Origin of the sequence: Acinetobacter towneri, assembly GCF_001758345.1 — a bacterium.
In the GTDB taxonomy this organism is placed as follows: Bacteria; Pseudomonadota; Gammaproteobacteria; order Pseudomonadales; family Moraxellaceae; genus Acinetobacter; species Acinetobacter towneri_A.
The window spans coordinates 1-43,267 of sequence record NZ_MKQS01000019.1 but is presented as its reverse complement, the minus strand read 5'-3'; the positions used below and the strand labels follow the sequence as shown (position 1 = coordinate 43,267).

At 41.8% G+C, this 43,267-nt stretch carries 36 protein-coding genes and 2 tRNA genes; 17 read left to right on the top strand and 21 right to left on the bottom strand.

Going from position 1 to position 43,267, the window contains the following annotated elements; translation table 11 throughout:
- The 3 genes from BJN41_RS10400 to BJN41_RS10390 all read left to right on the top strand — a co-directional run.
- The coding region (locus BJN41_RS10400) for a transposase (RefSeq protein WP_141730395.1) at positions 1-259 on the top strand (259 nt) is incomplete at its 5' end.
- A 493-nt stretch (positions 260-752) separates the two neighbouring features.
- Entirely contained in the window at positions 753-980 is a 228-nt protein-coding gene (locus tag BJN41_RS10395; protein WP_026438111.1) for a hypothetical protein, read from the top strand.
- A 202-nt stretch (positions 981-1,182) separates the two neighbouring features.
- A tRNA-Thr gene (locus BJN41_RS10390) sits at positions 1,183-1,258 on the top strand.
- Positions 1,259-1,716: 458 nt separating this feature from the next.
- On the opposite strand, the gene BJN41_RS10385 is transcribed toward BJN41_RS10390, so the two are convergent.
- From BJN41_RS10385 to BJN41_RS10355, 7 genes are all read right to left on the bottom strand, one after another.
- A complete protein-coding gene (locus BJN41_RS10385; protein WP_070155047.1) occupies positions 1,717-2,547 on the bottom strand; it encodes an SAM-dependent methyltransferase in 831 nt (276 codons plus the stop codon).
- A 35-nt stretch (positions 2,548-2,582) separates the two neighbouring features.
- Positions 2,583-3,890: an FAD-dependent oxidoreductase gene (locus BJN41_RS10380; protein ID WP_070155045.1), complete on the bottom strand. Its 1,308-nt coding sequence runs from the start codon at positions 3,888-3,890 to the stop codon at positions 2,583-2,585.
- 422 nt (positions 3,891-4,312) lie between these two features.
- Complete coding sequence (locus tag BJN41_RS10375) at positions 4,313-5,197, bottom strand: pirin family protein (protein WP_070155043.1); 885 nt, start codon at positions 5,195-5,197, stop codon at positions 4,313-4,315.
- Between the two features lie 197 nt (positions 5,198-5,394).
- Positions 5,395-5,958 (bottom strand): alkyl hydroperoxide reductase subunit C, encoded by a 564-nt coding sequence (gene ahpC / locus BJN41_RS10370; protein WP_070155041.1) that lies wholly within the window; start codon positions 5,956-5,958, stop codon positions 5,395-5,397.
- Between the two features lie 232 nt (positions 5,959-6,190).
- A complete protein-coding gene (gene ssb / locus BJN41_RS10365; protein WP_004970192.1) occupies positions 6,191-6,742 on the bottom strand; it encodes a single-stranded DNA-binding protein in 552 nt (183 codons plus the stop codon).
- 51 nt (positions 6,743-6,793) lie between these two features.
- A complete protein-coding gene (locus BJN41_RS10360; RefSeq protein ID WP_019837155.1) occupies positions 6,794-8,158 on the bottom strand; it encodes an MFS transporter in 1,365 nt (454 codons plus the stop codon).
- A gap of 214 nt (positions 8,159-8,372) precedes the next feature.
- Complete coding sequence (locus BJN41_RS10355; RefSeq protein WP_070155039.1) at positions 8,373-9,458, bottom strand: DUF475 domain-containing protein; 1,086 nt, start codon at positions 9,456-9,458, stop codon at positions 8,373-8,375.
- A gap of 302 nt (positions 9,459-9,760) precedes the next feature.
- On the opposite strand from BJN41_RS10355, the gene tenA reads away from it, so the two are divergent.
- Together tenA and uvrA are read left to right on the top strand one after the other, a co-directional pair.
- Complete coding sequence (gene tenA / locus BJN41_RS10350) at positions 9,761-10,435, top strand: thiaminase II (RefSeq protein ID WP_070155037.1); 675 nt, start codon at positions 9,761-9,763, stop codon at positions 10,433-10,435.
- A gap of 142 nt (positions 10,436-10,577) precedes the next feature.
- Positions 10,578-13,412, top strand: coding sequence for an excinuclease ABC subunit UvrA (gene uvrA, locus BJN41_RS10345; RefSeq protein WP_070155035.1), 2,835 nt, complete (start codon positions 10,578-10,580; stop codon positions 13,410-13,412).
- A 122-nt stretch (positions 13,413-13,534) separates the two neighbouring features.
- On the opposite strand, the gene BJN41_RS10340 is transcribed toward uvrA, so the two are convergent.
- Positions 13,535-15,238, bottom strand: coding sequence for a sensor domain-containing diguanylate cyclase (locus BJN41_RS10340; protein ID WP_026438109.1), 1,704 nt, complete (start codon positions 15,236-15,238; stop codon positions 13,535-13,537).
- Positions 15,239-16,340: 1,102 nt separating this feature from the next.
- Here BJN41_RS10340 and omp33-36 point away from each other — a divergent pair.
- Positions 16,341-17,258, top strand: a complete 918-nt coding sequence (gene omp33-36 / locus BJN41_RS10335) for a porin Omp33-36 (RefSeq protein ID WP_074964465.1) — start codon at positions 16,341-16,343, stop codon at positions 17,256-17,258.
- Positions 17,259-17,349: 91 nt separating this feature from the next.
- On the opposite strand, the gene BJN41_RS10330 is transcribed toward omp33-36, so the two are convergent.
- The 3 genes from BJN41_RS10330 to BJN41_RS10320 all read right to left on the bottom strand — a co-directional run bounded on the left by BJN41_RS10330 (position 17,350) and on the right by BJN41_RS10320 (position 20,296).
- Positions 17,350-18,048: an ion channel gene (locus BJN41_RS10330; RefSeq protein ID WP_019837148.1), complete on the bottom strand. Its 699-nt coding sequence runs from the start codon at positions 18,046-18,048 to the stop codon at positions 17,350-17,352.
- 204 nt (positions 18,049-18,252) lie between these two features.
- Positions 18,253-19,962, bottom strand: coding sequence for a cation acetate symporter (locus BJN41_RS10325; RefSeq protein WP_019837147.1), 1,710 nt, complete (start codon positions 19,960-19,962; stop codon positions 18,253-18,255).
- 1 nt (position 19,963) lies between these two features.
- Complete coding sequence (locus BJN41_RS10320; protein ID WP_019837146.1) at positions 19,964-20,296, bottom strand: DUF485 domain-containing protein; 333 nt, start codon at positions 20,294-20,296, stop codon at positions 19,964-19,966.
- A gap of 185 nt (positions 20,297-20,481) precedes the next feature.
- Here BJN41_RS10320 and BJN41_RS10315 point away from each other — a divergent pair, with 185 nt between their 5' ends.
- Together BJN41_RS10315 and BJN41_RS10310 are read left to right on the top strand one after the other, a co-directional pair.
- Positions 20,482-23,973 (top strand): PAS domain-containing hybrid sensor histidine kinase/response regulator, encoded by a 3,492-nt coding sequence (locus BJN41_RS10315; RefSeq protein WP_019837145.1) that lies wholly within the window; start codon positions 20,482-20,484, stop codon positions 23,971-23,973.
- Between the two features lie 535 nt (positions 23,974-24,508).
- Positions 24,509-25,276 carry a hypothetical protein gene (locus BJN41_RS10310; RefSeq protein WP_019837144.1) on the top strand — a complete coding sequence of 256 codons (768 nt, stop codon included), beginning with the start codon at positions 24,509-24,511 and terminating at the stop codon, positions 25,274-25,276.
- Positions 25,277-25,394: 118 nt separating this feature from the next.
- On the opposite strand, the gene BJN41_RS10305 is transcribed toward BJN41_RS10310, so the two are convergent.
- Together BJN41_RS10305 and BJN41_RS10300 are read right to left on the bottom strand one after the other, a co-directional pair.
- Positions 25,395-27,095 (bottom strand): NAD-dependent malic enzyme, encoded by a 1,701-nt coding sequence (locus BJN41_RS10305; RefSeq protein ID WP_070155033.1) that lies wholly within the window; start codon positions 27,093-27,095, stop codon positions 25,395-25,397.
- A gap of 201 nt (positions 27,096-27,296) precedes the next feature.
- Positions 27,297-27,578: a DUF2798 domain-containing protein gene (locus tag BJN41_RS10300; protein ID WP_019837142.1), complete on the bottom strand. Its 282-nt coding sequence runs from the start codon at positions 27,576-27,578 to the stop codon at positions 27,297-27,299.
- A 195-nt stretch (positions 27,579-27,773) separates the two neighbouring features.
- Here BJN41_RS10300 and argS point away from each other — a divergent pair, with 195 nt between their 5' ends.
- Positions 27,774-29,564: an arginine--tRNA ligase gene (argS, locus tag BJN41_RS10295; protein WP_070155031.1), complete on the top strand. Its 1,791-nt coding sequence runs from the start codon at positions 27,774-27,776 to the stop codon at positions 29,562-29,564.
- 214 nt (positions 29,565-29,778) lie between these two features.
- On the top strand, positions 29,779-30,387 hold the full coding sequence (locus BJN41_RS10290; RefSeq protein ID WP_019837140.1) for an SPOR domain-containing protein: 609 nt from the start codon (positions 29,779-29,781) through the stop codon (positions 30,385-30,387).
- Between the two features lie 104 nt (positions 30,388-30,491).
- Here BJN41_RS10290 and BJN41_RS10285 read toward each other — a convergent pair whose 3' ends face one another.
- Entirely contained in the window at positions 30,492-31,139 is a 648-nt protein-coding gene (locus BJN41_RS10285; protein WP_070155029.1) for a glutathione S-transferase, read from the bottom strand.
- Positions 31,140-31,710: 571 nt separating this feature from the next.
- Here BJN41_RS10285 and BJN41_RS10280 point away from each other — a divergent pair.
- Positions 31,711-32,769 (top strand): RNA-guided endonuclease InsQ/TnpB family protein, encoded by a 1,059-nt coding sequence (locus BJN41_RS10280; RefSeq protein WP_070155028.1) that lies wholly within the window; start codon positions 31,711-31,713, stop codon positions 32,767-32,769.
- 13 nt (positions 32,770-32,782) lie between these two features.
- On the opposite strand, the gene BJN41_RS10275 is transcribed toward BJN41_RS10280, so the two are convergent.
- Positions 32,783-33,730: a pirin family protein gene (locus BJN41_RS10275; protein WP_019837137.1), complete on the bottom strand. Its 948-nt coding sequence runs from the start codon at positions 33,728-33,730 to the stop codon at positions 32,783-32,785.
- 237 nt (positions 33,731-33,967) lie between these two features.
- Here BJN41_RS10275 and BJN41_RS10270 point away from each other — a divergent pair, with 237 nt between their 5' ends.
- Together BJN41_RS10270 and BJN41_RS15400 are read left to right on the top strand one after the other, a co-directional pair.
- On the top strand, positions 33,968-35,254 hold the full coding sequence (locus BJN41_RS10270) for a GGDEF domain-containing protein (RefSeq protein ID WP_070155026.1): 1,287 nt from the start codon (positions 33,968-33,970) through the stop codon (positions 35,252-35,254).
- A gap of 126 nt (positions 35,255-35,380) precedes the next feature.
- The gene (locus tag BJN41_RS15400) at positions 35,381-35,596 is read left to right on the top strand and encodes a hypothetical protein (RefSeq protein WP_141730394.1); all 216 of its coding nucleotides are present in this window, start codon (positions 35,381-35,383) and stop codon (positions 35,594-35,596) included.
- Here the strand turns inward: BJN41_RS15400 and guaA are convergent.
- Positions 35,551-37,119, bottom strand: coding sequence for a glutamine-hydrolyzing GMP synthase (guaA, locus tag BJN41_RS10265; protein ID WP_070155024.1), 1,569 nt, complete (start codon positions 37,117-37,119; stop codon positions 35,551-35,553). The two genes, BJN41_RS15400 and guaA, sit on opposite strands and share 46 nt — an antisense overlap.
- A 264-nt stretch (positions 37,120-37,383) precedes the next feature.
- Between guaA and BJN41_RS10260 the strand changes: the two genes are divergently transcribed.
- Positions 37,384-38,019, top strand: a complete 636-nt coding sequence (locus BJN41_RS10260; RefSeq protein WP_070155022.1) for a DedA family protein — start codon at positions 37,384-37,386, stop codon at positions 38,017-38,019.
- A 100-nt stretch (positions 38,020-38,119) separates the two neighbouring features.
- Here the strand turns inward: BJN41_RS10260 and BJN41_RS10255 are convergent, their stop codons facing one another.
- From BJN41_RS10255 to BJN41_RS10235, 5 genes are all read right to left on the bottom strand, one after another.
- Positions 38,120-38,710: a LysE family translocator gene (locus BJN41_RS10255; RefSeq protein WP_070155020.1), complete on the bottom strand. Its 591-nt coding sequence runs from the start codon at positions 38,708-38,710 to the stop codon at positions 38,120-38,122.
- Between the two features lie 243 nt (positions 38,711-38,953).
- A complete protein-coding gene (locus BJN41_RS10250; RefSeq protein WP_070155049.1) occupies positions 38,954-39,349 on the bottom strand; it encodes a hypothetical protein in 396 nt (131 codons plus the stop codon).
- 13 nt (positions 39,350-39,362) lie between these two features.
- On the bottom strand, positions 39,363-40,199 hold the full coding sequence (locus tag BJN41_RS10245) for a ParA family protein (protein WP_070155018.1): 837 nt from the start codon (positions 40,197-40,199) through the stop codon (positions 39,363-39,365).
- Between the two features lie 189 nt (positions 40,200-40,388).
- On the bottom strand, positions 40,389-40,781 hold the full coding sequence (locus tag BJN41_RS10240) for a SirB2 family protein (RefSeq protein WP_070155017.1): 393 nt from the start codon (positions 40,779-40,781) through the stop codon (positions 40,389-40,391).
- A 13-nt stretch (positions 40,782-40,794) separates the two neighbouring features.
- Entirely contained in the window at positions 40,795-41,106 is a 312-nt protein-coding gene (locus BJN41_RS10235; protein WP_070155015.1) for a BolA family protein, read from the bottom strand.
- A 233-nt stretch (positions 41,107-41,339) separates the two neighbouring features.
- On the opposite strand from BJN41_RS10235, the gene BJN41_RS10230 reads away from it, so the two are divergent.
- From BJN41_RS10230 to BJN41_RS10220, 3 genes are all read left to right on the top strand, one after another.
- Positions 41,340-41,415 (top strand) — tRNA-Gly (locus BJN41_RS10230).
- A gap of 180 nt (positions 41,416-41,595) precedes the next feature.
- Entirely contained in the window at positions 41,596-42,966 is a 1,371-nt protein-coding gene (locus tag BJN41_RS10225) for a phosphomannomutase (RefSeq protein ID WP_070155013.1), read from the top strand.
- 89 nt (positions 42,967-43,055) lie between these two features.
- On the top strand, positions 43,056-43,267 hold a 212-nt coding region (locus BJN41_RS10220), incomplete at its 3' end, for a transposase (RefSeq protein ID WP_141730344.1).

The following is a 43,267-nucleotide window of genomic DNA, read 5'->3' as shown; positions in this document are numbered from 1 at the left end:
TCTAAATACCTTCTTTGCTTATCCAGCCGAGATACGCAAAGCCATCTATACCACCAATGCGATCGAATCATTAAACAGCGTAATACGTCAGGCGATCAAAAAGCGTAAAGTCTTTCCAACGGATGATTCTGTACGTAAAGTGATTTACCTGGCAATTGATGCAGCGTCTAAAAAGTGGAATATGCCTATTCGCGACTGGCGTTTAGCCATGAGCCGCTTTATTATTGAATTCGGTGACCGCTTAAGCAATCGCCTTTAAATTTATGAAAAGCAATTACACAAAATTATTTACAGACTCTGAATTCGGGGTGCTTTGCCTTTCCAATCTTTGTGCACCCAAGCCAATACAGCAAAGAGTGAACTTTGCATGGTTATGCTCGTTGCTATTTTTATCGTGGCGCTATCTAACTTGGCAATTATCTAGAGCGTAAAATGAATAAAGCAATAAATGGAATTTGCATTTATCAGCTTGTTAAGCAGTGATTTTGATGATCCTCTCTCTAACTATTGATGATAAATCAACAAACATGACACATTACGTTACTCTGCAATAAAGACAATCTTTAACCACTATGCTACAACTGAGTTGTAACGTCAAAAAAGGGGATGTGAAGAAATTTATTGTTTTTTATCAAACTTTTTTTATTTTACTTGGTCATCTCTGCTTTCTACATAAAAGGGTCATCATTAAGTTTTAGCATAATAAAAGCATGCAAATGCCTTACATATATAACTGCTATTCGGGAGCGAACATGAATAACAGCCAAAATTATGTCAAACAAATTAAAAATGCTAAACGTGGAGGATACACGCCTACCATCGCCAAAGACATCAACAAACATAAGATTCAAAAAGCCATTCGCCTAATTGAACAATGGAGAACGCTCGCAAATGAACTTAAACCACAAATGCAACTGGATATGGCCTTTACCTTAGAGGAATGTGCACAAGATTTAGACCGCATCTTAAGAAGTAAATAATCGCTTTTTCACACTTTACTTCAAGTTATTTTCTTCCTTGAGCCCACTCGCTGGGCTCATTTCCTAAACCTTCTGTGTAATTTCCTCATTTGTAATATGCAAAACACTGCATATAAACTCTGCAAAAACGCTATGCCTTGCATTAAACGGTTACTTTTTGGCTTGCGCACAGGTAAAAATTCTGTAAAATTCTTTACACAACGCCGGCATAGCTCAGTTGGTAGAGCAACTGACTTGTAATCAGTAGGTCCACAGTTCGAATCCGTGTGCCGGCACCATATTCAACCTCATAAGTTTCTAATTTATGAGGTTTTTTGTTTATATACGTATATTTTATCTCACTCATTCTGCCCGAATAGCCAAAATTATTCAGGACATCGATCTATCTGCAAAACTTAAACCGCAATACAGGATTGTGATTTTTAGCTTGTAAAATGTATTTTATAATTGACTTTGTTGCATAAAATATTGATTTTTAAATTTTTATATAAATTTAAGTTAAAATAAATATAATTAATCATAGTGTTAGTTGTTTGTACAACAAATCCGTCCACAATTATAAAAAGTCACGATCATATTCTTTTTTGATGACAAAGCCGTGGCTTATGTCAGAGATCAATTGACTTTTGGCGAAAAAATTTTACTAAAGCAGTTTCGTGTGGTAGCTGAGATTTAAAACCAATCATAGAAACCCAAACACCGAAAACTTCATCATCTATCAGCCGATTACGATTGATTAAGATTTTTCCGCACTCACCTGAACATATTTAATCCAGCCATCTGTATAGAGCTTGGCACATAAACGTGCGGTCATAGCAATTTTAAACCAGTCTACATCTCGCCTTTGCACTCGATGCCTGAGATGCTGATTCACATAATCAGCAAAACCTGCTAGCACCTGGGCCGATAAATCTTCCACTTGAATCTGTTTAAATTCAAACTGTGCTAAGACTGCCCGAAGCTGACTTTCAGACATTAGATCTTTAAAATTGACATCGGCAGATTTTAATAAGGCACGATATTGCAGCTGTTTGAATACATGCGTTGGCGCTTGCTCTGCCCAAATTAAATAATGAAAGCCCATGCGTCCATTTGAATTCAAAACTGCACTCACCTGACTTAAAAAGGAATTCAAATGACTGTGATATGCCGCATCGATACAAAACACCACATCAAAACGGGGTTGTGGAAAAAGTGCTTGTAAATTTAAAAATGAAGCAGCGTGAATTTTAATATTTGAATTTAAATGTTGTCGAATCCACTGCACATGATGATCTTGTAGCTCAATAGCCTCAAGCTGTTGTACTTGATAGTGTTCTAACCAGTATTTAAGACTAGCACCTTGCCCACAGCCTAAATCCAACACAGCGTCTTTTGAATTTAAACGGACTGCTGCGGCCAAATGCGCGGCTAAATTTTGACATGCAGCAGGATAATCATATCCCACTGCATCTGACCAATAACCTAGATTGCTCCACGGCAACGCAGAATCATCTCCCAAATATGCCGCATGAATGGCATATTTATGTTTTGGAAAGTGCGAGCGTATCACCTGTTGCCATTTCATGCTGACTCAGTCTAATTCAGTAAAGATGAATAGACTTAATAACCTAATTGTGGCGCAACCTCAACTTGTGGTTTTAAATCAATAAACGGTAATGGCGCACCAAAAATTTCTGCAATATGCATGGCTGAGGTCACTGCAGATTCTAAAATAGGCAAACCATCACACGACCATGAACCACAGAAGAACACTTTACGATTGTCTTGATGATGCCGTTGCTGCAACTCTTTGTTTAATGCCACTGTCTTTGAATCCACTACAGCGCGGGTTAAAGTCACCGTTGAAATGATCTTTTTCGGATCAATTGGTGTGACTGGACGCCATGTTTGGAACACTGGAGATTTGCCGACCAACGTTGGTTCAATCGAGTTAAGCCATACCGTAAATTGCTGACGGGTAAATTTACGATCCATCATATAACTTAAAACTGACCAGTCTTTACGTTTTGGCGGCATCACCGTTTGATCGGTGTGAATCACCAAATCACCCTGCTCGAATTTAAATTGTTTAAGCAATTCAATATCTTCAGAAAATTGTTGATTATCTAAGAATTCTTGAACTTTAGTGGTTGGCGTTGCAATTACCACACGGTCAAATGTTTGCGACTGACCTGCAGAATTTTCAACAACCACACCATCTTCTTTTTGATGAACGCGAGTGATCGCTGCACCACTTTCAATATTAATGCCTTCAATCAACTTATCAACTAATGCGGGCGTGCCACCTTGTAAACGCAATAACGCATCACCATCAGTTAATTGGCGTAAAAACACCAATAATGGTTTTGCTGGCCATTCGCCAATGGTCTTAGGATCACAAGTACAAATGGTATAAAGCACTGGCATCACTGCACCATGCCAAAACACTTCTTCAATCTCGTTGCGGTTGATAAATTCCGCAAGGGTGATGTCTTGGTTCTTGGATTTAAAAAATTTAGCAATGGCCGTTTTTAACTGCAACATGCCTTTCACTAAACGCCAACCGTATTGCTGGATTCCTTTACGGTTGTTAATGATGGGAAAATTACCAATACGGGTACGGCTTGTGGTCAGCCAAGTTTCGGTACGATCTTCAAATAACCAACTGCACGCCATATAAGTACGCACAGGATAAGTTTTAATGCCTAAATGTGTGGCCAAGCTGAGGGTGTTTTTCCACAAATGTGGATTCATGACCCGTAACGGCGCATCAATTAAACCATCTTCAAATTCGATGCTATGACTGTCCATTCCACGACCAGGCAGCGCCTCAAAAATTGTAATGTTATGCCCTGCATCTTTAAGAATTCTTGCGGTAGCCAGTCCAGCCATACCACTACCGATCACTGCGATATCCAAACCGATCATCCATCTTTTTACATACTTTATGAAATTATGAACCATGCCTAAGGAAAATGAGCTATTAAAAACTACCAGATTGAGTACTTTTCACAGAGAAACAACACAAAGAGTATTGGCAATATGATTACATTTTCTAACAATCAGAAGATGCTTAAATAAGCCTTAGAATTTATTCATATTATTTCTTTAATTCCATAAATAGTGTTCTAAACCATATAGATAAATTAACCATTTTTATAATTTTTGTTTTACAAATAAATCTCTAAACGCTATGATAGTAGGCACATAATTAATAACTAAATCACAGATAATTATCATAAAGAATATGATCAATCCGCTAAAACTAGAAATTTGACAGCGCCAAAATAACAAAAGCCTCTGTCGGAACATCGACATGAGGCTTTTTTTTGGCTAAGATTTTTTAAAACTTAACCCGCTTGATGTTGAACGGGAATTTCACCGAACTTACCTTGATTAAAATCTTCAAAAGCTTGAATGATTTCCTGCTTGGTATTCATGACAAATGGACCATAGCCTTGAATAGGTTCATTTAGTGGCTTGCCTGTCAGCACTAAAAATTGCGTATCTTGCAGTGCTTCAAGCTGAATTAACGCTTCGCCATCTTGAGCAAACAAGACCACTGAATGATCTTGCACAAGCTGACTGCCATTGACCCGCACTTCACCTGCCAATACCACCAATAAAGTATTGTGGTCTACAGGTACATGCAGCGCTTGGGTCTGTGCGGCTTTCAGTTGCCCATCCCAAACATTAACAGGGCTAAAGGTGCTAGCAGGTCCAGATTGCTCGGCGTACTGACCTGCAATAATGCGTAAATGCCCCGCCTGATTTTCAAACTCAATTTTCGGAATATTTTGAGATTCAATGGCTTGATAGCGTGGTGTTGTCATTTTATCTGCGGCAGGCAAATTGACCCAAAGCTGTACCATTTCGAACAACCCGCCTTGTGCTGCATATTCTTTGGAATGAAACTCCTCATGCACCACACCTGCACCTGCTGTCATCCACTGCACATCACCTGTTTTGATGGTGCCACCACCGCCTGCTGAATCTTTATGCGTCACTTCGCCTTGATAGGCAATCGTCACCGTTTCAAAACCACGGTGTGGATGTGAACCCACACCATGCTGTGCCGTAGTTGCATCAAAATGATACGGCGCTGCATAATCCAAGAGTAAAAATGGACTGATCGCCTGACCTAAACGGTCATAAGAAAATAGATTTTTAACGGGAAAACCATCGCCCACCCAATGCATGTTTTGGTTGCGATATAAACCGATTATTTTTTTCATGTGTTACACCTATTGCTAGGAGAATAGATACTTTAATCTTATTCTGCTAACGTGCCACAACCTAGTGCAAATTTGGCATACAGCATTGCAAGAATGGAATAATCTTGTTGAAACTTATACATGGTTAAACAAATCATGAGCATAAAAAAATCCAGAAACGAAGTTCTGGATTTTTAAAATTGAGTGTAATGATTCGATTAGATTTTACCGACCAAATCAATAGATGGTGCTAGGGTTGCATCGCTTTCTTTCCACTTGGCAGGGCAAACTTCGCCAGGGTGTGCATGCACATATTGCGCTGCTTTCACTTTACGCAACAATTCTTGCGCGTCACGACCAATACCGCCTGCATTGATTTCTACAATCTGGATTTTCCCTTCAGGGTCAATCACGAATGTACCACGATCTGCCAAACCTTCTGCTTCAATCAGCACTTCAAAGTTTTTAGCCAAGGTCCAAGTTGGGTCGCCAATCATTGGATATTGAATTTTTTTGATTTCTTCTGAAGTGTCGTGCCACGCTTTATGGGTAAAATGCGTGTCTGTAGAAACTGAGTAAATTTCCACACCCATTTTTTGGAATTCAGCATATTGATCGGCTAAATCTGCAAGTTCAGTTGGGCACACAAAAGTGAAATCTGCAGGGTAGAAAAACACCACTGACCATTTGCCAATAAAGTCTTGCTCAGATACGTCAATAAATTGACCATTATGGTAAGCAGTTGCGTTAAATGCTTTGACTTGGGTATTGATTAAACTCATGGATAATTCCTCATTTCATTTCAGAGATTGCTTATCTTGTGTAGCTAGAATACGAAAAACCAAAGAATCGGTAAAACAGTGTTTTTTTATAAAAATAATCGGATTTATGAATTAATAATCCTATCATAGTTTGAAATTTAATCGAGAAAATAGATATTTGCTGTATATCTGCATAAAAAAACCCTTTGTCGAAACAAAGGGTTTGGAGGATGATTTGCCGTTTTAACTTAAGTTAGAACGGTAGATCATCATCTAAATCTGCTGGTGCAGTTGCAGGCGCAGCTTGTGGCTTCGGTGCAAAACCACTCGGGTTATTGTTGGCATAGCCGCCACCCTGATTTTGGTTAAAACCGCCTTGATTTTGATTCGCATAACCTGTGGCTGGAGCTTGGTTATTGTTAAAACGTGGTTGAGCAAACCCACCATCTTGCTGGTCAGATTGTCCACGGTTCGAAGAATCGAGCATTTGCATTTGATCACCACGAATTTCAGTGGTGTAACGCTCTTGACCATTTTGATCGGTCCACTGACGTGTACGCAATGAACCTTCAATATATACTTTAGAACCTTTGCGTAAATATTGCTGTGCAATCTCGCCTAAACGGTTATGTAAAACAATGCGATGCCACTCTGTTTGCTCTTTACGCTCACCTGTATTTTTGTCTGTCCAGACATCACTGGTTGCGATAGAAAATTGAGTGAGAGAACCCCCATTTGGGAAAGTTTTTGTTTCAGGATCACGACCTAAAGTACCCACTAAGATGACTTTATTTACACCACGCATTAGATGTTTTCTTCCTATTTGTTTCTATTATTTACTTTATAAGAGTTATGCTTAAATGGCTACCTCTTTCCCAAACAAGTGCGTTAATTGTTGTCGCGCAGCATCATCAATATGCTGTTTATCAACCTTTACATACGCCACTTGTTGGTCAGACATCACCACAACCTCTTCAATACCACGAATTGCCAATAACTGAGAAGTCCATTCATCTGTTTCTCTATTCTCAGGCAAGCGCAACACCAAAGACGAAAGATAGCGCGGCTGCGCCAATCCAAAACTAACAAGCAGCCAAATTATAGCAATCGCAGTCAAAATACTCCAACCCATTGCGGTGTGGTTGAGCATCAACAATTGCCCACCAATCATCCCACCAAAAAATGCGCCCAAAAACTGACTGCTCGCATTCACACCCATCGCGGTGGCTTTAGATTGAATTGGTGCAGCCTTTGACAACCACGAAGGTAATAACGCTTCCATAACGTTAAAAGCAATAAAGAATAAGCCCAAACCCAATAAAAGGATGTACTTCGATTCAAACCCAAAAATCAGCACCAACAGACCTAAAATAATACCTGCAATTGCAGTCAGGAAAATGCCACGCATTTTGCGATATTTTTCTGCCAAAACAATGCTTGGAAATGCTACGAACAGACTGACCAACAACAATGGCAAATACACCCAACCATGATGCTGCAAAGGAATATCGGCAAATTGGATTAATTGCGAAGGCACATAAATAAACATGGCAGTAAGTAATAAATGTAGGGTAAATACCGATACATGCAGACGGTTTAAATCGCCCATTTTCAGGACTTGCTTTAACTGAGTGATATAGCCTTGCTGAAAATTGCGATGATGACGCGTGACTTTAGGCACCAATAACAGCATGAGAATTGCTGCTAGTCCCATTACTGTAGTCACCCAAAACAGCCCTGAAATACCAACTAGACCTGTCAGCCACGGTCCTAAACTAAAGGCCACCACAAAGGACATACCGATACTCATACCCATCACCGCCATGGCTTTCATGCGGTTTTCTTCACGGGTCACATCGGCCAATAATGCCATCACCACAGCAGATACCGCACCACCACCAGCAATGGCACGGCCAATAATCACGCCATAAATGGTGTCGGACATGGCTGCAATTGCACCGCCTAAGGCAAACAGCAATAAGCCCAAAACCACCAATGGCTTACGACTATAACGGTCTGCAATCAAGCTAAATGGAATTTGCAAAATGGCTTGGGTAAGCCCATAAACACCAACAGCAAGACCAATGAGTGCAGGAGTTGCGTATTGATATGACTGCCCTGCCACTGAAAATACAGGAATAATCATGAACAGACCCAACATGCGCAATGCAAAAATACTGCTTAAAGCAAAGGTCGAGCGGCGTTCTAAGGCATTCATCATATCAATCGACTAAAACTAAATAATTTTGAATTTGCAGATATCCTACAACATTCAGCTTAAGGATGCTGATTTTTCCAGATGTTTATTCAACAAGCTTTCGATTTCAATAAAAAAGGGCGCAACGCTGTGCACCCAAATTTATATTTTATACAGTCTTCGTCACTGTATTACTCTATGATTTCGCAACAATATAGTAACGGACATCAGCATAGACTTAACCCGCTTTTGCCTGACGCTTTTTAAATTGAATAGATGCAATCACCGCCCAAACAATAAAGGCTACACCAATTAAACCTGTCACCACTTCTGGCACATGCAAGCCTGTACCGCTGGCAATCATAATAAAGGCTAAAGCACCAATCGCGTAGTGCGCACCGTGTTCAAGGTAAATATAGGCATCCAAGGTGCCTTTATCGACCAAATAAATCGTCATCGAACGCACGAAAATTGCACCAATCGCCAAGCCTAACATGATGATCACCACGTCAGAGGTGATTGCAAATGCACCAATGACACCATCAAAACTGAACGAGGCATCTAGCACTTCTAGATATAAAAAGCCGCCAATACCTGCTTTCACCACGCCTGTCGGTACGCCATTTTCGTCATGACGCACAGCATTGCCCTGTTCATCGACCTCTGGTTCACCGCCCAGCATGTGACTCAGCACTTGTACGCCAATATAAATCACGATGCCCCAAATACCCGCCATCGTCACCACAAGGCGCTTATCTTCCACCACATTGGCCGCCATGATTAACAAAGTCACTAAGGCCAAAAATACCGACATGGCAGGCACGCTTGCCAGATTGCTCAAACGACGCTCAAACCATCTAAACCAGTGCGTGTCTTTTTCATCATCCAAGAAAAAGTTTAGGAAAACCATCAACAAGAATGCGCCACCAAAAGCAGCAATTTCAGGGTGATGTGCCATCAGTTTAGCCGAATATTGCTTCGGATCATTCAATGCCAGTTGCACCACTTCCATCATGCCCATATCGGCAGTGACCGCCACAATGACCACAGGGAAAATTAAACGCATACCAAAAACTGCAATGATAATCCCCACGGTTAAAAACAGCATTTTCCAGAAATGATCCCAACCGCGCAGCACTGACGCATTCACCACCGCGTTATCAAACGACAACGACACTTCCATAATCGCCAAAATTGCGGTAATGGTTAGTGCGGTAAGCATGGTTTGCACACCTGCTTCTGGGCCATGGGTATAGCCCCAGTATGCAGATAGCGCAAGACACACAATCGAAAATACGATTGAGAAACCAAAATGTTTCATCATGAGAAACGACCTATCACTATATTTTGATCTGAACTTTTCATCTGCCGAATTTGTACGATCAACACAAAGTACAGTTTTATTAAGCTTTAACAGATGTAAAAATTCTGAAAGTTGAATTGCCCGAGTTTTAAATCGGACAAAAACTGAGAATGTAAAATTTTATGCTGCAATTATGACGCTTTTTTCTCAACTTCGGCAAAATTCTTCGTATGATTTTTGGTTTCCCGATCAGATACAGCGACAACCGTACTTTCCGTTCCCAAACTGCTATAGTGAAATGCAACGACATATAGGAATTTAGGATGCGCTTTTCTCAAGATGCTTGGCAACGTAACCTTGCCCTTTATCACAAGACGCTCGCGTTACCGTTTAATCAGGAATTGGCTCAAGGCACCTTGAGTAAAGCTGCCTTTGCGCATTATGTGATTCAAGATTCACATTACTTAATTGCCTACGGGCGCGCGCTGGCCGTCTGTGCAGCCAAAGCTTTTGATACAGATGATATTATTCAGTTCGCAGATGCAGCCAAAATTGCAATTGTGGTGGAACGTACCTTACATGACAGCTTTATGCAGGAGTTTGATATTTCCAAACAGGAATTTGAAAACACTCCGCTGACTCTTGCCTGCCATCATTACACCTCTTATTTAGTCGCAACCGCATGGTCAGAAAGCTATCCTGTGGTATTGGCATCACTACTGCCATGTTTCTGGATTTATGCCGAAGTTGGTAAAGATATCGTCAATAATTCTGCACCGAATAATCCGTATCAGGCATGGGTCGATACCTATTCAGGCGAGGAGTTCCACACTGCAGTCAATAATGTGATTCAAACCATTGACCGTGTTGCTGCGCGCTGTGATGCCGACACCCTTGAAAAAATGCACCACGCTTACACCAAAGCCGCAGAACTGGAATGGTTATTTTGGGACAGTGCCTACCATCAACGTCAGTGGCCAGGTTTAGATCAAGCTTAACTGCCGCCCTCACACACTGTATGGCGATCACCCCATACACTGCGACAAGCCATAACCGATAAAGCATGAAAAATAACACTTGAACACTTTTCATGCGCTATCATATATAGGTTTTTCATTTGCAAAATATCGAGAAGTTTTTATGAGCCAAAGTCATATCCGTATTCGAGGTGCACGTACCCATAACCTAAAAAACGTGAACCTTGATATTCCACGCGATAAATTTGTGGTAATTACGGGTTTATCTGGTTCAGGAAAATCTTCACTGGCATTTGATACCCTCTATGCCGAAGGGCAACGTCGTTATGTCGAATCTCTTTCTGCCTACGCACGCCAGTTTTTATCGCAAATGGAAAAACCCGAAGTCGATTCAATTGAAGGTCTAAGCCCTGCAATTGCTATTGAACAAAAGTCGACCAGTCATAACCCGCGTTCAACCGTGGGGACCATTACCGAAATTTACGACTATTTGCGTTTACTGTATGCACGTGTTGGTACACCGTACTGCCCTGAACATGATTTACCGATGGTCGCGCAAACCGTTTCAGAAATGGTCGATGCTGTAAAAGCACTAGAAGAAGGCACTGCCTTAATGCTCCTCGCGCCAGTAATTCGTGAGCGTAAAGGCGAATATGTGCATCTGTTTGAGCAACTACAAAGTCAGGGTTTTGTACGCGCCCGAGTGGATGGCGAAGTCATGGACATTGACCCACCACCAGAACTCGATAAAAAGAAAAAACATACCATTGAAGTGGTGGTAGACCGTTTTAAAGTCCGAGATGATTTGGGCAACCGTATTGCCGAAAGCTTTGAAACTGCACTGCGTTTAGGTGGCGATTTAGCCATTTTATCGTGGATGAATGCGGAACAACCTGATCGTATTTTTTCGGCCAAGCACTCTTGCCCGCAATGTGACCGTGCCGTGGCAGAACTTGAACCGCGCCTGTTCTCATTTAACAACCCTTTTGGCGCTTGTCCAACTTGTGATGGTTTGGGGACACGTAGCCATTTCAGTGCGGAAAAATTGATTCCAAACCCTGAACTGTCGATTAGTCAGGGCGCAATTCGCGGCTGGGACAGACAGCGTCCGTATTATTACAGCATGCTGGAAAAAGTCGCGGCACATTATGAACTCTCACTCGATACGGCATGGAATCAGCTGGACAGCGTGACACAAAAGAAATTCCTGTATGGCACAGGTAAAGACAAAATTGACCTGAGCTATACTGATGAACGTGGACGCCACCATAAACGTGTGATTGCGTTTGAAGGCGTGTTACCGCATTTAGAACGTCGTTACCGTGAAACCGAAAGTAATTATGTACGTGATGATTTGGCGCAGTATTTATCTAATGCTGCCTGTGATGCCTGCGGTGGTTCACGTTTAAATGAAATCTCTCGTAATGTCCGCGTGAAAGACAAAACCATTGCTCAAATTACCCAAATGTCGATTGGCGATGCCGAAGACTACTATCAAGGCTTAAATCTTGAAGGGGCCAAAGGTGAAGTCGCAGATAAAATCTTTAAAGAAATTCGTGAACGTCTGCACTTTTTAGTGTCGGTGGGTTTGAATTATTTAAGTCTGTCACGCTCCGCCGAAACTCTTTCAGGCGGTGAAGCACAACGTATCCGCTTGGCATCTCAAATTGGTGCGGGGCTTATGGGCGTGATGTATGTGCTAGATGAACCTTCAATTGGCTTGCACCAGCGTGACAATGATCGCCTGTTGGAAACCCTGATTCGTTTACGTGACTTGGGTAACACGGTGTTAGTGGTAGAACACGATGAAGATGCGATTCGCGCTGCCGACCATATTATTGATATTGGCCCAGGTGCAGGTGTGCATGGTGGACATATTATTGCCGAAGGCACCTATGCAGAACTGGCCGAACATGCAGACTCCCTAACAGGGCAATATCTATCGGGCAAATTAAAAATTGAAGTGCCGAAAACGCGCACCCAACCGCCATATCCCGAACAACAAATTAAGCTAATGGGCGCAGCAGGACATAACCTGAAAAAAGTGGATCTCACTTTGCCTTTAGGGGTAATGACTTGTGTCACAGGCGTGTCGGGTTCAGGAAAATCCACCTTAATTAACCGCACTTTATTGCCTTTGGCTGCAACTCAATTAAATGGTGCCACCACCTTAAACGCAGAAAAATTCGACTCGATTGATGGTCTACAATATTTAGATAAAGTTGTGGATATTGACCAAAGCCCAATTGGGCGAACGCCACGCTCGAACCCTGCGACCTATACAGGCTTGTTCACTCCAATTCGTGAACTGTTTGCGCAAACCCCTGAAGCCAAAGCACGTGGGTATGCAGCAGGTCGCTTCTCCTTTAACGTCAAAGGGGGACGCTGCGAGGCGTGTGAGGGCGATGGTATGATTAAAGTTGCCATGCACTTCTTGCCAGATATGTATGTGCCTTGCGATGCCTGTCATGGTAAACGCTATAACCGTGAAACTTTGGAAGTCAGTTATAAAGGTCGCAATATTTCTGATGTGTTGGAAATGACCGTTGAAGATGCCATGCATTTTTTTGATGCCATTCCTGTGATTCATCGTCGTTTGGAAACCTTAAATCAGGTGGGCTTGGGTTATATTCGCCTTGGACAATCTGCCACGACGTTATCTGGTGGAGAAGCACAGCGCGTGAAACTTGCGCGTGAACTGGCCAAGCGAGATACAGGCAAAACCTTGTATGTACTGGATGAGCCGACCACTGGTTTGCATTTCCATGACATTGCCAAATTGCTCGATATCTTGCATGAGCTACGCAATAAGGGTAATACCATTGTGGTGATTGAACACAATCTAGATGTGATTAAAACTGCAGACTGGATTGTCGATTTAGGTCCTGAAGGCGGTGCAGGCGGTGGACAAATCATTGCCGAAGGCACACCTGAAACTGTCGCAAAATCTAAAGTTTCGCACACGGCAAAATTCTTAAAACCAATGCTGAAAGGCTAAAATAGATGATTGCAGTTTTTGGCTCATTCAAATTTGAACCCATATTCAGCGTAAGGTTGCGCTGAATCTTTCAAGCGAGGCTTTTTTCATTTCGGAAATACCAGAAAGCCTGTGATTGTGACTTAGTCACCAGCAACAGCATTGCGCCCAAGTGCTTTGGCTCTAAATAAATGTTTATCGGCCTTTTTGAACAAGCTACTCCATGATACAGCACCCACCGCCACGCCCGCACTGACTGATATTTGAATATAATCATTTAGTTCTGGAATAAAAAATTCCTGATTCACAATATGACAGCGCAATTTATCTGCCAAATGTAGCGCCTCAGTGAATTCTATTTGCTCAATCAAAACCAAAAACTCATCGCCACCATAACGCACCACCAAGTCTGAAGCACGGACATGCGCCTTGAGCGTATCGGCAATACATTTTATAGCTTGGTCACCCACCACATGCCCGTAGGTATCGTTAATATGCTTGAATTTATCCACATCCAAAATAATCAGACCAGTTTTGGTCAATTTTTCAGGTCGATGTTCCAAATATTTGATGTATTCTTCAAGTGCCAAACGGTTGGAAACACCCGTTAAAACATCGGTATTGGCAATATTACGCAGCTGAAATTCTAAAATATCACGTTGCTCTAGGCGTTGTTTTAGTTTTTGAATGGCCTCCAAAAGTGTTACTTTGTCTGGATTTTGCGTACCATGAGCTTCATGATCATAAGCTGCCAAGCGCAAAATTTGGTTGCGTGCCTGAATTAAAGGAATAAATACCTTCGAACGCGCATAGACCATGGTAAAAATAGCAGCCATCAAAGAAATTAATGCGACCACCAAAGTTAAAACAAGTTTTTGCTGCGCTTTGATATAATCTTTTTTAGCTAAGTTCAAACTATAATCTAACAAGTAATTTTGTAAGTCGACCACGGTGCTAAATTTATTCACCATAACTTCGGTCAATTGTGTGCCTGTCAAAGAATAAGCTTCATCCTGTAAGCTCTGCTCCATCAGCTGCTTTACGATTGGAATCCCTTGATCTAAAAACTCAGTCTTTAAGCGATGATGTAAAGCTGTATATTCAGGCACTTTATGTGCTTCAGGCAAAATCGTATGCACCAAGTCCCATAAATGATAAGCTTGACGCTGGTTTTGTAAGGAGTTAGCTAAGTTTTCCGCGGGAATTTTTTCACCAAAAGTGATGGCAGCCATAATATTCGATGCGACTCGCCCAGCTTGATCACGCAATTCCGATAAAATAAAAATCACACTATAATAAGTTGATGCACGCGAATCTTTGCCCACAGAATCTAGCATCACATGCTTCAATACATACTGAGAACTATCCCAAGCAGCAAACATTTTCTGAATCGCATGATCCAATTGAGCTGAACTGCGAGAAGACTGAGGAGTTGCAGCATAAGCATCTACCGCATCACGTCCCTCTTTTAACGAAGATTTTAATTGAAGTGACAAATGCTGCGCATGCGGAATAAAACCCTTGCTTTTGAGTAGTTGAGTAGTTTCTTCGATTTGCTGATCAACATTAGCCCGATAGCGTTTTAATTCTTCAATATATTCTGCTCTTTTCTCGGGCGTACTCGACATGACTTGATTGGCTGGCGCACGCTCACGTGAAATATTATTGGTCAGCTCAGCTACATTACGCAAAACAGAAACTTCGATTAAAGCTCGCTCAGCTCTTTTATAACTTTGATAACTATTCACAATTGAAGGAACAGAAATAAAAAGTAATGACACGATAATAATGATCATCGAAATGCACAATCGCTGACTGATATGTTCTGAGCGCAACTTCATCATCATGCTAAGTTTCACCTACGTCATTATTACTGTGCAAAATCGTGAACTTGATCACCAAATCGGCGCCTATATTACATGAATACCCCTTAAAATACTTACCAAAAAGATAATTAATTCAGTTAGATTTTAGTTTAAACGGCAAATATGGCAGCTAAATTGGGCTAATATTTCAGACCTGTCTGACTCGATCAGCTCACTCAAGAAAACTTCCAAGCGCATACCCATGAGCCATTTGCTTAAAACGACAAATACAAAATAATGGTTCAACATGCAAAAAATATTTTACAGATGCAACATTTAGGTGCATAATGCACCTCATTAGGGCGAATTTAGTTTTTACTCAGCAGAAAACTAAATTTACCCGCATATTTGGCGCAAAATCCCAGTTTTTGAAAGAAAACTGGGATTTTTTTATGGGGTTTAATTTTTTACACAGATATATTGCACTGTATTGGTGCGGTAATAAAATGACACTGCTTTTTTAGTTGCAAAAAAAACCCAACCTTGGGGAAAGTTGGGCAGATAAAACGAAACATTTATGGAGAATTAGATCATACTACGAGATCAAGCAAGCTCAAGATTTGAAAGATAAATTACGAGATAAGTTACATAATTTTCAAACCTGACTTGAGTAGTAGGTCTTCAAGCTGCAATTATGAAATAAATCACAGTTATTGTAAAGCTTAGCTAACTAGTCTGATTTATTTTTATACAAATATTAAAATTTAATGTGACTAAACTCACATTAATTCAAATATTCCACTCAAATTCAGTCTAAACAAGCCTTCTTTATTGCTTGTTTTTTACCCAAATATCATGATTTCACCCTAAAACAGGTGAATTTTTCCGTTATTCTTCACATTCCAAGAATTATTATTAAAGATAATTTCAATAAAACTGATCGATTAATCCAATTAATGCTTTGCTTATTATTTCTACTTTTGTTGCAAAAACGAACATATCGACTTGTTAACCATACAGTTTTTAGGTTGACAGCAAAAATTTTATTTGAATATTTTTTAAACAACAAAGTCAATTGGACTTAATTCTTAAATAAAGTCCTTTTAGTTCATTGACTTAATAATTTGTTACACTAAAATGATCAATGTTTCATCCATTTTTAACAAAACTGGTAACTATCATGAAAAAACTCGGTTTAGCCACTGCATTATTATTAGCCATGACCGGTGCTCAAGCGTACCAATTCGAAGTTCAAGGTCAATCTGAATACATCGACAATACAGTAAATGATAAGAATTTCACTGGCGCTGTTCAAGGTACTTACTACTTCAAAAATGTTGATGCGACTAAAGGTCCATTGGCTGAAGCTGCGTTCTTAAACCAAGCTTCTAACTTCTCTTTAGCATACAACTATGGTGAATACGATGTAGATGCTGTAGATGAAGATTTCGTATCTCATGTTTATGGTGCTAAAGCTGAAGCGTATGTACCAACTAAGCTTGTACCTGTTTATGCAAGTGCAGCATATAGCCATACAATTAATGACAGCAAAAATAACCTTAAATCTGATGACCAAGGTGACCGTTATGCTTTAGAACTTGGTGCAGTAGTAGCGCCTAACTTCTTGGTTGCTGTAGGTTATACAAGCGTTGCCGATCAATATTCTTTAGATGCTTTCAATATCCTTGCTAATGGTGTTGCTAAAGCAGCGCTTGAGTCAGACACAATCGATCAAGACCAAGACGCAATCACTGCACGTACAAAATATGTAGGCGCAATTGACGGCACCAATATGGCTGTTGGTTTTGAAGCAGGTCTTGTATATGGTGAAGATACTATGTACAACTTAAAAACTGATCTTTACTTAACACCAGCACTTAGCGTGGGTGCTTCTTATGCAGAAACAAGTGCTAATACTGATGTCGATTCTGCTTGGGGCGCGAACGTAAACTACTTCATCACTCCTGCAGTTGCTGTAGGTGCTAGCTATGTAAATGCGAATGCTGTTGGTGTAGCTCGTGACACTCAAACTGTTGGTGTAAACGCTAAATTCCGTTTCTAATTTCACATTAGATACTGAGGTTAAAAAAGACGCTCATCTGAGCGTCTTTTTTTATGCCTGAAATATTTCATGAAAAAATTGAACTGCTATTTCACTCAGATGAATCATCATGGTGATGATGCGGTAAGTGGCGAATGTATTGCAATGCGATTAAACGTGACACGATCAATGCCAAATACATCACGCCACAGAACATTTGCAACATGGCAATCACCCGTGCTTCTGGGCTGATCGGTATAAGATCAGATAAGCCTGTCGCAGACTGCAAACTAAAACTCAGAAACAGCAAGTCTAGCCAGCTTTGCATGCCTATAACATTTGGATTCTGAAAACTCTGTGGAATCAATATCTGGCAAATGCTATATAAAAAGGCAAATCCCCAAGCAATTAAAGTAAAGACTGCTGCCGCAGCAAACAACTCATCTTTGGTTAAATAGCGATCATGAAACATATAGCGCAATAAACCATAAGCAGCACTAAAATATGCAGCCGCTTCGCAGGCATGACTCAGTACCAATACCAGCGGATGCCGCACCCCCAATAAAATCAATACTGAAAAAAATAGTGCAGCATATACAAAACTTAGTCCCAGCACACTCAGCATAGGAGTCTGACGAATAACTTTAGCAATCAATAACAAGACCAGTACGCCGACCATCCATGTTATGACTTTATAGGGCATGTTGTGCTGTGAAAAGAGTGAAAGTAGCAAAATCACAAACTGCAAAAACAACAGCCATGCCGAAGGCAAGACCTGAAACCTTTTCCAGACATTGTCTAATATGTACATATATCTGCTGCCTATTCTTTTTATATTGCATCCAACATAGCAGCTTATTTAGTCATGTAATGCAATCACTCTGTATCAAAATTGCATATCTCAATAACCGTATCCATAAATACTCAAAATATTTATCGGCATGCTTACCCAAGCCAACAGGCAGACATAAAAAAAGTCCCATGACTGGGACTTTTTTTTGGGGTGTTTCAGACCTTAGTGGTCAGATGCACCTGAGATACCAATACCAGTTTGTGAGCGTACGAACTGTGCATCGAATGCTTTACGTTCAGCTTGTGCTTGCGCAGAGTTGTCAGTGATAGAGAACAACCAGCAGCAGAAGAATGAAAGTGGCATTGCAAAGATCGCAGGACCATTGAATGGATTGATTGGTGTGTCAGAAATTTGCAGCGTATCTACCCAAACTGCTTTAGACAATACAATCAAGGTGACTGCTGAAACTAAGCCTGCTACCCCACCAATCACTGCACCGCGAGTCGTTAAGCCTTTCCAGTACATAGACAATACAAGTACTGGGAAGTTTGCACATGCTGCTACAGAGAATGCTAAACCGACCATAAACGCAACGTTTTGTTTCTCGAAAAGAATACCCAAGATCATTGCGAAGATAGCTAAGCCTAAAGTTGCAATTTTAGACATGCGAAGTTCAGATTCAGGAGTCGTTTGACCTTTCTTGAATACGTTAGCATACAAGTCGTGAGAGATTGCTGAAGCACCAGACAATGTCAAACCAGCTACAACCGCAAGAATTGTTGCGAATGCTACCGCTGAAATGAAGCCCATGAACAAGTCACCGCCAACTGCGTCAGACAAGTGCACCGCAGCCATGTTGTTACCACCAACAAGTTCTAACTTGCCAGTCACTGCCATTTTCGCAACATCAAGGAATTGTGGGTTGTTTGATACATAAAGGATCGCACCAAAACCAATGATGAAGGTTAATAAGTAGAAGTAACCAATGAAACCTGTTGCTACAACTACTGATTTACGTGCTTCTTTCGCGTCTTTTACTGTGAAGAAACGCATCAAGATATGTGGTAAACCTGCAGTACCGAACATTAACGCAAGACCAAGTGAGATTGCATCAATTGGGTTAGACGCTAAATTACCAGGACCCATAATGTTTGCAGCATCTGCCAAGCTCAAGTCATGTACTTTAGAGAATACTTGGATCGATTGCTCGAACATGTTAGTGAAACTGAAGCCCACACCTTTCATTACCATGAAGGCCATGAAAGTTGCACCTGAAAGTAACATCACCGCTTTGATGATCTGTACCCAAGTTGTTGCCAACATACCACCGAACATTACGTAAGCCATCATGAGTAGACCCACGATTACTACCGCAAGGTTGTAGTTCAAACCAAAGAGTAGTTTGATTAACTGGCCCGCACCTACCATCTGTGCAATCAGATAGAACGCAACCACAACAAGTGAACTGAATGCTGCAAGGGTACGTACCGGCTTTTCAGCTAGACGGAACGATACCACGTCAGAAAGGTTATATTTACCTAAGTTACGTAAACGTTCAGCAATCAAGAACAATACAATTGGCCAGCCCACCATGAAGCCCAGTGAATATAGCAAGCCATCAAAGCCTGACATAAACACCATTGCGGAAATACCGAGGAACGATGCTGCTGACATATAGTCACCTGCAATCGCTAGACCATTTTGGAAACCAGAAATACCACCGCCTGCGGTATAGAAGTCCTTAGTGCTCGTAGTTTGCTTCGCTGCCCATTTAGTAATGAACAAAGTTGCGCCAACGAAAATCAAGAACATAATAATTGCTGGCCAGTTGGTTGGCTGCTGTTCTGCTGCACCTAAATCTGGTCCTGCAAATGCCATACCTGACATTAATACAGTAGACGCAGCCAGTGCTTTCAATGAATTCCATTTCATCTTAGTGCGGTCCTTTCTCATGTGTAATTGCTTCAACTTCACGCATCGCTTCTTCATTCAATTGGTCAAGTTTGCTATTCGCAATTGATGCGTAAACCGCACATAAAATGAAAGATAAAACGATAATGCCCAGACCCAGTGGAATACCCCAAGTCGTCACACCGCCAGAAATTGAACTCAATAAAAATTCTTTGTTATAGCCCACTAAAAGCATAAAACCTACGTACACAAACAACATGATTGCTGTTAATGTCCAGCTTAGGTTACTTTTTCTGCGAACCATTTCTTTGAATTTTGGGTTTTGTAGAATACGATCTACTTGTACCTCATCCATAACCTGCTCCTTAAAGCGCCCTGCCTTAGGCGCAAATTTTTAATTCGAATTATTTCGAACTTAAAATTAACAATGTTGAGCCTCATTTGCAATTTAGACTTTGGTCGCTAAAAAAATGATCAACCTCATCGCAAAGGCTATGGAATAGGCTATCATAGCCCTATTGTCGATACTTTTAAGGCATCATGAACAGCTGGCTCATTATGGGGGTTTTAGCCCTCTATATCGCATTACTTTTTATTTGTGCTTTCTATGGGGAAAAACATGCCAGTCGTTTAAGCTCACGTGGGCGCATGCTCATGTTCAGCTTAACTTTAGGGGTGTATTGTTCATCATGGACTTTTTATGGCGCAACGGGCGCAGCCGTTCGTGAAGGGATCATTTTTTTACCAATTTATTTAGGACCATTACTGTTTGTCGCTGTTGGTTATGATATTTGGCGACGTTTAGGTCGCGTACGACAACACCACGCCATTTCATCTATTGCTGACTTTGTTGCCGCACGTTATGGGAAAAGTGGACCTCTGGCATCACTGGTCACAATTTTGGCAGTGATTGCAATTATTCCTTATTTGGCTCTGCAATTACGTGCAATTGCGCTTAGTGCCGCAGTGATTTTGGATCAAAGCAATAATGTCGAAAGTACCACCAATGCGGTGTTATTCCTCACAGGTTTATTGGCTATTTTAGCTATGCTATTTGGTACCCGACAAATTGCCAATACCGAACAACACGGCGGCTTAATGCTCGCGGTTGCCTTTGAATCCTTTGTTAAATTATTTGCCCTGCTTGCTGTGGCTTTCTTCTTTATATTTGAAGCCCCCGACAATATTCACCAAATTGCCAACGATGTCTCTATTACCTTTCATGAAGTGCAGCTGTTTGGGGTGCCTGAAACCTTCTGGGTTCAAACCTTATTGGCGGCCTTAGCAATAATTTGTTTGCCGCGTCAGTTTCACGTTGCTGTGGTCGAACTGCGCGATGAAAAACATATTCGAGGTGCGCGTCGTTGGTTTGCCGTTTATCTGATTTTAACCACCATTGCGATTGTTCCCATTGCCAGTTGGGCTTTGCATGCAGCTCCGCAATATTTAGCCATCCCCGATGTGGCGGTATTGTCTTTACCACTTAGCTATAACCAGGACTGGCTGACGCTGTTAGCGTTCTTAGGGGGATTCTCGGCCTCGACAGGCATGCTGTTGGTATCTTCGGTAGCACTGTCAATCATGTTGAGTAATGATCTGATCATGCCTGCCTTGTGGCGCATGGGCATTTTTTCACGCCATGACAAGCGTTTGCCTTTGGTGTTGAAAGTCACCCGACGCATTTGTATTTTAGCGGTGATGCTGCTTGGCTTCCTGTTCTTCAATTTCTTTAACGATATTGATCAGCTTTCTGTGTTTGGCTTGTTGGCCTTTAGTGCAGTGGCGCAATTCTCCCCTGCCCTGATTGGGGGGTTATATTGGCGTGGTGGCAGTAAACAGGGCGTTTATGCAGGCTTAATTGTTGGTTTTGCGATGTGGGCCTATACCCTGCTACTTCCGACTATTTTACGCAGCCTGCCAAGTCAGTTCAGCGAGTTTACCCGTGAGTTTTTATTGCTTGGGCCTTTGGGCATCAACTGGTTACGCCCTGAATCCTTGCTTGGCTTTGAATCTTTTGCACCGCTCACACACGGGGTCGTTTGGGCGCTCGGTTTAAATATATTGTTATACATTTGGGTGTCACGTATTTTTCGCCCAAGTGTGGCAGAACAAATTCAGGCCGAAAGTTTCTTTTATTATGAGACCAAACCTTTGCCAACTCAGAACATGAGTAATGAGGTCAGCTATTCACATCAGGATGTGGCACGTTTAAAAGTAGGCGATTTAATCACACTTGCAAAACGCATTACAGGCGAATCTCCAGCCCGACAAGCCTTTGAGCAGTTTAGTCAGCAAAATAATGTGGTGCTGAATGAAAACGCAAACGCCAACGGCATGTGGTGGCGTTTTACCGAACAATATTTGGCAGGTACTATTGGTGCAGCATCTGCGCGTACCTTACTCACCACCGCCATGGTCAATAATGGACTCGCTTTAGGGCAAGTTGCGAACATTCTTGACCAAGCCTCGCAATGGCAACGCTTTAACCAAAACCTAATCATGACCATGATAGACCACATGACCCAAGGCGTGAGTGTGGTCGATGAAAATATGTGTTTGGTGGCATGGAATAATCAATACCTTAAACTATTTGATTATCCTAAAGATATTGTCTACGTCGGTTGCCCAATTGCCGACTTGATTCGCTATAACGCAGAACGGGGTGAATGTGGCCCGGGCTCGATTGAAGAACACGTGCGTAAGCGTATTCACTGGATGAAACTGGGCAGCGCACATGAATTTGAACGCATTCGTAAAGATGGTCGTGTGATTCAAATGCGTGGTAATCCAATTGAAGGCGGTGGTTTCGTGACCACCTTTGCCGATATTACCTCCTTCCGTGAAAACGAAGCGGTACTTGAAGCACGGGTACAAGATCGCACGCAACAATTGGCCGATGCTTTGGCCGAGCAGCAATTGGCACGTGAACAAGCCGACAAAGCCAATATGTCCAAAAGCCGCTTTATTGCCGCTGCCAGTCATGACTTATTACAGCCGATGCATGCGGCACGCTTGTTCAGTACGGCTTTAGAACAAAGCATTCAGTCCGATGAAGACCGTAAAACCTTACAGCAACTGGATCGTGCCTTGCATGGTGCAGAAAGTATGATTTCGGCCTTGCTGGATATTGCCCGTTTGGAAGGCGGTACAATTCAGCCGAAACGTCAGGCTTATCCATTACATGACTTACTGAGTGATTTAAGCCTGCAATTTAAATCTATTGCGGCACAACGTGGCATTGAATTTCGTGTGCATGATGTACCGTTCTGGATTGACACTGACCCGCAATGGATTCGTCGTATTATTCAAAACTTTGTCAGCAATGCGCTGCGCTATACCGCCAAAGGGCGTGTGGTGGTTGGGGTATTACGTTCTGCAGAACAACTACAACATATTCGGATTGGGGTGTGGGATACAGGTCCAGGTATTGCCGAAGAACAACGTATTAAACTGTTTCAGGAATTTGAGCGTTGTGGACATACTTCACCTTGGGGTGAGCAAGGTCTAGGTCTTGGATTGGCGATTGTGCATCGTATGACCCGTTTATTGAACTACCCTGTGCATGTCTATTCAGAATTGGGCAAAGGCTCATGCTTTATGATTGAAGTGCCGATTGTCGAAGCACCAAAAGTGGTGGCGGCACCTGTGCAAGTGGTGCCATTGAAATCCAAAGCCTACAAGATTTTATGTTTAGACAATGATGAAACCATTTTGGAAGGTATGGCGACTCTACTAAGTAAATGGGGCTATCATGTATTTAAAGCCACCGAACCTGAACAAGCAATTGAGTTGATTCAACGTGAGCATATTCAAGTTTGGTTAATCGATCAGCACTTAAATGACGATAAAATCGGTTTAGATTTCATTTTGGAACATCGTCAGGCTGATGTTCCTGTGGCGTTAATTACAGCAGACTCTGATCCAGAATTGCCACAGCGTTTAAAAGACCTCAATATCATCCTGCTGAAAAAACCGTTAAAACCAGCATCACTGCGCTCTTGGTTATCGGGTCTGAAAATTTCAGCCACTTGATTCAGCTATCTGGCTTTGGTTAATTTTGGCGTTCATCTCTCAGAGATAAAACTGCGATGAGAGCACTAACCTAGTTACATTTTCTGGTTTGGTTACATTTAGCAGTCTGATGACAAGACTTCACTTTACATAGTGAAATATAGGTACAGTGAAAATCCAACACATGTGCTGTGAATATTGACAGTAATTGACCTGATCCGGCACATCAATTGACCAAAGCTTTCAAAAAACACTCGGTTCTAATTCGATACAATTCACATTAAATATCATGATCAGATTCACTATGGCAAAGCCTTACGAAGTTGTAAGCAAATACACCCAAACTTGCTTACAATTTTTTTAATTGGCGATTTTATAAAGGCTTTTCCAAGCGGACTCGCTCTTATTAGACTTTAGTCTTATACACTCGTTGATGATCTACGCGCATAACTAAGTACAAGAAATGATCAGCGCGTTCATCTCTAAACCACATCCAAATAAAATGCTCGCCCCATCAGCGTTGATCGACCTATTTTCACGTTTTAGGAAGAATCTCATGAATACCGTGAACTCTGAACAGCAGCTTGCAGAACAAACACAGCAACTCCATCGTCAATATGGCGTGAATGCGATTTTGCCCGAAATTCATTGGGATCGTCTGTTTCAAAACAGCAAGCTCCAAGCTCCCCACCTACAAGCACTAAATACCCTGTATCAAACCGCAGTGCCCTTAGCCCTGCAAGTTTTTGAGGAACTCAATTTTGATGTGTTTCGTCCTGCCGCATATCAACCACAAGGTTTAGGTCTGTTTGACAAGCTTGCAGCACAAGAGCAGCCATTACTGGATGTTTTGGAACAAGAAGCGCAAGGCTTGGATCAAAGCACGCGCCAACATATTTGGAGTATGTTATTACGTGGTGGTGCTGTATTGGTCTTTAAAGCATGGTTAGGTAAAGTCAAAACAGATGAAGCACAACTCGATACAGCTCAATTTGATGAATTGTCCGATTTACTGTTCATTAAAACCTCACCTTTTGAATTGGCAGAACGCTTAAAGGTCGATGCGCATGCACCCACTGAACATATTTTTCTACTGTATGGCAATGACGTGTATTTAGACCGTTTTAACAGTCTTGAAACTGCAGCCTTATTTGTCGATTTAGGCGTGTATGACGCTGCATTTTTAAGCCTGAGAGATGACCACGTTGCGAAATACCTGATTAGACAAGGCTATGTCAGTGAGCAACAAATTGATGAGTTGCAATGTGCCTTAAATCCTTTGAATTGTGCCGATTTAAATCCAAAGCAGAACTATATTGCTTAGGGTCAGTTGAAGACTTAGATTCCAAGTGATCACATCACCAACACCTTTTCAAATAAAAACAAGGCGTGCAATTGGCACGCCTTGTTTTCTTTGATTAACAATACCACTAGATTTTTGCTTAAAACGTCACACGCTTATAATCACGATATTCAGGCTTCCAGAAATTCGCTTCAATTGCCTGTTGTAAAGCTTCGTCATCTAACACAGGTGCGACGCCTGCATCCATTGCAGCTTTTGCCACCTTAAAAGCAATAAACTTAGAAACTTGCTGAATTTCATTTAAATCTGGCAACAAATCTGCATTCGGGTCTTTCAACAATGGCGAACAATCTGCCAAAGCATTACTTGATGCAATGAGCATGCTATCAGTCACCCGCGTTGCACCTGCAGCAATCACGCCTAAACCAATGCCCGGGAAAATATAAGAGTTATTGCACTGCGAAATATTATAAATTTTGCCCTGATAATTCACTGGCTCAAATGGACTGCCTGTGGCAATCAGTGCCTTACCTTCCGTCCATTCCAAAATATCGGCAGGAAACGCTTCGACTTGTGAGGTTGGATTCGAAAGTGGCAATACAATTGGACGCTCGCAGTTGGCAGCCAAGGCTTTAATCACCTCTTCAGTAAATAAACCCGGTTGACCTGACACGCCTATGAGTACGGTTGGTTTGGCATGCTGAATCACATCCAATAATGAAATAATGCCTTCTGCATTGCCCCAACCTGTGACACGTTCCGTGCTTTGTGCCAGTTTGCTTTGGAAGTCGAGTAAGTTCGGCTGATTATCGGTAAACAAGCCATAACGGTCTACCATAAATATGCGAGCGCGCGCTTCAGCATCGCTTAGACCTTCGACCACCATTTGCGCCACAATTTGCTCGGCAATACCACAACCTGCCGAACCTGCGCCCAAGAAGGCAATGGTTTGATCTTTCAATTGTTTGCCCGCAGCCCGTGATGCTGCAATTAAACTGCCCACAGAAACTGCTGCCGTACCCTGAATATCATCATTAAAACAGCAAATTTGATCACGATATTTGTTTAATAACGGCATGGCATTTTTCTGAGCAAAATCTTCAAATTGAATTAATGCCTTTGGCCATCGACGTTTCACCGCATTTAGTACTTGATCAACAAATTGATAATATTCCTCACCATTGATACGCGGCTGATTCCAGCCCATATAAATTGGGTCATTCAGCAATTGCGGGTTATTGGTACCAACATCGAGGGTAATGGGCAAGGTATAGGCAGGGCTAATACCACCACAAGCGGTATATAAAGACAGTTTCCCAATTGGAATGCCCATGCCACCAATGCCCTGATCACCCAGACCTAAAATACGTTCTCCATCGGTAATCACAATCACTTTGACATTCTTTTTATTGATGTTTTGCACAATATCGTCAATGTGGGCGCGGTCAGGGTACGAAATAAAAATACCACGATGACGGCGATAAATATCGGAAAAACGCTGACATGCCTCACCCACCGTTGGGGTATAAATAATCGGCATCATCTCACTCAAATGCTGCTCGATTAAGTGATAAAACAGGGTTTCATTGGTGTCTTGAATATTGCGTAAATAAATATGTTTGTTGATGGCATCACTAAAAGCACAATATTGCTGATAAGAACGCTGGGTTTGCTCTTCAATATTTTCAATTACATGCGGAATTAAACCATGCAGGTTAAAACGAGTACGTTCTTCTTCAGAAAATGCAGAACCTTTGTTTAATAAAGGCAGTTCTAAAAGGCTGTTGCCAGCATAGGGAATATATAAAGGACGTTTTTGCTGCAGATTTGCGGTGGTCATTGTTCATCTCATTCTAAATCAGTTGCGAATGGCGCATGGATTGAGATACGCCATCAGACATCTGACTAGCTTAGCTCCTTTTGCAGTAAAGGAGGCATTTAGAAGTTTGATAACCAAATCTGAATGATTTTTATTTCTGATAACCGTATGTTTTTGAGTACGACGTTCTTTGAATCAACCTAAACAGAGAACAGATCACGATTATTTCGGTGGCTGTAAAGGTGACATATCGACAATCAGGCTAGTGAATTTACGTACCATTGGCAAAACAAACAGCACCACTGGAAAAGCAAAAGCCCAAGAAATCATCCAGTTATTGAACCAGAGTGCAAAAAAACCATCAATCCAGCCTAAATTACGAATCATATTGATAAAGGAAATGATGCCACTCATCAAACACGATAAAAAGAAAGGAATCACCACGGTGGCCCATTTCATAGGTAACTTGGGTACATTGCCAAAAATCATTGCACGTTGTTTCATGCCATCGCCTTTTGCCTGACGTTATTGGCGGATACTATGCCATGAATTGCTTAGAGAAAGGATGATTTTTCAGGCAATGTATTGCTTTAGATCCACCCACCGCAAAATTCGATAAAGCATACAATTGCATTCCCCTAAAGCCCTTGAAATTTGCTATATTTAGCGTTTTTCTGCACATCTATTTTTCGACTCAATATGAATACGGCAATACAAGCAGCGCTCGAGCATGCAGTGCAATCCCTTCAAGCTGAAGGTGTACTCCCATCTGACTGGAACAATACGAGTAATTTAACTCGTACCAAAGACCGCAGCCACGGCGATTTCGCATCGAATATTGCCATGATTGCCTCTAAAGCTGCGGGTATGAAGCCGCGCGATTTAGCCGAAAAAATTCTTGCTGCTCTGCCTGAAGTGGCAGATATCAGCAAAGCAGAAATTGCAGGACCAGGTTTTATTAACTTCTTTTTAAATGCCGATCAACGTTTTAGCGTTTTAGATCAAATTCAAGCACAACAACAAAATTTTGGTCGCAGCCAAATCAATGCGCAAAAACGTATTCAGGTCGAATTCGTTTCTGCCAACCCAACTTCAAGCCTGCACGTAGGACATGGTCGTGGTGCGGCTTATGGCATGACCGTTGCTAACTTACTTGAAGCGACAGGTGCCAAAGTTGAGCGTGAATACTATGTCAACGACGCAGGCCGTCAAATGGATATTTTGGCGACTTCGACTTATTTACGTTATTTGGAACTGGCTGGACAAACTCTAGTTTTCCCGAAAAATGCGTATCAAGGTGACTATGTCAAAGACATTGCACAAAGCATTTTAAAACAAGATGGTGAACGCCACGTTCGCCCTGTTGCAGATGTATATCACAATGTACCTGAAGATGTGCAATATGCGGCAGAACCCGATGCCGATGGCAACAAAGTAGTGCTATCGGGCGATAAAGAAAAACACATTGATGGTTTGATCTTCAATTCACAAAACCTTTTGGGCAATGACTATCGCGTATTCCACCAAGCGGCCTTGAACGCAATTTTGGCCGACATTAAAGATGACTTGGGCGAATTTGGCGTGACCTTTAATCAATGGTTTAGTGAAGCATCATTGACTGAAAAAATTGATGAAGCCCTACAAACCCTAGATCAACGTGGTTATCTGTATGAACAAGACGGCAATATCTGGTTTAAATCAACTGAATTTGGCGATGAAAAAGACCGTGTAGTGAAACGCCGTAATGGTCAAACCACTTACTTTGCTTCAGACATTGCTTATCACCTAAATAAATTACAACGTGGCTATACGGACCTAATTGATATTTGGGGGTCAGATCACCACGGTTATATTTCACGTGTAAAAGCGGCGATTGACGCGCTCGGCTATGACTCGAAAAAACTCATCGTGCTGTTGGTGCAGTTTGTGAGCCTATGGCGTGGCGGTGAAATGGTGCAAATGTCATCTCGCTCGGGTCAATACGTGACCTTACGCGACTTGCGTAAAGAAGTGGGGAATGATGCTGCGCGTTTCTATTATGTGATGCGTAAATCTGAACAACATATTGACTTTGACCTAGACTTAGCCGTTTCGCAAAGTAAAGACAATGCGGTGTACTATATTCAATATGCACATGCGCGTATTTGTCGTATGCTCGAAAAAGCGACAGCATTACAGCTCAATTTTGATGCTGCCGAGGCACGTCAATTTGCTGCAAAACTTGAGCTAGATGCTGAAACTGAAATTTTAGCCAAATTGGCAGCCTACCCTGAAATTTTAGTGCGTGCTGCCAACAGCCACGAACCGCATCAGGTAGGTAACTACTTGAAAGAATTAGCTGCCTTGTTCCATGGTTGGTACAACGAGCATAAAGTGCTGAATGATGATACAGCCTTGACTCAGGCGCGTTTATTGCTTTCAGTTAACGTGCAACAAGTCTTGCGCAATGGCTTAGAGTTATTGGGTGTTTCTGCACCTGAAACGATGTAATTCACTGAGCAACGCGTTGAGGGGTCGCAAGACTGAAAATTAATGCTTGAGATCGTGATCTCAACACTGATGTGTTTCTCGCTTTGCAATGCTTGAACTTTGCAAAGCGATTCTTTATCTTGATCGTATGTTGCTTAAATTTATTCAGGCAACATACAAAATAAAGTGACCCAAAATAAGTTTCTGCTATTGATGACAATAAAGAGGTTTCCTCGTGTTTGGAAAAACGCAACGCGGTGTATCTGAGCGCCCCAATAAGCCCAAAAAACCACTGATTCCTGCGTGGTTAGGCACGCTCGTGGTCGTTTTAGTACTGTTGTGTTTTGCGGTGGGTTTAATGCTTTGGAGACCGTGGGCACCTGTGCAACCTAAAGGTCAAATCAGTTCAGAGCATTATCAAGAAGATACCAATAAAGACTATCGTTTTTATGATTTGCTACCACAGCAACAGGTCACGCCTATTCCTGAGCAAGCGGTTCCTGAAACACAGCAACAAAATAGCGTAGTTATTGTTGAAGCACCTGCTGCGGTAGAAGCAACAGCTGCCAGTGAAGCCGATGTCGGTTTAACCGAAATGCCTGCTCCTGTGGTCAAAGCCAGCTATATTTTGCAAGTACGCAGTTATACCGATCCAGATGCTGCCGATGCACGTCGTGCTGAAATTATTTTGAATGGTTTATCTGCTGATGTAGTGAAAAGTACCGACGGCGGCGAAACATGGTATCGTGTGATTTCAGGGCCTTATGACTCAGCAGAAGCGGCAGTGATTGCCCAGCAGACTCTGCAGCATAGTGGCATTGATTCGATTGTAGTGAAACGCTAAGCCTGGTGAGGTTATCAATAGATTAAAATCACTTAAAAAAGATGCCACGGCATCTTTTTTAAAGGAACGGAATCTTATACGCATAAGAAACATCACGAGTGTTGTTACAATAATTGCTGCTCACGTTCGCGTGCAGATTGAAATGCAGGACGCTGTTCTACACGTGCCAAATAAGCCGCAATCTTTGGATAACGGTGCCCTGTACGACTTTGCAGTGCCTGAAGCGGGAAACTCATTTGAATATCAGCAAAAGAAAAATTGCCTGCAAAATAATCATGTTCGGACAAATAAGCTTCCAAATAGGCAATATGATCTTTTAAACGAGGTTGAATAAATCCTGCTTTAATACCTGCACTAATTTTGTTTGCCACTGGTCGAACTAACCATGGCACTTGCTGTGGCACTTTGGTCAATACCAACTGCATTACTAACAATGGCATCAATGAACCTTCGGCATAATGCATCCAGTATTGATAGGCTTGCTGTGCAGAAGTCTGCTGCGGTTGAAACTGCGCTTGCAAATCATAATGCTGCTGCAAGTATTCCAAAATTACTGCAGATTCTGCAATGGTCTGCTCTGCATCAGTTAAAATTGGCGCTTTACCCAATGGGTGAATCAGCTTCAATTCATCGGGCGCACTAAAATTGGGCTGACGGTGATAAAACTTGATATCATAGTCTAAGCCCAGCTCTTCAAGGGCCCACAAAATGCGGAAAGAGCGGGATTGATCAAGGTGGTGTAAAGTAATCATAAAACGTCCTATTTTGTTTTATTGCCTATGTTTTTGAGTGATTGTACGCTTATATTTGAATCAACATTATAAAAAAAGATCTGTCCTAGAGGGCTATTTGTAAGAGATGGATTCAACCTATGTTTAACCAAACTCAGTACGAGTCTCCATACTGCGTAAATGAGCCTCAACTTGAAATTTGCTAACATCTAATCTCTTATGCTGTGATTACATACGCAAGGTAATCATAGTGCAGGTGAGTAGAGCTCTACAAAGCAAATCATAGCAGCGGGACCTATATCAGGATCACCCAAAGACTCAGGCCCATCCACAATAAATTGATGCTGTCCGCTTTACAGTAGTTGACTTTGCTAGGCTGTCTCTAAACTGTGTAGCTGTACTTTTCCAATCTTTGTCAGCTGCTTTCCCTCTTTCAAACTACTTTACTAAAATTTATCCACTGGAGCGTAAAACCTCGTGGTTCAGCACGAGGATATAAGCGACTGGAGTAAACCATATTAACGACACGAAATGTCTTTTTAAATACTTGTACTATAGTCACTATTAAGAAAAATATTGTTAAAATAATTGGATGAAGACACTCAAATTACGCATAAAAGACAAACATTGCAAGGTGCTAAATCAGTTAGCATCCGAAGTAAATTTTGTCTGGAATTATGTCAATGATTTGTGTTTTAAACATCTTCAAAGAAAACAACAATTCTTTTCAGCATACGATATTGCAAAATACACCAAAGGCACATCGAAAGAATGCAACTTGCACAGTCAAACTATTCAGGCAGTGACAGAAGAATTGGTCACAAGACGCAAGCAATTCAAAAAAGCAAAACTAAAATGGCGTGTCAGTAATAAAAAATCAGCTAGACGTTCATTAGGTTGGATACCGTTTAAAAAGGTTGCAATCAAATATGCTGATGGCTATGTTCAATATGGTAAACATCAATTTAAACTATGGGATAGTTACGGATTAAGTAAATACAATATCAAAACAGGCTCATTCGTAGAAGATAGTCGTGGACGTTGGTATGTTTGTCTTGTTATAGATTCACCAAAGCAAGCTAAGCCAACGTCAAGCAAAGCCATAGGTATTGATCTAGGTTTAAAAGATATTGCTACCTGTTCTGATGGTACAGTCATTTCAAATCCTAAGTTCTATCGCAAGTACGAACAGAAATTAGCTGCTGCTCAACGAGCAAAAAATAAAAAGCGTGTACGTGCATTACACGCTAAGATTGCAAACTGTCGTAAAGATCATTTGCATAAGGCAAGCACTATGCTTGTCAAAGACAATGCACTGATTGTTGTAGGTGACTTGAGTGCAAAAAAACTTGTAAAAACCAAGATGGCAAAGTCTGTTTTGGATACAGGGTTTTCTGCGCTAAAAACCATGCTCAAGTATAAATGCGAGAACGCAGGGGTATGGTATGAAGAGGTCAATGAAGCCTATACCACCCAGACTTGCTCGTGCTGTGGCTCACGCTATAGTAGTCCGAAAGGTAGAGCAGGACTTGGAATAAGAGAATGGCAGTGTGTGGAGTGCGGTACGCTCCATGATCGGGATGTAAATTCCGCACTGAATATTCTTGCGCTCGGACATGAGCGTCTAGCAGTAGGAATCTCCGTCCTTTAGGTCGGGGAGTATGTCAACTCGATGCCCGAATTCTTGCGGGAAAAGTCGGTGCTTCTAAACGTGGTCCGTCATAATCTGGAATTGAACCAAAACGCGGATCTTGATTGACCCACTGCTCCCGAGCCAGTTCTAATTCTTCATGGGTTCTTCCGACCAAATTCCACCATAACAAAATGGGCGATTCAAACGGCAAACCACCTAAAAGTAATAGCCGTGCACCTGCATGCACATGCAATTCAATTTCAGTCAGCCCAGGTTCAAGCAGTAACATATTTTCATCGGTCAGTTCATGCCCATGCAATGTTGCTGTTCCGGCTAACATCATCAAACCATATTCAAATTTAGGATTGAGTGCTAAACGGGTTTTACTCGATGTGCTTGCGCTAATATCCACCCCGAGCAAGTCACTATGCACGCGTACAGGTGATGTCGTTTTTAAAAATTCACCCACCAAAATAGTAAATTCCAAACCATCTTGGTGTACCACAGGCAAGTCAGGGTAATGGTCAAAGCGCGGTGCCATATTGCGCTGATCATCAGGTAATGCAATCCACAACTGAGCAGTATGCATATGGGTTTCAGTTTCAGGTGCAACTTCGGTATGCGAAATGCCATAACCTGCGGTCATTAAATTGACCTGTTTCGGACGAATCAGCTGCTTGGTGCCCAAACTATCGGTGTGCATGATTGTCCCTTCAATCATCCAAGTAAAAGTTTGCAAACCAATATGTGGATGTGGACCAATATCTAAACCTTCACCTTGCGGAAAACTCACAGGGCCTGCATGATCTAGAAAACACCATGCGCCAATCATGCGTTTATGTCGACTCGGTAGGGCACGTTTAATTAAAGTCCCCTGTCCAATTTCAGCATTACGCAGCGGATATTCCTGTATAAATTGCTTTACGTACTTGTCGCAATCGTCTGAATTGGAGAGCTCGGTATAGTTGCTATTGCTCATCCTGTGCTCCTTAAAGCTAAAGCTTTTGATTCTTTTACTATTAAATACGCTAAATTGATACTCAAGAGCAAGACCCTATTTGTTGCACAAGTACGTGCTAATCAAATAGATGACTGAATTGTCAGTTTTGACCAATAATTTAAAAAAATGCAGAAAATACCCAAATTTAGGGAGGTCAATTTTTCAACATTTTGGGCATAATTTGGGTGCAAGTTGTTATTTTGGGTAAATATCGTAATGTCTGTGAAAGCTCGAATGGGGCAACAGTTTCATTCGAAAGTTTTAAGCGACCAAGAAGCTTCAGCTAAATTATTAAAAGTGACTGAATGCGATCTGGAAAACCGACAGGCAATTGAAACAGCATTGCAGCATCCGACTGCGCCTCTCCCACCAAAATTTGAAGCCCACTTTGACCAATACCAATATTTACATCAACGTCGTTATTTACGTCAGGTCAATTACATTGGGCAAATGGTTTTCTTACTGTATTTCTTTGTCGATTATTTTGTGATTCCAGACGTCAGTCTGCTTTCAGGCATTATTCGTGTGTTTGCCGTAACTCTTGCATTGGTAGGTAATTATTTTTGTTTTAAATATGTCAAAGACATTCAGCTTTTAGATTTAATCTTACCCATCAGCGCCACACTGTGTTGCGGTGTCTGGTTTTATATTTTGTCGCAATCACACAGTCCATGGGTCGGCTACTATCTTTATGCTGCGGTTATTTTTGTGGTGATGGCCAATCTGTGTATTCAGGTACGTTTCCGACCTGCACTGTATAACTCATTGCTCATGAGTGTGCTGATTTTTCTAAGTGCTGTCTCCTTAACAACCCTACAAGATGCACTCATTTTTATGGTGGTCTATATCCCCATGTGGCTACTCAGTTTGTATATTAGCTGGAGCAATACCCTCAATGCGCGTCACCACTTTTTACGCAGTTTGCTGGATGACTGGAATTTCCATACCCTGCAAGCCTTAGCCCATACCGATGAACTGACACAACTGAATAACCGTCGGCAATTTGTGCACATGGCGGAACATAAAATTCACAAATGGCCTAAATCGAATTCGAGCTGTTTATTGATGTTTGATGTAGATTTCTTTAAACATATTAATGATACCTATGGGCATGATGTTGGAGATCGGGTGCTGCAAAATATTGCTGAAATTGCACGTAAAGAAATGCGTCGTAAAGATATTTTGGCACGCTTTGGTGGCGAAGAGTTTATTGCTCTGCTCAGCGAAACCAGTTTAGATGAAGCAATGATGATTTCTGAGCGTTTAAGACAAAAAATTGCACAGCATCAAATATGTATAGGCAATAAGTGCTTTAATTTCACCGTGTCGATTGGTGTATCGAGTTTAAAACCACAACAAACTGACTTACAACTGTTGATTAAGGAAGCCGACCTCGCACTTTACCAAGCCAAACAAAGCGGACGTAATTGCGTGATCAGTTATGATGTAGGAATGTCTGAGCCACCCGAACCGATTTTAAAAAAGAAGTTAAATCCTGAATGATCTAATTGATATAAAAAATGAGCACATTAAGTGCTCATTTATTGGGTTTTTGGCTAGAGTGCGTTTAAAATCGGTGCTTAACCTGTTATCACATGTATCTTGCACCTATTTTAAAAGCAGTGCTTCGTGAAATCCCAACTGTCGCGGGCATCTTGCACCCATTTAAAAAGCCGTGCTTTAAAATGGGTTCATGGCGTAAAACTGGCAAGCAGCAGTGCTGCTTTAAACCCCGACTGCCGCGCGCATAGCGCTTGGCGTAATTCAGGCGGACAGCAGTGCTGTCCGAAATCCCTGAATTACTCCCATTCAATTGTTGCAGGCGGTTTAGACGATACGTCGTAAGTCACACGTGAAACGTCTGCAATTTCATTCATGATACGGGTAGAGATTTTGTCAACTAAATCGTACGGTAAGTGTGCGAAACGTGCTGTCATAAAGTCCACTGTTTCTACGGCACGAAGTGCAATCACCCATGCATAACGACGACCATCACCCACGACACCCACAGATTTCACAGGTTGGAATACCGCAAACGCTTGTGCTGTTTTGTCATACCAACCACTTGCACGCAATTCCTGCATGAAAATGTCATCTGCAAGACGTAAAATGTCAGCATATTCTTTTTTCACTTCACCCAAAATACGCACGCCCAAACCTGGACCTGGGAATGGATGACGGTAAATCATGCTGTGTGGCAAGCCTAAAGTCGTGCCGAGTTTACGCACTTCGTCTTTAAACAAATCACGCAAAGGTTCAACCAGTTCAAAAGCCAAATCATCCGGTAAACCACCCACGTTGTGGTGTGATTTAATCACGTGCGCTTTACCTTGTTTGCTGGCTGCAGATTCAATCACGTCTGGGTAAATCGTACCTTGTGCCAAGAATTTCACGCCATCGAGTTTACGCGCTTCTTCGGCAAAGACTTCAATAAATTCACGACCAATAATTTTACGTTTTTTCTCAGGATCGACTTCACCTGCCAACGCGCTTAGGAAACGTTGTTCTGCATCGGCACGAATCACGCGAATACCCATGTTTTCTGCAAACATTTGCATCACTTGATCGCCTTCGTTCAAGCGTAATAAGCCGTTGTCTACAAACACACATGTTAATTGATCGCCAATGGCTTTATGTAACAATGCAGCAACCACAGAAGAGTCTACGCCACCTGATAAACCTAGCAATACTTTTTCATCGCCAATTTGCTGACGTAATTGTTCTACACGCAGATCGATGATGTGTTCTGGTGTCCATAAACCGCGACATCCACAAATTTGATGTACAAAGTTAGACAATAACTCTGCACCCTTAGCAGTGTGTGTCACTTCTGGATGGAACTGAATGCCATAGAAACGGCGGGTTTCATCAGAAATCATCGCCACTGGGCAGCTTGGCGTGCTTGCAGTAATTTGGAAGCCTTCTGGAATGCGTGCCACTTTATCGCCATGGCTCATCCAAACGTGTAATTGGTTTTCACGGTCTTGCAAGTTACCAATCAGTTTGTCACGTACCAAAATATCGACTTCGGCATAACCGAATTCATGCACTGCACCCGCTTCAACTTTACCGCCCAATTGTTCTGACATGGTCTGTAAACCATAGCAGATCCCCAATACAGGTACGCCTAAGTTAAATACAATTTCAGGTGCACGTGGACTACCCGCTTGGTGAACACTTTCAGGTCCACCCGATAAGATAATACCGTTTGGATTAAATGCCCGAATGTCTGCTTCCGACATATCGTAGGCATACATTTCAGAATATACGCCCGCTTCACGCACACGACGTGCGATGAGCTGACTATATTGCGAACCGAAATCCAGAATCAGGATACGATCTTCAGTAATTTGAGTATTGGTAGTCATGACAAACAACTATGAAAGGCAAACGAATTAAGCGCGCTATTCTAGCATTTTTCCACGCCTTGCGCACACTATTCAGACAATGCAGAATCTGGATATTTTTTTTATAGATGATCCGCCCAAGTGAGATAAACTGTTGCATTTTTAGAACATATTCAAGAGTGTAATTAATTACTCCTAAATTCCTCTAATAATTATTTACTTTTTATACTGACTTTCAACGTCTAGACTGCTAGGATTTGAGCACACTTTCGCTTGTTTTTTCCCATGGAACTGATTGATTTTATCTTGCACGTCGATGAGCATTTGCTCGAATTCATCACCCAATATGGGGTATGGATTTACGCTATTTTATTCCTGATTATTTTTGTGGAAACAGGCTTGGTGGTTATGCCGTTTTTACCTGGCGATAGTTTATTGTTTGCGGCAGGCGCACTAGCTTCATCGACAGGAGTGATGGATCCTTGGATTTTGGGTATTTTATTGTTTACTGCTGCGGTACTGGGTGACACACTAAATTATCACATTGGTAAATATATCGGACCACGGGTTTTTGAACTGGAATCACGTTTTATCAATAAAAAACATTTGATCGAAACCCAAAAGTTTTTTGAGCGACACGGCGGAAAAACCATTATTTTTGCGCGTTTTGTGCCTTTTGCGCGTACCTTTGCACCCTTTGTAGCAGGTGCGGGCAGCATGAATTATAAATACTTCCTGACCTATAACGTGGTTGGCGCTTTTTGCTGGATCGCGTCGTTTATTACACTCGGTTATTTGTTTGGCAATATGCCAATTGTGAAAGACAATTTCACCTATTTAATTTTCGGCATTATTATTTTAAGTGTTTTGCCTGGGGTGATTGGTTTTATTCGCCAAAAACTCAAGAAAAAACCTGCTTAAGTTGTATAACTCTGTGGGCAAGCCTATTTAACAGCGCTGCCCTCATCTATTCAAAACAAGTGAGATGATTGTTCAGCTCAGCAAATTGAGCTCTAAATCTTTAGAAAAAACGTGCTACGACAGGCAGCATGCATACCACCAACAGCAAAGCCGAGCCTTTATATAATAAATCTGCCGTTACTTTATTGGTTTCTAGCGCCAAAACAGCCCGCCCAAAAGACATCCAAAATAACGCTGTCGGCAATAAAACCAGACCGAATAAGAGATAGACCATGGCAAAATTGGTCGGGTTATCCCAAGTTTCTGTAGGAAAAATACCTGCAGCAAATAACAAGGCCTTCGGGTTTTTAAAAGTCGAAAAAAATAATCGTGCGGGGCGAATGGTAGAGTGTTTTTGACAATGTTGCTCTAAATGTGACTGCTTCCATAAATGAAAAGCCATCCAAAATACATAGCCTGCACTTAAAACATGCAGAATATCAATCAAGTAAGGCCAAATAGGCGCACTCAAATGAATGAATAATGCCCAAAAACTAATGGCGTACATATAACCAAAAAACTCTGCGGGAATCAGCAAACTGGTTTTGGCAATGCCTTGTTGGTGGGCTGAGCTTGCCAATAGTGCATTGGTCGGGCCAGGAATCATCAAGACCGCAATCATTGCTAGGACAAAGAGCCAACTTTCAATCATAAACACCAGAGCATGCAAATCAAAAAATAGGAGCACACCTTATATGAAAGCCATTAAAAATGACAAGTTTTTCTATCTGTCAGGGCTGACCCAAGTGCATAAATAAAACAAAAATAAAATTAAGTTTTTGTTTTATAAAATATTAGATAGAAATCAATCTTGAATTATATTGCTACATTTTTTTTAAGCAATGGTGCTGCACAAATGGCAGTACCATAGACAAAATATTCACAAACCCTAAAATTAAGATGTTGCGGGTTTGAGTTTAACAATAATCGGGCAAGCTTTAAATTTTGCTGCTTGCACAATGGCTTCTTGCTCACCTAAAAGACGTGCCAACTCTGTTCTTTTGGTGTTGGATGACTGTCCCATATTGACCGAAACACTCGGTGCAACGCCCCAACCACCTCGGCTGCCCCAGCCACCACCTAAGCCCACGCCCACACCAACGCCTGTACGTTTCGGCGTTTCGACACCGCTTTCAATATATTGCTGAATACGGTTATATTCACTTTGTAATTGTTGGCAATTCAAAGCCTGATAATGTGTAGGCGACACGTAACTAGGTTTCACTGTAGTCGCACAAGCCCCCAGCAATAAACTACTTGCCGCGACAAGACCAATTGCAAATGTTTTCATGTCTACCTCTGTATCACGCTTGCTCAATTTCATTGAACAACGATTGATAGGCCTGCGTCAATTTATGATCTGTTGCCAAATGAATTAATGGCAAATTTTTATGATGTGATTCTTTCATCAATACCGAAGGCGGTAACATGCTATTCAAAACAGGCAAACCTTCATCTTTGAGTTGCTGCACCACTTCACGCGGTAACTTGGCCTGTGCTTGGTATTGATTCACCACAATTCCTTCAATTTGCAAGTTTGCATTGTGATCATCTTGCGTTTCCAGCACATTTTCAATCAGGCTTTGTAAGGCGCGTTTAGAAAACACATCACAGTCAAACGGAATAAGCACCCGATCTGCCGCAATTAAGGCAGAGAGCGTAAAAAAGTTAAACGCAGGCGGAGTATCAATAAATACACGGTCATATTGATCGGACAATTGTTGCAAGGCATCGCGCAGCTTGTAAATTTTATGTTTCGATTCAAGTGCATGTGCCAAGCCACCCAATTGCGGACTCGCAGGAATCACATCCAAATTTTTAAATGGCGACTGATGCACATAGGCTTCTAAACCTTTGCTGCGGTTTTTTAAAATTGAACCTAAGGCATTGCCCAATAAACCTTTGGATTGATTTGCACCCAACACTTCTTCAAAATAATTTTCGATGTTAGGTTCAAGCGCAGGCTTATCGGCAGAATAAGTAGCATCATCACCCAATAAATATTGGCTAGAGTTGGCTTGCGGGTCGAGGTCTATCACCAAGGTTTTTAAACCCTGATGCGCACTGATTGCAGCCAAATTGACGGTAATACTGGATTTTCCAACACCACCTTTCTGATTAAACACCACACGTGTGCGCATTGCCGCCCCTCTTTTCAATTTTTGTTGTGACATCACTTCAGTTTAACTGAGCTGTCAATATTCTTGCCAAATTATGTCTAACAATTCGCCAATGCTCAAATATGCAAACGATCTCTTGCCAATATTTGCATACACTCAATGCCCGTGAGTTTGCAGCCACAAGCAACATCTACAATATGACCTGCTGAATTAGCCAAAGCTTGGCTTTAACATCACCAAACCTAAAATGGCAAAAAATGCGACTAGCGCTAAGCCCCAACCCACACGACGTTGAATCAACAAAATACGGTCATCTTTTTTATACGCTTTGATTAAAGATGACAGCATCACCAAAAACAAAATAATTTTGGCATAAAACCACGGTTCGACTTGAAAGTCTTTTAAAAACAAAGCAATAACACCTGTCACCACAATCAGCGTGAGTGCTGAATGTTGCAACGCCACAAAGACTGTCCGCGCTTTAGGATTAGGCGAGTTATTTTGTGTGCCTTTAAACAAAGTCATGCCCCGTACAAACAGCACCAATAATAATAAAGCAGCTGCAGCAACGTGAATGGTGTTCAGCATTCCTAAATTTTCCATGTATTTCATTCCATTACGATGTTTTTGGTGCATGAGCACATTCTGGGCTAGTAGTGTCTTGTCCCTGCCATTCAGACGAGACAAAGGCATGAATTGCCAAGGCATGAATTTTACTTGGCGCGAGTAAATCACCTACAGCAGCATAAATTTTTTGATGACGTTGTACCGAACGTAAGCCCTGAAAAGCATCGCTGACTATCACCACTTTAAAATGGGATTCTTTGCCTGGGAAATAACCGCCATGACCTGCAGATTCATTCACCACTTCCAAATGGATTGGATTGAAAACGGCTAAGCGTTGTAGCAACTGTTGTTCTAAACTCATGATTGTATTTCCCCGCGTGGTTTTTAAAAACTCTCAGAAGTATAACGTTTTCTGTGAGATTCGCAGCATCTTGCCATGAGGATTCTTCAATTTAGGATTTGAGCAGTTTCTTTAAAAAAATTTGGGCTGATGACTGCTATTTTTTCTAAAAATGTTGTTTATTTATTCAGTCAGTACAATGACATGCAAAAAATGATTGACCCTATTTTTTCATCATGTATTATACACCGCATGCGGGAATAGCTCAGTTGGTAGAGCACAACCTTGCCAAGGTTGGGGTCGCGAGTTCGAGTCTCGTTTCCCGCTCCAGATTCTAAAAGCCTCAGTTAAATGACTGGGGCTTTTTTTATTGATTTATATTTTCTCATCTCTAAAACCTACCCACCGAAACATCTTCAAGCAATTGATTTTCTATTCTTTACAGCACATTGCACATAGTTCGATTATCATAGGCAGCAATACGATTTCTCCAAATATTTAGGACAATACATGAGCACATTAACCTGTTTTAAAGCCTATGACATTCGCGGAAAATTGGGCACAGAACTCAATGAAGAGATTGCCTATAAAATTGGTCGTGCTTACGGACAAATTTACCAACCCAAAACCGTTGCGATTGGCTGCGATATTCGCCTTAGCAGCGAAGGCTTAAAGCAGGCCACCATTCGTGGTTTAAATGATGCAGGGGTCAATGTGCTCGACTTGGGAATGACAGGCACAGAAGAAGTTTATTTCGCGGCTTTTCATTTAGACGTGCAAGGGGGCATTGAAATAACTGCCAGCCATAACCCCATGGACTACAACGGCATGAAACTGGTACGTGAGAATGCACGTCCGATTAGTGCCGATACTGGTCTAAAAGACATTCAGGCTTTGGCAGAATCAGGCAAATTCACCCCTGTTGAACACAAAGGCAGCACCCAAAACTACAATATTTTGCCTGAATTTATTGAACATTTAATGACGTATATCGAGCCTAGCAAAATTCGCCCAATGAAACTGGTCATGAATGCAGGCAATGGCGCTGCAGGACATGTGGTCGATGCGATTGAGCAAAAATTCAAAGCTCTGAATATTCCTGTTGAGTTTGTCAAAATTCACAATGATGCCGATGGTACTTTCCCCAATGGTATCCCGAACCCAATTTTAGTGGAAAACCGTGATAGCACCCGCGATGCCGTATTGCAGCATCAAGCCGACATGGGCATTGCTTGGGATGGTGACTTTGACCGCTGTTTCCTATTCGATGAAAAAGGCCAGTTTATTGAAGGTTATTATATTGTTGGCTTATTGGCACAGGCGTTTTTGCTCAAACAAGCAGGCGAAAAAATTGTGCATGACCCGCGTTTGGTCTGGAATACTTTTGATGTGGTCGCGCAATATCAAGGTGAAGCAATTCAATCTAAATCTGGGCATGCATTTATTAAAGATGTAATGCGTGAACACAATGCTGTTTACGGCGGTGAAATGAGTGCACACCACTATTTCCGTGATTTTGCCTATTGTGACAGCGGCATGATTCCATGGTTATTGGTAGTTTCGGTATTGTCTGAAACAGGACAATCACTATCCAGTCTGGTCGAAGAAATGATTGCCAAGTTCCCATGTTCGGGCGAAATTAACTTTAAAGTGGCCGATACTCAAGCCACCATCCAAAAAATCTTTGAGCATTATGCCAGCCAAAACCCAACGATTGATCAAACCGATGGCGTGAGTCTAGACTTTGGGGCATGGCGTTTTAATGTGCGTGCGTCAAATACCGAGCCTTTATTACGCTTAAATATTGAAAGCCGTCGTGATCAAAACCCACGCCCAATGCAGGACTATGTGGATGAGTTGACGCAACTCATTCAAGCCTAATCTGTAAGCATCCGGCTAACACAGCCTTACCAAGCGATCCTATAAGCCTTAATTTAGTTCCCACCTAAAAACAAGTGGGGACTTAATCCATGAACATGGATATATATTCAGCAACACCTCCTGTTGCTAAAAAACGCAGAACATACAGCAAAGAATTCAAACTCAGTATTGTCAATGCCTGTAAAAATCCTAATACCTCGATCGCTTCGGTCGCACTGCAACATAGTATTAATGCCAACCTTGTCAGTCGTTGGATCAGGATCTTCAGCCATCATGAGGGTGCCGTGCAGGATCCTACTCA

What these genes read in the sequence shown, in the direction of transcription:
- BJN41_RS10395 (WP_026438111.1), top strand. Translation starts at nt 753, where the DNA reads ATGAATAACAGCCAAAATTATGTCAAACAAATTAAAAATGCTAAACGT.
- BJN41_RS10385 (WP_070155047.1), bottom strand. Translation starts at nt 2,547, where the DNA reads ATGAAATGGCAACAGGTGATACGCTCGCACTTTCCAAAACATAAATAT.
- BJN41_RS10380 (WP_070155045.1), bottom strand. Translation starts at nt 3,890, where the DNA reads ATGATCGGTTTGGATATCGCAGTGATCGGTAGTGGTATGGCTGGACTG.
- BJN41_RS10375 (WP_070155043.1), bottom strand. Translation starts at nt 5,197, where the DNA reads ATGAAAAAAATAATCGGTTTATATCGCAACCAAAACATGCATTGGGTG.
- ahpC (WP_070155041.1), bottom strand. Translation starts at nt 5,958, where the DNA reads ATGAGTTTAATCAATACCCAAGTCAAAGCATTTAACGCAACTGCTTAC.
- ssb (WP_004970192.1), bottom strand. Translation starts at nt 6,742, where the DNA reads ATGCGTGGTGTAAATAAAGTCATCTTAGTGGGTACTTTAGGTCGTGAT.
- BJN41_RS10360 (WP_019837155.1), bottom strand. Translation starts at nt 8,158, where the DNA reads ATGATGAATGCCTTAGAACGCCGCTCGACCTTTGCTTTAAGCAGTATT.
- BJN41_RS10355 (WP_070155039.1), bottom strand. Translation starts at nt 9,458, where the DNA reads ATGATGAAACATTTTGGTTTCTCAATCGTATTTTCGATTGTGTGTCTT.
- tenA (WP_070155037.1), top strand. Translation starts at nt 9,761, where the DNA reads ATGCGCTTTTCTCAAGATGCTTGGCAACGTAACCTTGCCCTTTATCAC.
- uvrA (WP_070155035.1), top strand. Translation starts at nt 10,578, where the DNA reads ATGAGCCAAAGTCATATCCGTATTCGAGGTGCACGTACCCATAACCTA.
- BJN41_RS10340 (WP_026438109.1), bottom strand. Translation starts at nt 15,238, where the DNA reads ATGATGATGAAGTTGCGCTCAGAACATATCAGTCAGCGATTGTGCATT.
- omp33-36 (WP_074964465.1), top strand. Translation starts at nt 16,341, where the DNA reads ATGTTTCATCCATTTTTAACAAAACTGGTAACTATCATGAAAAAACTC.
- BJN41_RS10330 (WP_019837148.1), bottom strand. Translation starts at nt 18,048, where the DNA reads ATGTACATATTAGACAATGTCTGGAAAAGGTTTCAGGTCTTGCCTTCG.
- BJN41_RS10325 (WP_019837147.1), bottom strand. Translation starts at nt 19,962, where the DNA reads ATGAAATGGAATTCATTGAAAGCACTGGCTGCGTCTACTGTATTAATG.
- BJN41_RS10320 (WP_019837146.1), bottom strand. Translation starts at nt 20,296, where the DNA reads ATGGATGAGGTACAAGTAGATCGTATTCTACAAAACCCAAAATTCAAA.
- BJN41_RS10315 (WP_019837145.1), top strand. Translation starts at nt 20,482, where the DNA reads ATGAACAGCTGGCTCATTATGGGGGTTTTAGCCCTCTATATCGCATTA.
- BJN41_RS10310 (WP_019837144.1), top strand. Translation starts at nt 24,509, where the DNA reads ATGAATACCGTGAACTCTGAACAGCAGCTTGCAGAACAAACACAGCAA.
- BJN41_RS10305 (WP_070155033.1), bottom strand. Translation starts at nt 27,095, where the DNA reads ATGACCACCGCAAATCTGCAGCAAAAACGTCCTTTATATATTCCCTAT.
- BJN41_RS10300 (WP_019837142.1), bottom strand. Translation starts at nt 27,578, where the DNA reads ATGAAACAACGTGCAATGATTTTTGGCAATGTACCCAAGTTACCTATG.
- argS (WP_070155031.1), top strand. Translation starts at nt 27,774, where the DNA reads ATGAATACGGCAATACAAGCAGCGCTCGAGCATGCAGTGCAATCCCTT.
- BJN41_RS10285 (WP_070155029.1), bottom strand. Translation starts at nt 31,139, where the DNA reads ATGATTACTTTACACCACCTTGATCAATCCCGCTCTTTCCGCATTTTG.
- BJN41_RS10280 (WP_070155028.1), top strand. Translation starts at nt 31,711, where the DNA reads ATGAAGACACTCAAATTACGCATAAAAGACAAACATTGCAAGGTGCTA.
- BJN41_RS10275 (WP_019837137.1), bottom strand. Translation starts at nt 33,730, where the DNA reads ATGAGCAATAGCAACTATACCGAGCTCTCCAATTCAGACGATTGCGAC.
- BJN41_RS10270 (WP_070155026.1), top strand. Translation starts at nt 33,968, where the DNA reads ATGTCTGTGAAAGCTCGAATGGGGCAACAGTTTCATTCGAAAGTTTTA.
- guaA (WP_070155024.1), bottom strand. Translation starts at nt 37,119, where the DNA reads ATGACTACCAATACTCAAATTACTGAAGATCGTATCCTGATTCTGGAT.
- BJN41_RS10260 (WP_070155022.1), top strand. Translation starts at nt 37,384, where the DNA reads ATGGAACTGATTGATTTTATCTTGCACGTCGATGAGCATTTGCTCGAA.
- BJN41_RS10255 (WP_070155020.1), bottom strand. Translation starts at nt 38,710, where the DNA reads ATGATTGAAAGTTGGCTCTTTGTCCTAGCAATGATTGCGGTCTTGATG.
- BJN41_RS10250 (WP_070155049.1), bottom strand. Translation starts at nt 39,349, where the DNA reads ATGAAAACATTTGCAATTGGTCTTGTCGCGGCAAGTAGTTTATTGCTG.
- BJN41_RS10245 (WP_070155018.1), bottom strand. Translation starts at nt 40,199, where the DNA reads ATGCGCACACGTGTGGTGTTTAATCAGAAAGGTGGTGTTGGAAAATCC.
- BJN41_RS10240 (WP_070155017.1), bottom strand. Translation starts at nt 40,781, where the DNA reads ATGGAAAATTTAGGAATGCTGAACACCATTCACGTTGCTGCAGCTGCT.
- BJN41_RS10235 (WP_070155015.1), bottom strand. Translation starts at nt 41,106, where the DNA reads ATGAGTTTAGAACAACAGTTGCTACAACGCTTAGCCGTTTTCAATCCA.
- BJN41_RS10225 (WP_070155013.1), top strand. Translation starts at nt 41,596, where the DNA reads ATGAGCACATTAACCTGTTTTAAAGCCTATGACATTCGCGGAAAATTG.